Consider the following 57671-nt stretch of genomic DNA (forward strand, 5'->3'; position numbering starts at 1 on the left):
CGTTTCTGAAACCGCGATGCCATTCGAGATTTGGTTCTCTGTGGCGATCATTTATCTTGCTCTTACACTTTCACTTTCTGCCGTTGCTGCTTGGCTTGAGCATAAGCTCGGGGCTAACTGGCGAACACAATAAGGATTTATCAGCATGAAGCTATTTAAAACCGCGATTACAGCCCTACTTGCGCTTGCCGTAAGTTTGCCTGCACTTGCTTCTGAAACGCCTAACCTCGATAAAATCAACGAACGTGGCTCACTGCGCGTTGGTATGTCGACATTTGTTCCTTGGGCGATGCGTAACAAACAAGGCGATCTCGTTGGCTTTGAAATCGACGTGGCGAAACGCGTTGCCGAAGACTCTGGTTGGAAAGTCGAATTTGTACCTACGGCATGGGACGGTATTATCCCTTCTCTATTATCGAAAAAATTTGATGTAATCATCGGCGGTATGTCTATCACTGAAGCTCGTGCTAAAAGCGTATTGTTCACTGAACCTTACTCGCACTCTGGCGTTCAACTGGCGGCTAATAAAGAGCTAGCGGAAGGTTTTACTCAGATCTCTGATTTTGATTCTCGCCGTGTAAAAATTGCAGCACGTCGTGGAGCATTCACGGTTCAAGTCGCTCGTGAAACCTTCCCTAAGGCGAAAGTTCTACAGTTCGATGACGATGCTCAAGCATTCCAAGAAGTGTTGAACGGCAACGCACACGCGGTTATTGCGTCTAGCCCGAAACCAGAACACGAAACGATCAAAAACGCAGACACGCTATTTATTCCATTTGAAGAGCGTCTATCAAAAGGTAACGAAGCATTTGCAGTTCGCCTAGGTGAAACTGACAAGGCAGAATTCTTCAACGAATGGATCAAAGCACGTACTGAAGACGGTTGGTTGAAAGAGCGTTACGAGTACTGGTTCTCTACTCTAGATTGGCAAGACCAGATTGCTCAAGGTCAGTAATCAGAACTTTTGCTGGTGAATCGAGGCAGTGCGTTGTCTGCACTGCCTCGATTCGGCAACTTGATTCGCTTTATTGATGATCTAAAACTCAACAAAACAGCCTACTAATTATTATTGTTTAAACAGGAATGACGTGAGTAGTACTAGCGCATTGACAACACCTAAGCCCAACGTTCATATGAAGCCTTGGTATCAACGCCTTAACCTTTTGGATGGCGTGTTACTCGCTGTCATGTGTGTGTTTGCAGGCTGGCTTTATTATCGTTCTGCTGTTGGTATTAACTACCAATGGCGCTGGGAAGATGCGTTTACCCTGATTTTCATTCCACCTTCTCAAGGCAGTATTCCCTATTTTTTCCAAGGCTTGATCGCAACGCTGCGCTTAAGTTTATGGAGTATGGTGTTAGCACTCTCTTTTGGCACATTGTTAGGTGTGGCAAGACACTCAAAGATCGCTTTTTTCAAAACACCGGCACTGATTTTCATTCAGTTGGTTCGAAATATTCCGCCACTGGTGTTTGTCTTCATATTCTATTTCTTCGTTTCTAACCAGCTGATCCCATTACTTGGTTTAGAAAGCATTTTACGTGAACACAACGGCGAGATTAATGCTGTTCAAGATTTCCTGTTCGGCCCAGCTAACCTTTGGGAAAACTTGGCGTCTGGTGTTATCTGTATTGGCTTGCTCTCTTCTGCTTATATTGCTGAAGTGATTAGAGCTGGCTTAGAAGGTATTCCTAAAGGCCAATGGGAAGCGGCCGATTCACTCGGTCTGTCTGCATTGTCTAAGTATCGATTTGTTGTCGGCCCGCAAGTATTAACGGCTATCACACCGCCATTGGCTGGCCAAGCAATATCTTTGGTTAAAGACACGTCGATTGTGTCTCTGATTTCTATCCAAGAGATGACGTTTGTTGGTACTGAGATGGCAAACTCTTCAGGTTTGATCTTTGAGATCTGGCTCATTGTTGGCTTCGTATATTTTGCTTTGTGCTTTGCGCTTTCACGTCTTTTCAAAGTAATTGAGCAGCGCTCTAGTACCTATCTCAACCATCAATAACACCACCAATCAAAAATACGAATTCACCAGACTATTCATCGCCCTTATCAATTTCACCTGATTGGTTTAAGCTATTGACCAATCAGGATTTATCCCTTCATATTTCTTATTAGAAACACAGCAAAATGCTCGCCTAATCACTATACTTAAAGTATCGAACTACGTTGATTCTTCTCAAGGACATCACTCAACATGGACAATCATAAAGAAAGAGCTTTTTACGCCGTTGTTGGCGCATTGGTTGGAGACGCCGCTTCAATGGGGCTGCACTGGCTGTATGACCAAGAGAGGATCTTACACGTAGCTGGTTTTGAGCCTGAATTTCGCTCACCGAATCGGTTCGATTATCAAGACAAAGGCTACTTTGCGCACCAAGGTAAAACCGCAGGCGAGCAATCGCAATATGGTGCTCAGTTATTGGCGATGGTCGACAGCTTAGTCGAAAACCAAAAATACGATGAAGCGAACTATATTCAACATTTCCGCTTCTGGTTTGATTTTGGCGGCAGTTGGCAAGGCTACATTGATAAAGCAACGCGCATGAGCTTGTTGAACATCCATCAATTAGAACTAGAGGACGCCCCGATTACTGCCTGTGGCGCAGACGATACGCAACTTCCCGCAGTTTCAAAGATCATTCCATTAGTAGCCTGTACTTACACCTCTCACACTTTGCCAGCTATGGTAGAGAGTGCGGTTCGAGTGACCAACAACAACGACAAAGCCGTGGAATGGGCACAAGCCATCACGTTATTGGTTCAAGCGGCAATTCAAGGCAACTCTCCACTGCAATCGGTAGAAATGGTGCGACAAACTTGTAGCAAGTTCATACACGATCAAATCGACGAAGCACTGGCTGATCCTGAGCTTTCGATTACAGATGCCGCGAAGAAGTTTGGATTGCATTGTGAACTGAGTGCCGCGTTCCCCTTGCTGATTCGCATTATTGCAGGTGCTCAGAGTTATCAACAAGGCATTCGCGACAACATCTTATGTGGTGGTGACAGCTGCGGTCGTGCGATTGTAATTGGCGCGGTATTAGCGGCGTGTTTCTACGAAGGAGATGGCGAAATTCCAACCGAATGGCTAAAACAAGTCGAACTCAATGGTGGCGTGCTGTCTTTGCCTATTGAGTGATTTCCACAACAACGAACTAGAGCCTGACATAAGACAAGCACACTTCTAGGTCGGATGTCGTTCCTATAAAGTTGGAACACACTGCGATAACTCATTCTTCAGCCAAACAACAAACGGGCTTTCTGGCTCTTCATGGTTGCTATCTTGCGTGAGCAATATGTACTGGTGACCAGAAGGTACGAAGCCAAACGGCGCGATCAAGTTACCTCTTTCAAGATCGTCGGCGACAAGTGGATAAGACCCAAGCGCTATGCCTAACCCATCGACAGCCGCCTGAAAGCAAAAGTAGAAGTGTGCAAATGTTTGGTTCGCTCGAGCTTTTGACCACTCTCCACCATTAACTTTATCTATAGTGATAGCACCCCAATGACTCCAAGCATCTGGCCGTGTACTGCTGTGCAGTAATTTCACATCATCTAAGTTATCTTTTACCTGCTGCCAATAACCCGGGGAACACACAGGGCCTACCCACTCTTCAACTAGCGGCATCTGTTCGTAACGCTCGGTTAATTTAAAGTCATCTCGGCGAATCGCCATATCGAGCCCTGTCGCATTCAAGTTCACAGGCCCACCAGCAGTCGACAATCGAACATCAATTCCGGATTCGTTATAGAAATCACCGAGTCGAGGCATTAACCAACGCATGGTCAATGTGGGTTCGCATGAAACTTCCAACGCTTGATGATTCAGCTGATTAAGCTTATGGACTCCAGTCTCCAAGGCTTGGAACGCTTGCTCTGTGTAACCTTTGAGTAATTCCCCTTCTTTGGTGAGACACACATTCCTGCCCTGTTTGTAGAACAAAACTTGGGATAAGTGATTTTCCAATACCTTGATCTGCTTACTCACCGCGCCATGTGTGATATTGAGTTTATCCGCCGCTTCACTGTAACTACTCGAATGCGCTGCTACGTGGAAAATATGAAATGCTTTCAAATGTCTCATGTGTGATTTTTTCTCACAGATAGGTAGAATTCATTTCGATTATAGGCAGCAATAAAAAACCATACAATGCTGGCTCATCAAATATAAAGAGTTGGAGTCATTATGGAGTGGTTAAGCCTAGCAGTATTGGGACTATTGATTGTTATCAGCCCAGGCGCTGATTTCGTTTTAGTTTTGAAAAACAGTGTCAACCAAGGAAGACAAGCAGGGATTTGGACTGCAATCGGTGTGAGTTTAGCGATTTGTGCTCACATCAGTTATTCAATGCTTGGGATCAGTTACTTAATCTCACAGAATGAGCAGCTGTTTGACATGATTAGATACGCAGGTGCAACCTACCTTATTTATCTAGGGCTAAAAGGTATCTTGAGTGCGGACAACAAGCTTGCACCGATGGAAGATGCAAAGCAAAGCACCAGTGTTTGGCGCTATTTAGCCCAAGGCTTCTTATGTAACGTGCTCAACCCAAAAACCATGTTGTTCTTTTTGAGCATCTTCAGCCAAGTCATCTCACCTGATGCAGAAAACCAGCATGTCGCGCTCGGCTATGGGCTTTACATGATCGTTCTTCACGGTTTATGGTTTGGCGTTGTCGCTATGCTGTTTACTTCGAATACATTGCAAAAGCATCTATTGAGAGCAAAGAAAAGGCTTAATCAAGCATGTGGATTTGGCTTAGTGACGTTCGGAGCACTGTTGGCGATTAAATCGTAAACAAGCGAGTCACAAATAGAGAGCGATTCAAACGACTGAATCGCATCTAACTGGGTCTTGGTAAAACTCTAAACAAGATTCATCGGTCTAATATCGGCACTATCAGGGAAGATAGCGTTGAGTTGTTTCACTTCTATCGATAAATGTCGGTTGAGCACACCCTTGATAACCGAACGCATATCAGTCGTTGGACTAAGGTCTCGGCCTTCATATAGCTGGCTTTGGCTCAAGCCCGGCCAATTGGTAATAACCTTACCACCCGCTCCTTTCAACGATGGCAGCGCACCACCCGCAACAAACATGACGTTGCCAGTGCCATGGTCGGTGCCTTTGGTGCCGTTTTCTTTTGCTGTTCGACCAAATTCACTGGCCGCGATGATCACTGTCTTCTGCCAACGATCACCTAGTGAAGCTTTGAGAGCCGCTAACCCAACATCCAAAGTTTTAAGCTGATTACTCAACCGTCCATTTACGTTGCCTTGATTGGCGTGAGTGTCCCACCCACCGAGTTCTAACGCTGCGATGTTTGGTCCGTTATCAGCCGACAATATGTCGCCTGTTTTACCCATCAATGATTTAAACTGTTTGCCGACACCTTGGTCGCCTACCAGTTGATCTATCTTCATGACACTTTCAAAGTTTGAAGACAGCATTTGGTCACTTTGAAACAACTCTTCCAGCAGTTCCGTTTGTTTATCACGTGTTTTTAAGCGGTTTGGGTACCAACTTGCAACGGTCGATTCGCCCTGCATGATGAGTGGTAAGCCCGAATCAATCGCTATTCCATCGTATTTTTCTGAGCTCAACGTGAGTAAACGGTTAATCCACCCTACGGTGTTAAACGGGTCGGAAGTGCCATTCTCTAATATTTTCTGTCCATCAAAATGTGAGCGCTCGCGATAAGCGGTTGAACAAGCGTGTACAAAGCTGAGTTCGTTACTCTCATACCATTGATGGCATTGCTTTAGGGATGGGTGAAGCCCAAAGAAATCATCCAACTTCACTAGCTGTTCAGGTTTTAATCCGATGTTGGGTCTCAAATTAGAGTAATCCGGATCGGCATGCGGCACTACAACATTTAAACCATCCATCGCGCCACGCAGTGATACCCAAATGAAGATATTGTCTGAACCTGTTTTGGCAAAGCTTGGAAATGGCAGCATCGCACTGACGCCAACAGCCGCCGCAATACCCATGAACTGGCGGCGGTTAATACTATGTGGCGCTTTATTCTGAGAACAATCTGACTTTTTCATACCCACTCCTAACGATATTGAAACTGCGGACTTAGCCACAACAGGGAAAGTTGCATTGCAGCACTGTCGGCTTTGTTCAATACAATTTGGGTGTGTTCATCAATAGCATCGCCATATAAACCCGCGATCACTTTATCCACTACCGCTTTCGGCTTAACTCCTGACGCTTTAGCCGATTTTATTGCAGTAGACGCAAGCCTATTCGCAACTTGCATACGTTGAGTCAACGCCGAAGGGCTATTGTAGTCTCTGTCTTGATCCGACCACCCTGCAGGTGAACCCGGTTTAAAAGGAGGCTGCCCTAAATTGTTGAGTGCATTGAATGCCTGTTTCTCGTTTAAAGAAATATCGGCACTACGAAGGACGGCAAACAGCCACTCCTTCGGCGGTCTAAAACGATTGGGGTTAGGTTTATTCGCCTCAGCGCTGTTCAATAACAAGCGATAGATAGGCAGTAAATCTCCCTCGCCTTTCAGATATTCAGCAACCATTTGCTCTGAGAGTTCTTTAGATATGTCGCCAATGAAATGCTGGCAAAGCTTATCAACCAAGTGCGCAGCAGTGTCTTTGTGGGTCGCTAAGGTTTTTAAACACGACTCTCCTTGCGAGACCCCGGATTGAGAATAGGACTTTCCAAGCAGTGTGATACTTCCTGGCTCATGCAGATTATTAGCGAATCGAAAACCAGCATCAGGAGATTTGAATTTAATGCCCCAGCCTGAAATGCCTTTTGCTAAAGCAATAACATCTTGCTGAGTATAAGAACCGTCAACGCCAAGAGTGTGGAGTTCTAAGATCTCACGAGCGAGGTTCTCATTGAGCCCCTTATTACGGCGCTTTCCGACTTTTGAATTGGGACCAATCGAGAGTTGATTATCGAGATACAGAAGCATCGCAGGATGTTTAGAAGAAGCCATCAGCATCTCGCCAAAGTTACCATTCCAATGCTGGCGAACCACATCGTTTTCAATGCTGGCGGCCAAGGGCATCAGTTTTCGATTATCGACCGAGATGGCGAAGTGATTGCTCCAAAACTGAATGATGCGCTCTTGAAAACCATAAGGAGTTTCAACACTTTGTAGGTGGCGAGCTTGAGCTTGTTGTCGATACTGCGTTCGAAGAAAAGACTGCGCTTCTTTCTTCGTGGCTTGCATCTGTTGTTCGTCACCCTTGGCCTTCATTCGTTGTACACGATTCTCTCCTACTTTAATCAGAGTAGATTCAGTACTCGGTAAGTCTTGTATAGCTTGGTGAACGAATGGCTTTTTATCCAACTGTTCTACAGGAGAATAATAGGTTGTTTGACCTAGTTTTGGCCCAAAGCCAAACCTTTGTTCACCCACGATTTTTGAAGTCGGGTAATAATTCATTGCACACTCCCTTACGCTCGATCTTTTCTAAGTGTAATCGCTTAGTCATCAAGCATAGGGAGCTTTACAAGGTTTTACGTTAGATAAGTGTCAGGTGCCTATCAAGTTACCGACACGGTGTGATCATTTTGAATGAGTGTCTATTTACGCCACATATAGACAAACTGATCGTTTTGCGAGGTGATTTCGAAGCCAAACCTTAAATACAACTCCCCAACTCGATTACCTTGCAGGTAACAAAGTTCGACGGGTTTATTGAGGCTGTCAGCCTTAGTTAAGCAATCTTTCAATACTTGGCTGCCAATGCCCTTTCCATGATACTCAGGCAGTAAGAAGAATCGACAAAAATAGAAGTGTTCGCCTTTGTCTTGCAACAACACACTGCCAATCGCTTTACCTTGATATTCAATGATTTCAGGCCGTTCTTCTGCCCACTCTTCGGCGTGTATATCTCGTTGAATTTGCTCATCCCAGCCAAATACGGCCTTGATCGGTTCAAACTCAGCGGCTTTCTTGAGCTCAAACAGAAATTCATAATCTGATGACTGAGCCGGTCTTGTTGAATACTTCAAAATACCTCCAACAATAATTGGCTATGGTTTCATTTTCGTTTAAGCCGGAATTCGGAGCCCCCGACACAACCAAAAATGCCACGCTTAAATGTTCATTTTGGTTCTAGTTGGTAACGTAAGACTTCGTGTTTATCTTGCTCTGAATAAAAGGTACTCAGGAATTGTCCACCGCACTTCTCAATGACCTTTTGCGAAGCAATATTGCCCCTATCACACGTAATAATAGCGCTTTCGGGCAATACGTGCCGTTGAACCCAAGACAACATATGACTTGCGATACCCCGCCCTCTGGTTTGCGGCAGGGTCTCATACCCGATATGTCCAATGACATCGTGAATGTACGGACTGGTGCCATGACGAACTCTTATCACTCCAAGAATACGTCCAGACTCGAAACAAAAATAAGTAGAAGCAGGCGTCCACCCTTCTGGCAAACCCTCACCTTTTGAATAAGCAATTCGTCTTTCCAAATAGGCATCACTGCCATCAGAAATGCCCGTGTAAATATCTAACCCATCTTCGGTACAGGCATTCACATAGTGATGAAAGGCAGTTGAATGTGAAAGAGCAGCTTTAACCATATCCATATGATGTTGATTCTCCAACGGCTTCTACGCTATTTAGTTCAGGAGCGACTCGCAATTTTGACCTATTATCGACTACTGCTTCTTAACGTACTTCGCCGTAACCAGCATTTCACCGCCACCATCCAGCTTGCAATCTAGTTGGTGATCTTTGCCTTCATTGATGCGTCGAATCACAGCTTTAGTACCAATTTTCAATACGCTAGAACTGCCTTTAATTTTTAGATCTTTAATGAAGGTAACTTTATCGCCACTTTCCAATACAACGCCATTCACGTCCTTAACACGCGCGGCTTCTCTTTCTAAACGCTCTTCTTCTGGGTTCCATTCGTAGGCGCACTCAGGGCAGATTAGGTTGTTTTGGTCTGGGTAAACATATTCAGATTGGCATTGCGGGCAAGGAGGTAGAGACATACGTTAATACTTAATTTAAATAGAATTTGTTCCATTTTAATGGCTCTTGTCAGGCTTAGCGAGCATAAATCTAACAAGTTTTACGGAGAGCTAATTGTCTTCAAAAAAGAGCAGCACCTAAAACGAACAAACACAGCCGCTAAGCTGTGTTTGTTTAAAGGTTTGAAAAGCGGAACGGCTTAACGTTCGACTTTTGGTGAGTAAATCGAGTAAGCGGTAATTTGCCCTGCCACGATTGCCGAGAACATGAATAACGCCGATAAACCAATACTCGGGATAGGCAAAATCGATTGTTCAAACACCGACTGGCTGGCACTCACTAATACTCGGCTACCCGGAACCAAGATGATGATCCCTTGCACGATATAAATAGAACCCGTGAGCTCCATCTTCTTGGCAATCCAAGTTCCGTACAAAGTAATAAGAACCGTCGTCACCCAAGTGCCGACAACCCAACCACTATCAAAACCTAGATAGAATGGGCCCCACATACCGAGAACGGCAACTGGCAAACCAAGTAAGATGTCTTTAGGGCGAGCATTGAACATCACACCGATAGACACAGAGATCAGCACCAAGCCAGATATGTGCATCCACATCGGTACCGCGTTGGTATAGTCGATGGAGACCGCTTGTCCCCATATCGCTTCACCGATGTTGAGCCCCATGATAATCCCGACAAACAGCTTAATCAGGGTTAAGGCGCTCTGCCCTAGCAAGCTGGTACCAGAAACCAAGTCATTAAACGCCAAACATTCTAATGCGTTAGCTATGGATAACCCGGGGACAAACAAGACAATCGAGGCGATACACAACGCCCACACCGGAATCGGCAACCCTGTGCTCGCCAGAAACGCCACGAAGATACCGGTTAGCAGTGCCGAGATGAACTCAACCGCGATAGCACGACGTGAATGAAGAACTTGCTGACATACCCACACCATCAAACCCAATAACGCAGAAAAGCCCACCGCTTCCAACGTACTGCCCACCAGCATCAAATAAGCAGGCGGAATACCCATATTGGCAAGTGCAGTCACAAATTTTGAGTAACCGACAGGTTCTGGTACAGGCTCACTGCTTGGCTGGTTAATACGAATGATCGTATTGGCCAACAAACTCAGGTTAATTGACGCAGGCTTTAGACGCTTAAGAATAACGGCGTTGTTATCGTCTGGAAATTGATAGTTAATCGCAGTTGGCGTTGCTTGGATCATCACATCCACACCATGCTTTTTTGCATAGAATTGAGTGTATTTCTCTAGCTTGTAAGGAGCACAGCCACTGCGGTGAAGAGTGTCACCAATTTCAACAATTTTGTTAATTCGGAACTGAGAAGGCATGGGTATTTTAGGGGAGACAAAATGTGCGGCAAATGTACCAAACGATAGACGGAATGACGAGACTTTTGCGTGAATTATCAACTGAACTCGTTACTTTTTTCTGCAAAGGCTTATAAGTGTCTATAACTCTACTCATTTGGGATTAGTTTACTGAATGTTTTGACAGGCTGATAAGTTAAATTTATGCATTCAGATTGTTATTATCGGATGCTAAAACACGAATAAAAATCAGTTTATGTTAACACTCCAAATTCCTTAATTTTCAGGAGATTTATGACAACCAAGCACCACTGAAACAGGTTTATAAATTAAGGCGGATTTATCGCAAAAAGCAACATGACATTTACTATTATTTCTCGCCCTCCTTTTTTAGAGATTTTAGTCACATTTTATTCACTCTGAAAACGCCGAACATGATGGAAAAACTAGCGGAGTGGTGGTTATGCGAGCACTTAGAATAAAAATGAAAGAAAAAGGTTTCGTTTTCAGTTAGATGTGGCATTATCAAACTCGTTAAGACGATGTGCGTGCATCGTATAATGGCTATTACCTCAGCCTTCCAAGCTGATGATGCGGGTTCGATTCCCGCTGCACGCTCCAGTCTTCTTGATACCTCAGTCTTACTCTTAAGACAGTGTGCGTGCATCGTATAATGGCTATTACCTCAGCCTTCCAAGCTGATGATGCGGGTTCGATTCCCGCTGCACGCTCCAACTTATCCTTACGCTCCATGACGTGCTTTCTTCCAGCGACACGCTATTCAAAAACTTTCTCCGTTAGTTAAATCCATAGTCATTAAATCTATACTGATTAAACTTATTTTGTTTAAGCTTAGATTGACCAACCAAAGCTATTAACTCCTTAATTCGCTTCGTATTTCTGACACCTATCCAAATCACACATTGCAGTTCAGCTTTTAATGATTTTCAAAATTGTTCCAATTTAATAATCTTGGTCAATATCTGCAAAAATCATTGTGTTAATGTGCGCGCATTAGCAACAACCCATAAATAATAAAAAATGTTTAAAAGCAATGAGTTAACAATTAGCATCGAAGCAATTAATGTCGCGCTAGCAAAAGTTGAAAATGCCAATAAAATTCAGCTAGATACATTGAAAGGTTATGTGAACAGCGAGCCTGAACAGGCTGTACTGGCTTTTCGATCGCTGAATGAAGCAGAGTCAATCGATGACAAGTTTAAAAAGATCATGGCAGAGCTACCGCATCTGAGCGGCGAAGCACACCATCTGCTTGAAACTTCTATCTTGCTACAGTGACTATAAATAAAGATAAGCCTCAGCGAATCCCTCACAGCAAAGCGCTTTAGGTATAAGTTAAGACTTATCTTTAATTTTCTAGCCCTCATTGAATTTCTAATTCAACAAAGCGCTATTGATTAACGTCTAAAGCGTTAACGACTTCACCATACCCGCTTCAGCGTGACCAGGGATATTGCACGCTAACTCTACGTTATTATCACCATGGAAATGCCACAGCAATTGCTTCGCTTTACCCGGCTGAACTGTAACTGTGCTGCCCGAGTCATGAGCGTGATTACCCATGTTTTTCATCATTTCACGGTGCTCTAGCTGCTCTGAAGCAGAACCAATCGAAAATTCGTGATCAATCTTGCCTGTATTCATCACAACAAACTGCACTACGTCATTTGGCTCTATATCGACCTTGTTTTTAAATGTGATTTTCATATCATCACTTAGCAGCACATGAACCACTTTATCGGGCTTCGCGCCTTGAGCTGGCATCCCCACTTCTGACATACCTTCCATGTCCATCATTCCATCCATATTCATCATCTTTGAATGGTCCATCTTTCCACTCGTCATCATACTGTGATCCATTTTTGAATGGTCCATTGCAGCAAAAGCGGTTGCTGTAGTCAGTGTTAGAGCGATAGCAATTAGTGTCTTTTTCATCGTCGTTCCTTAGATTAATTCAGTTATTTATTTGTTAGTTTCACATGTTCATATGGTGCGCCCTTACCTACTCCTGTCTCGCAAGTAAGGGCTTTATAGTCAGTGCGTTATTTACTTGTCTCGTTTTGGCTATGCGTAATCTCACGCTGTTTCCAGAGCTTAAAGATTGCAGGCAAAACCAGTAGGGTAAGCAACAATGCCGACGCCATTCCGCCTATCATCGGCGCAGCAATTCGCTGCATCACTTCAGAGCCCGTACCTTCGCCGTACATAATTGGAATGAGGCCAATGATCACCGTAAGCACCGTCATCATCACTGGGCGAACTCGAAGCCCTGCCCCCTCACGAATGGCATCGGTTAAATCAGTAAGTTGAAGTTTTTGTTGGTTCTGTTCGGCATCGAGTTTTTTGTAATGCCACGCCTGGTTGAGGTACACCAACATGATCACACCTATCTCGACAGCTACCCCGGTAAGGGCGATAAAGCCCACACCCACCGCAATCGAGAAGTTGTAATTGAGGACATGCATCAGCCATAGACCACCAACCATCGCGAGTGGCAATGTCAGCATAATCATCATCACCTCACCGACACGGCGGAAGCTGAGGTAGAGCAATAACATGATGATGGCGATGGTAATTGGCACAACGACACTTAAACGTTCTTTGGCGCGCTCCATGTATTCGTATTGACCAGACCATGCCAGTGAATATCCGGCAGGCAAGACGATTTGATCGGTAACGACTTTTTGCGCCTCTGCCACATAAGAACCAAGGTCGCGACCTTCGATGTCAACGAACACCCAGCCATTAGGACGCGCGTTCTCCGTCTTAATCATTGGTGGCCCATCTTCATAGCGAATATCCGCGACATCAGACAAAGCAATTCGCGCTCCATTTGGTGTCACTAACGGCAGGTTCTGCAGCTTAACGACAGAATCACGATAGCTTTGCGGATAACGGACATTGATTGGATAACGCTCTAGCCCTTCTACCGTTTCGCCGACATTCATACCGCCAACTGCGGTCGAAATAACCTGCTGAACCTCTTTGATGCTTAATCCGTAACGAGCAGCAGAGCGGCGCTTGATGTCTATCGTGACATAACGACCACCCGCAACACGCTCAGCGTAGACAGAAGCAGTACCACTCACGCTATTGAGGATGGGTTCAAGTTGAGAGCCAATATCCTCAATCACGCTCAGATCTGGGCCTGCGATTTTGATACCAATTGGCGTTTTAATACCCGTCGCCAACATGTCGATACGTGTTTTGATTGGCATGACCCAAGCGTTGGTCAAACCGGGGAATTGAATCAGATCATCAAACTCTTTACGCAGAGACTCCGTAGTGACACCGTCACGCCACTGTTCTCGCGGTTTAAGCTGAATAACCGTTTCAATCATAGTCAGTGGCGCAGGATCGGTTGCTGTCTCTGCTCGACCAATTTTGCCCCACGTGGTTTCGACTTCTGGAATGGTTTTGATGAGCTTGTTGGTTTGTTGCAACAACTCACGAGCCTTGCCTATTGAGATACCCGGATACGTGGTTGGCATGTACATCAAATCCCCTTCGTCCAAAGGAGGGATGAATTCACTACCAAGCTTACTGGTTGGGTAATAAGCAGACGCCATTAAGCCAAGTGCGATAACAATCATCACCTTTGGATATTTTAGGCTGAGATTTAGAAGCGGCTTGTACATCGCCACTAGGCTGCGGTTTACTGGGTTTTTGTGTTCAGGTAGCACGTTGCCACGAATGAAGTAACCCATTAGCACAGGCACAAGCGTGATAGCCAAACCGGCTGCAGCGGCCATTGCATACGTCTTGGTAAACGCAAGTGGCGAGAACATCTTGCCCTCTTGCCCTTCTAGCGCGAACACAGGCACAAAACTCAAGGTAATGATAATCAGAGAGAAGAACAGCGGCGCGCCAACTTCTTCTGCTGCCTTACCAATCACTTGCCAACGGTTTTTGTCAGTGAGCGGAGTCCGTTCAATGTGTTTATGAACGTTCTCGATCATCACTATGGCACCATCCACCATGGCGCCAATCGCAATCGCGATCCCGCCAAGAGACATGATATTGGCGTTAATACCCTGCCAATGCATCACAATGAATGCAACTAAGATACCAACAGGCAGACTTAGCGCGATAACCAGTGATGTTCGGATATGGAACAAGAACAGCGCACACACGACGGCGACCACGATGAACTCTTCAGCCAGCTTCTTCCAAAGGTTTTCAACGGCTGAATCAATCAAAGTAGAACGGTCATAAGTTGCGACAATCTCGACACCATCAGGCAAGCCAGCTTGCAGTTCAGCGAGCTTGGATTTCACCGAGTCGATCACTTCACTGGCATTTTCACCAAAGCGCATCACAATAACGCCGCCAACCGCTTCACCCTCACCGTTGAGCTCCGAGATACCGCGACGCATTTGCGGGCCAAGATTAATGTCAGCAATGTCACCTAATAGCAACGGAGTACCTTTGTCGGTCACTTTTAGCGGCAGAGATTGAATGTCTTCAATGCTTGTGAGGTAACCGGTTGTACGAACCATATGCTCGGCTTCGGCAATCTCAACAACAGACGCCCCTGTTTCTTGATTACCATCTTGGATTGCCTTGTTGACTTGCTGAAGCGTTAGGTCATAAGCACGTAACTTGGCAGGATCAATCTGTACTTGGTACTGCTTCACCATGCCGCCAACGGTCGCCACTTCAGACACGCCTTCTACGGTTTGCAACTCATACTTCAAGAACCAATCTTGCAAACTACGAAGTTCCGCTAAGTCGTGCTGACCTGTTTTATCTTGCAGAACATAGCTGTAGACCCAGCCCACACCGGTTGCATCTGGCCCTAGTGTTGGCTTAGCACTCGAAGGCAAGTTAGGTGCAACTTGGCTTAGGTACTCCAGCACTCGTGAACGTGCCCAGTACATATCAGTATCGTCATTGAAGATGATATAGACATACGAATCGCCAAAGAACGAGTAGCCACGAACCGTTTCAGCACCCGGTACAGCTAACATGGCGGTGGTTAATGGATAAGTCACCTGATCCTCGACCACTTGCGGCGCTTGCCCCGGATAACTGGTTTTGATAATTACCTGAACATCTGATAAATCTGGAATGGCATCGACCGGTGTATTTTTAACGCTGTATAAGCCGCCAAATACGATGGCTACAGTAGCAACCAGCACTAAGAAGCGGTTGCTAATAGACCAGCGAATGATTGCATTGATCATAATGTGCCCTCACCCTTGCTATTCGTCGGTTCGAGAGATTTGAGCACATAATCTGAACCCTGCTTCGCTACTAGAAACCGAATGGTTTGACCCTCGGCAAACTCCGATAAATCAAGGTCATCACTGGCTTGGAAATTCATTTCACCCGCTTTCCAATTCCACTCAGGGACTGGCTGATGTTTTACGGTGATCATGCCAAAATCTGCCATCAACATAGTGATGTCACCCGTTACCCAAACTTCGCCAGCGATCTTGTGTTTGTTCACCTTGTAATCCACAACCTCGTACTGCCCTGACTCTGTCTTTCTCATCTCAAAGTCAATTGCCTTACCACGTTTCACGTCACTCATGTCTAAGCCTTCCGCAAAGGTGAAATTCATCACCATACCCGGCCAATCCCATTCAGGAACAGGCTGATGGTTAATCGTCACCATACGGCTGCCTTGCATAACGTCGGAAATTTCACCGTTTGCCCACACGGTTTCAGCTTCTTCCTCAACACCATTGATGCGTGACAGATCAGCAGATTGGCTCGATTCAGAATCCAACATGAAGTGCGCAGAAGTGACAATGTTCTCACCTTGCTCTAGCCCTTGAAGCACCTCTATTTTTTCGCCAGCTTCACGACCAACCTCAATACGAGCAGAGCGATACTTGCCAGAACCTTCTGACATCACCACTCGAGTCATACCACCGGAGTGAATCACCGAAGATCTTGGGATAGTAAGAACCGCTTCATCACTAATGGGTTTTAGCGCAATATTTGCAAACATATTTGGCTTAAGCTCGCCATGGGGATTGGAGAACTTCAAACGAACGCGCAAGGTTCGAGTTTTCGGGTCCAGAATTGGGTAGACATAATCGACGTTGCCCTGCCACTCCTTACCGGGAATCGCATCCAGTGTCATTTCGGCATTGCTGCCTGATGAGATCCAGTGTGCTTGGCGCTCAAACACCTCAGCATCAACCCATACCTCGCCTAATGGGCCAGCACTGATCACCGCTTGTGCAGGTGAAAGATAACCACCTTCTCGAATATTCAGGCTAGCGATGACACCATCCGCAGGCGCTTTGATTTCGATGGTTTGCGAGGCTTTCCCTTTACGAGCGATGGATCGTATCTGCGCTTTATCTACACCTAGGGTGACCAAGCGTTCAGTCGAGCCCTTGATCAAACCTTTACGACCCGTTTTATAAGCACTGATCAACTCTTCTTGTGCTTTAACAAGCTCTGGAGAATAGAGTGTGAAAAGTACATCACCTTTGTTTACCTTCTCACCCACTGCGTTGATGTAGAGCTTCTCAACCCAACCAGCTGCTCTTACGTTGGTTTGCCACAATGTACTTTCATCGAACGCCACATAACCCACGGTTTCAATGCGCGGTGATAGCGCTTCTCGTGTGACTTGTGCGGTTTTCACGCCAAGGTTATTTTCCACGGAAGAATCAATAAACACGGTTCCGGGCTTATCTTTAGCTCCGCCGTTCACATCGTCTGCATACACAGGGATAAGATCCATCCCCATTGGCGACTGGCCCGGCTTATCACGCTGATAATTTGGGTCCATCGGAGCTACCCAATACAAAGGCTCATCGCTGGCCTGTTTACTTACATCTGCGCCTGTACTCGTTGCTATTGCTGACATGTCGTGTGCTGGATTAATCAGAAAATGGTTCACACCAAAACCCAATGCACCACCGACCAATAAAGCGATTGTTGCTACTTTTACTGAACTCATTATCTATCCCTTACTGATTCTCTGTGGTTACAAGCTGTGGTTGATTTACTTGGTATTCAAAGCCACTGACTAACGCCGCCAGTTTGCTGTTAACGATGTTGAGATCGGTGATCAAACGTTGTTGCTCTAACTTAAGCGCCAGCTCATCGGTCGTTGCTAAAATGACATCGTTAAACTGAGCGGTATTGTTTTGATAGCCCCTCTCAACCGCGCTGATTTGGGCTGCGGTTTGAGGAAGCAAGGACGTTTGATAGCGATCTAATCGCTGGATCAGATTTGATCTGTCCACCAGCAATGCGTTCACTTGGGCGTTCATTTGGGAAAGTAAGGTGTCTTTTTGAGATTTGGCCGCACCAACTTGATACTGAGCAGCCGATAAGTTCTTATCTTGTCGATTCCCCGTAAACAGCGGGATGTCGACAGTCAGATAGGCACTCACCAGATCAGAAGCTGGTTCACCCGCCATGTTATTGGCTTGACGGTGTGCATACATCACTTCCACCCCAAATTGTGGGGTATAAGCTTGCTCGGCTAACTCAACCTGAGTTTGATTAGAGGAAATACTGACATCGGAGATCTTAATCAAAGGATGGTCAGTCAGTAGCTGGTAGTGCTTGGTTGAATCGATATTGGTCGCTAATTTGCTTTCCAACAACGACCAATCGATTTGGTTAGTTGCATTCAGTGTGCCCTGAGAATCAAGAACCTGAGAGCCTAACCAATCAGATCCCAACCATTCAGAAAGCTGAGAGATTAAGCGGCGCTGAACTTGCTGGTTTGCCTGAAGTTTATCATCAAGCTTGCTCACTTGGAGCTGAGCATTAAGCAGATCTTGCGCTTCGCTTTTACCAATCGAGTAATTGGTTTGTACATAGTTTTCAAGCTCAACCAACAAACGACGATTTTGACGAATCACCGACTCAGCCTTTTGCTGATAACCTAACTTAAGCCAAAGCTGCGTCATGCTATTCGCAACCGTCAATTCTCTTGCTTGCACCTGCAAAGCTAAAGCATCTGCCTGTTGGCCTGCCTTTTTTTGTTGAAGGTTAAGCGTATCGCCACGCTCAAACTGCTGCATCAACCCTACCGATATATTGGTCATCGGGTCTTCGTCGAATTGAAAACTATCGACAGGCAAACCGCCAAATCCAACTTTTAATTTAGGATCCATTAAGGTCGAGCTGGCAATGCCCGTTTCTCGCATCGCTTGAGACTGAGCAAAGTACTGTTTGCGATTTCCATCTTCGCTTAAAGCAATCTCAATCAGTGTATTGAGTTGCTGCGTCGAGCTTGCTTGGTCATGTGCTGAAATGTGTTGAGCATTTGAAGCTGACGCCGTGGTAGCCGCGAGCGTAGCACTTGAAAACAAGGCCATAGGCAAGGTAGCAGCAACCACTAAGCTCGTGTTCATGACAAACACAGAGGTTGTTGGTTTCATATTCACAATGAATGTCCATATCTAGCGCTAATTAGCGCATAAAAAAGAATGGCTTATCAGGTTTATCTAACTGATAGAGCTGTATTTTTAGATATAGATTTATGCGGAAGGTGGGCGTAGCAAAGATTGAGCGCGTGCGACTTTCTGGCCAATCGTGACCGATTGAAAACGAGCTAATGAAAAGGAAAGTTGATCAACGGCTTGAACAGCCTGAATTGGATAGGGACTTGCAGAACACATTGAGGCACAGCAATCGGCACTCGAACAATGGTTACCCATCATCGGACTGCCGTCTTCGCTCATTGAAGAAATATCGAATTGAGCCATCAAAGCATGAGCACTCATGTTAGAGTCTTCAGCGTGTACTTCTTCACTCATCACATGACACCCTGCCATTGATTCATTAACCGAAGTATCGCTGTGGTAACAAGCCGACTTGCTCGACCCCATTTCCATCATCATTACTTCAGTCATCAAGGCTGAGGAGCTTGAGGCATAGCTAGACATCAACATCGCAATGATGCTGAAAACAATAATCCAAGTTTTTCGGAATGTGTTTGTCATAGCTTACCTTTGAATTTAAAACGCAACTATAAACGTTCCCCTTAGGGTAAGGTCAATGCCATTGTGCCGATATTTACCTGACCGTTGAAAAAGTATTCATCCTCTCTTTCATCAAAATGAGATAATTCTTCGACTTTGCAGTTTTTTCTTTAAAAATTATCCAATTAGCTAGCGAAACCTCTATCTGTGTATTTTACTTAAGATAGTGCAACCACGATTCACGGATGATAAAAATGGCTAACAAAAAAAACGTCGAAGCAAACAAGAAAAATACAGAAATCAAAAATAAGAAAAGTAACAAGCTAGAACAAAAGAAACCAACACAAAAAAAGAAGCGCAGACTGCATTCACATCTAAAAGTGAATATCCCACTTTTTCAGTCACTCATGATGATTTTACCATCATTGGCTAAACACGCTGCTGCAGAAAGTATAGACAATTCCAGCGACGCTGCAGATCAAGTAACCGCAAATAACGTGACCGAAAAAGATGTCACCGATGACCATAGCAAGGCGGACTCATCAGCGGTTGCTCTCCAAGAAGCTCAGACGAGTGACAGCGACGTAAACTCAACCTTAAGTGCAAGTCATGCCGCCCATGGTTCGAGCTCTCACTTGGTTCCTTCTCATCATTTATCGACGCTTTCTCACCCGCAAGTCCATTACATTCCTTCAGTATCGATGCCTACTATCTCCTCAGGGAGTAACGGTCAGCCGACTCATTCGAATGCGCCTACGACGCCCGCTTTACCCGTCACCTTTATGCCAGAAGTCATAAAAGGTACGTACGGAGAGCTTCATGTTGATGCAAATGGTCAATACACATTCGTATTGAATCCAAATTCTCCTCAATACATCCTGTTAAATCAGCACCAACCAGGTACTGACCATTTTGCGTTACATCTATCTAATGGCTCGAGCATCATTGTCCAGATACCAGTAACAGGTAAGCAAGACACGCCAAGTATTTCTGGAGACTTAACAGGTGTCGTAACAGAAGATCACAATATTGATTCACAAGGCTTGTTACATGCCAACGGCAAAATCGATGTCATAGACCCTGACCAAAATGAAAGTTCGGTTACACCGGAAGTTATCTCAGGTAAATATGGTTCATTAACTATCGGTGCTGATGGACATTGGCAGTATCAAGTTGATAACTCGCTCTCTAATGTTCAAGCTTTAACCGCAGCCACTTCACTGCACGAAAGCTTCACTATTCACACCAAAGACGGCACACCGCAAACCATCGATATGACGATTGGTGGGAACGACGACAACGCCGTTATCACAGGTGTGGATGCTGGCACGTTAACTGAAGATTTAACGACACAAGTTCAAGGGCTGCTTTCGGTCACGGACTCTGATCTTGGAGAGGACCACTTTCAAGCCTCACAAGTGACTAGTAATTTCGGTACGCTAAGCATCACCAAAGACGGTGCGTGGACATACAGTTTAGACAACAATAACCCAGTAGTTCAAAGACTTAGCCAAGGTTCAACTGCGACAGACATCGTCACTGTTCACTCTGCCGATGGCACACCACATCAAGTCACTATTACCGTTAATGGCACTAATGATACTGCTGTTATTTCAGGTACAAATTCAGGGGCGGTAACTGAAGAGTCGCAACTGAAAACGTCTGGGACTCTGACTATTACAGATACCGATAAAGGCGAAGATCACTTCTCGAATACCGATATCGCAGGTCAATTAGGCACCCTACATCTTAAAGATAACGGTAATTGGACCTACGATTTAGATAACAAAAACACGGCAGTTCAAGCACTAGCGCAAGGTAAAACGGCGACGGACACTATCACCGTTCACTCTGCCGATGGCACGCCACATCAAGTTACTATTACCGTGAATGGCACTAACGACACTGCGGTGATTGCAGGCACTAACTCTGGTGCGGTAACTGAAGAGTCGCAATTACAAACGTCTGGGACTCTGACTATTACAGATACCGATAAAGGCGAAGATCACTTCTCGAATACAGACATTGTTGGTTCATTAGGTACCCTACATCTTAAAGATAACGGTGATTGGACCTACGATTTAGACAATCAAAATCCGACCGTGCAAGCGTTAGCTCAAGGCAAAACGGCAACCGACAGCATCACCGTTCACTCTGCCGATGGCACGCCACATCAAGTTACTATTACCATCAATGGCACTAATGACAGTGCGGTGATTGCAGGCACTAATACGGGTCAAGTGACTGAAGAAACGGTATTAACCACATTTGGCACATTAACTATTAGTGACACAGACACAGGTGAAGCCCACTTCTCTGATAGCGATATTGTTGGTCAATTAGGCACCCTACATCTTAAAGATAACGGTGATTGGACCTATGATTTAGATAATAACAATCCAACCGTGCAAGCGTTAGCCCAAGGTAAATCGGCGACGGACACCATCACCGTTCACTCTGCCGATGGCACGGCACATCAAGTTACTATTACTGTAAATGGTACTAATGATACTGCTGTTATTGCAGGCACCAATTCAGGAGCAGTGACTGAAGAGTCGCAACTACAAACAGCTGGCACGTTAACCGTTGCTGATACCGATACAAGCGAAGCGCACTTCTCGAATACCGATATTGTTGGTTCATTAGGCACCCTACATCTTAAAGATAACGGTGATTGGACCTATGATTTAGACAATCAAAATCCGACCGTGCAAGCATTAGCGCAAGGCAAAACGGCAACCGACACCATCACCGTTCACTCTGCCGATGGCACGCCACATCAAGTTACTATTACTGTAAATGGTACTAATGATACTGCTGTTATTGCAGGCACCAATACCGGTGCGGTAACGGAAGAGTCACAACTGCAAACCTCGGGAACACTCACCATCACCGATACAGACAAAGGTGAAGCCCACTTCTCGAATACCGATATCGCAGGCCAATTAGGTACCCTACATCTTAAAGATAACGGTGATTGGACTTACGATTTAGATAACAAAAACCCAACGGTACAAGCATTAGGTCAAGGTAAAACCACCACCGATAGCATTACCGTGCATTCCGCGGATGGCACAACACATCAAATAATGGTGACCATAAATGGTAGCAACAATGTGGCCACTATTGCTGGCGTTGATACTGGTTCAATAACCGAGAATACCGCTGGCGTTAACATGTCTCCCGATTATGCCCAACCTGGCATAGCCACACTTGGCAATACAACACTCTATGCGGATGGTAAGCTGACCATTACAGACCCTGATACGGGTGAGTCTATTTTTGAAAAGCAAGGCAGCAATGGTTACGACTATCACGGTACCTATGGAGATCTGATTTTACAAAATGATGGTACATGGCATTATCACGCCGATGCCGGACATAGAGCCGCTATTGGTGGCGTAGCAACAACGCGTGGCACTGCAATTGACCAGCTTGGTGAAGGGCAAAGCCTAACCGATACGATTACAGTCCATTCAAAAGATGGTACAACACACGATATTGTCATCACCATTCACGGCAGTAACGACAGACCTTACTGTTCATCTGAAGTTGTGCTTGCAAATGGCAGTGAAGATACACGCCAAACCTTAACCACTGCGCAACTATTAGCGAATACCGTCGATGTGGATGCCAATGACGCCGGTAAGCTAACCATTGAAAACCTCCATGTCGACCATGGCTCTATTCTAAACAATGCCGATGGTACGTTTACGTTTACCCCAGAGAAAGACTATAACGGCGATGTACACTTCAGCTATGACGTTAAGGATGCACACGGTGGTGTGACCCACACCGGCGCAACCACCAACTTAGCTGCGGTTAACGACAACCCTGATGTGACGCCTTTAACAGACAGTGTCAGTGAGGGGGCCGATAATCATCACACCCTCAATCTGCTAGTAGGTGCCACAGATAAAGACGGCGACGCTTTAACTATCAGTCACCTTGAATATGCCATCGATGGTCAACCTCAGTCGGGCCAACTTCCAACGGGCATTACCTTAGATGCTGATGGGCATACGTTAATTGTTGATGCCACTGATCCCGCATTTAATCCTTTGGCCAATGGTCAGTCGCAACAAATCGCTATCACCTATCAAGTAGAAGATGGCCATGGTGGAAGTACGCAACAAACCGCCACGCTTACGATTGCCGGGACAGATGATAAAGCCACACTGGTTTCTAATGTCATTCAGCTCACTGAAACACAAGCGCTGGATAGCGAATTTAAATCCTATAGAGGCCAGCTTCAGCTGATTGACCCTGATAGTGGCGATAACACTCAGTTTGTTTTTAGCGGTAAATATTTAGGTCAAGGGTTTGCACCTGGTTACCTTGATGTTTGGCCTAATGGCACTTATCAATTCAGATTAAATACAGGTACCAATCATCATCCGGACGATCTAATCAGTAGCCTACATGCTGGCGAGTCGATGGAGCTCCCCTACGAAGTCGAAACCACTGATGGTCAGAAGCTCACCATTATGGTGAAAGTGACCGGTGAAGATAACCAAGCAAAAATTGCAGTGACGCCCTACTCCAGCCTAGATAATCATGTTTACGAAGATCACACTTCCTTTGGCAATACCACCCATCAGCTCAGCAGTGGTGGCACGTTACAGGTCATTGACCCGGATCACGACCAAGCCGGTTTTATCGCACAAACCATCACCACCACCGAAGGTGGTCAGTTCAATATCAACGCACAAGGCCATTGGTCATACAACATTGACAATGATAAAGTCCAACATTTAGGCGCAGGGGAAAGCTTCCAGCAAACCTTTACCGTTGAATCTATCGATGGCAGTGCTAAAAAAGATATCACAGTGACCGTTCATGGCACCAATGATGCGCCAGTTGCGTCAGCTGAAGTACGTTTAGCGAATGGCTTGGAAGATAGCAAAATTGTCCTCACCTCAGCACAGCTTCTGGCTAATACTAGCGATGTTGATGACAACGATATTGGCAAACTATCCATTGAAAACCTACAGGCTGACCATGGTGCTATTGCGTTAAATGCCGATGGCACGTTCACTTTTACCCCAGAAAAAGACTACAACGGCGATGTACACTTCAGCTATGACGTTAAGGATGCCCACGGTGGTGTGACACACACTGGCGCATCAACGACGCTCTCGGCAGCTGGCGATGCTGCGATCTTCACCGGAGATAAAAGCGGTCAAATTACAGAAGATCGCCATGTACAAGGTGATGCTCAACATACGATATTTGTCACTGGCGTGTTGAATGTTATCGATCCTGATGCCAGTGAAGATCATTTTTACGCCACTCGTAATGCCCATGCGCTCAGTGATCCCTATGGCGGTCACCTGACCATTGGAAAAGCCGGTGATTGGGCTTATTCGGTTCCCAATGCCAATATTCAACACTTAGCGGCAGGGCAAGTCGAGCAGGTTCAATATGAAGTAACGACTGCTGGCGGTGATAAGCAGGTTATTACCCTCTATGTCCATGGTACTAATGATAAACCAACAGTTTCTGAAGTTATCGCAGGTGCACATAACATTGATGAAGATGCTGCAAATGCGACCTCTGGGCAAATTATTATCAGTGATGTTGATCATAGCGATCAACATGCTGTAAGCATTGACTCACAGCATCCACCACAATATGGCTCTGTCAGTTATAACAACAATAGCCAAACTTGGGTTTACACCCTCAATAATAATAATGCCAAAGTAAATGCATTAAATGATGGTGATAAGTTAACGGATAAATTTTCAATATTAGTGGATGATGGCAATGGAGGTGTCACCCAACAAGAGATCGAAATGAGTATTAATGGTCACAGCGATATTCCCCCTATGCCGACTTTGGTTGCACCAGCACAAATATCGGGCAGTGCTGGACATCAAGATTTACATGCCTCAATCGGTTTCCCTCCGATTATTCACCAAGGAACGCCTACGCCGATGACAGGCTGGGGAATATCAGATCACCACGGACATTCTCTCACTGCATTACACGGTCAATTTGGTACTTTGCATGTCAATCCTGCAACGGGAGAGTTGAGTTACGATTACCAACAACCTTCATCAGGCGTCGTTAAGACACATACAGGAGGCTCTTACGGTAATGGTACAGACGAAACCGACTCCTTTGTTTTGACGTTAGGGGGTAATCAAAATTCACAAGTCGCGGTGCACCTACATTTGCACTCGCAATCCGTCCATGGAAACAGCGGACATCACATTGACCAAACCACACTAACTGGCATGGATTTATCGCCAATCGCTCCATCACCTCCTCCAGCACCCGGCATGAGCCAAGCGGATGAACCGGATGCCTCTTTCAGCACCCCTGATGAAGTTACTCTTAATTTTGATGAGGTGACGGCAAACCTAGAACATACAGCGATAGGCGAACACGAACAGCGTTCTGGTGCCCATGCTTACCTAGACGCTCTGGGTATTAATGCTGACTCGCCGTCTATAGATTCACCGTCACACAATGTACCAGTAGCGCATGATATCGATATCATTTTCAGTGATGCCGAGAGTGCTTATGGGGCTGAGCAAACTGACGATGGTATGAGTGATGGGCTGTCTCACCATACCGATAACCCATCTATTGATGATTCTTTACACCATCATAATGACGTTGACGGACTGCCTGACATAGACCCAAATAACTAGAACATCACCCCTTCGGTTAGATAAAAAAAGGAGCACGGCATGTGCTCCTTTTTTATGCAAGCCAGAGTGGAGGACTTTACCTCTCTCCAAACGCCACGCTAACATTGGTATAAATCGGTTTCCATAAGTATTGGAACACCGACTTCTCGCCAGTTGTGATGTCTACTTCACCCGTCATACCCGGCAGTATGGAAAAGCTTTCAGGGTTATCACGGAAGTAAGGCGTATCAACCGACACTACAACTTCATAATAGATCTCGCCACGTTCGCTTTGACTTGTGGTCGGTGAAATACTCTCTACCGCCCCTTTTAAAGCCCCAAAGCGGCTGTAATCAAACGCATCAATCTTGACTCGAGTGGGCTGCCCAACACTCACAAAACCAATATCTCTTGGGGACAAACGTGCTTTGAAGTCAGCGTTCCCTCCGACAGGCACAATTTCAACTACCGTGCCACCCGGCTGAATAACACCACCATCCTGCGTGCTTGGTATGCTTTGCACCAAGCCTTGTAGCGGTGACACTAACATAGTGTTCGTCAATTTAGCTTGGCTTGAACGAACTCTAGCATTCAATGCTGATAAGTCAGATACGGCTTTAGAACGATCATCGCTCACTTTAGCTTTCGCTTCCGCCAGAAGCTGTATGATTTTTTGGTCATTACTGTCAGCTTGTCTAATCAATACCGACTTCTTACCACGAGCTTCTTCGATTTTCTGTTCGATACTGGCCAATTTTTGTCGCATTTCAAGCACACGTAAACGTGAAATGTTACCCGCTTTATAACCCTTCTCCAGTATGTTCAACTCTTGCTTAGTCGCATTTAACTCTTTCTCATAACTCGGCAAGGCCTTTTCTACGCTACGAAGCTGCTCTGCAATTTGCTCGCTCTCTTTCTCAAGCACCACACGCTTTTGGAAGTAGAGGGCTTTTTGCGCGTTCAGCTGCGCTTTTTGCTGGCTGACGATCTCTGGGTAATCGACCTCAAACTCAGCAAGGTTAGGCTCACGTTGCTCAAGCAGCGCATTCATACGTTCCACACTGGCTAGAAGCGTCACTTGTTGGGACTTTAGCTCTTCAAGGGCGGTACGCTGGAAAGTGGCATCAAACTCAACAAGCGGCTGGCCTTTCTCTACCAACTGGCCTTCTTTAACAAGAATTTGCTTTAACTTACCGCCAATCGCACTTTGTAATACTTGCTTCTCGCCTTCCGGAATCACAGCACCTTTGGCTTTGGCGATTTCATCAACTTGAGTGACTACAGACCAAGTGGCAAAAGCAATAACACATAAGGCAACCGACCATGTGGCCAGCGCCAATGTACGAGCCGTATTTTGTGATTCAACAAGCTCACCGTAGCGCTTGCCCTTCTCGATAGATTGTTTAGTCATTAGCGACTCCTTGCTTAGACTCTGATTGTTCTTGTTGGGCTGCATTTTGTTGAGCAGACGCCTCTTGAGTTGACGGCTGTAGCTCTTGAGATAACGGTTGCTCAGATAACTGCGGTTCTTGAGAAGCTTGAGGCTCTGAAGGCTGTTCCTGCTTCGAAGACTGCTCCGGCTCTAATGGACCGGCATAAACCACTGCACCTTCATTTAATACCACCACTTTATCGGCAAGCTTGATTAAATCCGGATCGTGGGACGTGTAAATCACCGATGCTTTTCCTTTTTTCGATTGCACAAACTCACCAAACATACGTTTAGCATTTGGGTGAGCATCAGGCACAGGATTATCCATTAAGAACATTGGGTAGTCATAAACCAGCGCTTTCGCGTCAATGAGGATCTGCGCGACGCTGCCAGACAACATGTCAAAAAGGCTGTCCGGCTGAATACTGCTGATGGAAGTATCGAGCCCACCTGATAATGTCTCGAACCAACGCTTTCCACCGACCATTTCAATTGCAGAGATCATTTTCTGATCTTCGACTTTGTGACCGTCGTTTAGCCACTCTCGAATACTCAGCGTGAGCAAATCAGGATATGCGGCTCGAATGAAACACCAGTGGCGATAAAGCTGCGGATCGTATTGAACGAGGTTAACGCCTTCAAGCTCGACCATGCCGTTTTGGATAGGCTGCAAGCCAGACAGCACTTCAATTAATGTTGATTTACCGCTCCCAGAAGGGCCGGTAATCGCGACAATTTCACCGGCTTCAATATCAAAACTCACACCATTCAAGGCCGGGCGACTCTGTTTGGGATAGCGCAGTGTCACTTGCTCTAATTTCAAGTTAGGCGCTACCACAGGTAACGGGTGATGCTGGTAACTGAATTCACGCTCAGACGGCTGAGACAAAATACGGTTCACTTGCAGCTTGGATTGATTAAAGCTATTAAAACGCATCGCACTGTTTGCCAACACCTGAGCTGGACCCGTCACCTTAGATATCAACATCATTGAAGCAATCAAACCACCAGGGGTCATCACTTGTTCAAAAATAAGTCCTATGCCTAACCCCATCACGGCGAGTGTCGAGCCCACACCAATGAAATAGTAAATCGAGGTGTACCGACTCTGGAGAACCGATTGATTAAAGGTCACTGTTGAAGCAAGAAGATTGGCTTTTTTGAAACGTTGAATCCAGTGCTCTGAGAATCCAGCACTGCGAATAAAGGCAAGCTTGGATGACAGTTCATTGGTCATGTTTTGACGATTCGTACCTGCCACTGTCGATTGCATAGAGCGCTTGCTGCTAGAGCGTATCGAGCGTTTTGCTAGCAAGTAATAAAGGATTAAAGAGACGACTGGAACCAGTACCAACCACCCGCCTAAAACACCTATCGCAAGTACAAAAATAAGAATGAATGGCAGATCAAACAGCGCATTTCCTAATGGCCCCGATAGCACACCTGAAATACGCTCTGACAGCATCACTTGGTTTTGCTGACTAGAAGAAGCTGTTTGCTGATTTTGAGCATAGCTATTACGAAGCAGACGCTGCACGAGGGATTGAGAAATCTCACGACTTACTCGGTTGGAAACTGAAGCAAACACTCGGCTACGTAATGTTCTCAACCAACCCATCATCACAAACAACAACGCCGCGCCAATGGCGATACCTTGCAGCTCATGCCCTGCATCACCGCCAACCACATGGTCATAAATCGACATCGTGATGAAAGGAACGGCAAGCGCAAATAAGTTAGTGATAAAGCTGACCAATAACAATTTAGGAATGATGGGACGAAACGCATGTAACCTTTCGCCAACCCAATCAGGAGAGGCCTTCTCTAATGGTGGCCCTTCGATAACAATACAAAACTGAGGGACATCGGTGATGTCGTCATTGGCATTAAAGGCAACAAATTGCTTGGATTCTAAATGACCAGAGACCAGCTCATGTTCACCAAGTACCAGTAAGACCAATTTATGTTCACCAACTTCATCTAGGTTGGCAACCAAGCGATAAGGCAGTGCAAGCCTGTCGAACAAGGCAAACATATCGTCGATTGATTCAATGCCATTTTCATCGACCCATTGATGTGCGAACAACTGGATATTAGCATTAACTTCCAACTGCTTAAGAACGGAAAGGCTCTCGGTTTCTAAATGGTTCATCACCTCTTGTCGACCGCTGGTATCTGCACGGTTGTTCGTACCTGAAGGGTTACCAATATCTAAACGATTCATACGACGGCCTCCTGATTGCTCTCGCTGTCGACCGTAATAGCTCGACTTTCCACTGTAATGATTCGATTAGCAAATTCGCGTAGCTTCGAATGGTAGCTCACCATCAGTATCGTGCGCCCTGCCGTTACTTCTTCTTCCAACACCTTAGCTAGATTCCCAAGGGCGTCTAAATCAAGTGAAGAATCCGGCCTTTCCAACATGATTATGGGTTTATCACTTGCCAATTGAGCCGCGATATTGAGCATTTTCACGTTACCCATACTCAACAAAGAAGCACTCGTATGGCCAATTTGTGTCTCTAGTCCATCGGGTAATCGAGTAATCTCTTTGGTTAAACCCAAACGCTTTGCATAGTCACTGGCGCTTTGCGTTTTCTCAGGGTCAAAGCCACACAAGTTGTCAAGAATGGTCCCCGACACCAGTTGTCCTTTAACGCCACAGTAGGCAGCAATATTGGTTACGGATGCGATTGAAACTGCAGCTCCGTTAATGAAGCACTCACCCGCTTTTAGATCATCAATACCTGCAATCGACGACAATAAATGACTGTTGGTGTGGCGATCTTCACTCTCTAACAATACCAACTCACCTTTATTCAAGGTGATATCTGCATGAGAGAGTTCACCGTATCTTTCAACTGTCGCTTGCTGAATTTCCAACGTCTCAAAGTCAGATAAGTGGTTCTCGGCTTGCTCAGAATCTGAAGAATCCGATAGTGATAAGTCACTCAATTTTTCTATTGCCTGATTAGCACTGTGTATTGAATTAAGCTTAATTCGAACTCCCACCAAAGCACTTAAAGGTGCGACGGCTCTGCCCGATAAGATAGAACATGCCGCCAATCCACCAGTGGTTAACTGGCCATCCAACACCCACAAGCTCCCCGTAATCACAAGTAAAACTGACGTGGCTAATGCAGCAAGCTGAATACATTCTTGGGCGAAGGCATTCTGTTCTTCTTCTCTCGCTTTAGACTGAGAGCGAACATTATTGAGGGATTTAAACTGATTGAAGATTCGAGACTCAACAGCCTGGCGTTTGATTCCCTGAATGGTTTGGCTCAGTAAAATCAAGAACGCTTTTCGCTCCTGCTCATCTTGGGAAGCTTCTTCACTTAAGCTTTTAACGCGAATAGAAGATAACCAAACGATTCCGAGAGTAATCAGCCAAACTGCCAAAGGTATCGCCACTAGCTCACCGCCGATGTAAGCCACCAAGCCCAAGAAGATCAATGCAAAAGGCAAATCAATAAAGCCTGCAATCACACCACCGGAATACCAATCTTTGACTTTTGATACTGAGCCCAGCCCCTCTTCCACGCCACCAACACCAATGTGGCGAAGATGGCCTGATGAAGCCGTTGTTACTCTTTCAACCAAGGTTTGATAGGTCGCTTTCTCGGTATTGCTGGCCGCGGCTGACAAAAGCCAAGTACGCACAAACCGGATCAATGCTTCCATGGCAACAGCCAACGCTGCACCCGCCAACAACAAAGTGGCAGTACCGTAACTTTGGTTAGGTAAAATACGATCGTAAATTTGCAAAACCGTTAACGGAACGGCGAGAGAGAGAAGATTTATGAGTAAAGAAGGCAGTAGGACTTTCCCCACCACCCCTTTGTTTTTCATTGAACTTGCGGGCATACACAATCCTTATCCATGCTTATGAAATAAGATTGGTACACCATGTTGAGTATTGCAAGGTAACGGACTGATTTAACGTGTTTTTCAATATAAATATGACACAGATCTTTCTATACAAATCTGTGGCTATACCTGTACCTTAAAAACGCTCGTTACAAGTGCTCCTTACAAACAATTGTCGTAATCCGTTATCGCCTGCTTTAACTTTGAAAAGTCTGAGTTACATAAATACGGTTTCAGCGCTTCAAATTTATCTGAGGGCCACTCGTATATTTTGAATGACATGAGTTCGTCAATAACGGACTCATCAAAGCGGTATTTGACGACTTTAGCTGGAGAACCACCGACAATGCTGTAGGGTGCGACGTCTTTAGTCACCACACTATTCGCTGCAACTACAGCGCCTTCGCCAATCATCACACCGGGCATCACCATCGCTCGCATGCCTAACCACACCCCATCTTCAATGTGAGTGTCACCTTTGCCAATGTAGGCATCGTCGATGACATCCATAAATGGATACAGCGAAAACCAATCAACTCTGTGGGTATGGTTGCCACCCATCAAAATCACGACCTCTGCGCCAATACAGACATAATCACCGATATAGAGTTCGTCGATTTCCCATCGAGGCTCCCACTGGCGGCTGACTTCGTCGCCGTGTAAATAACGCACTACCGATTGTTCAAAACCATTATCCCAGCAATCGCTGTAATAACTGTGTTGACCTTTTACATGAATATTGGGGTTGGTTACGACTTCATGCAGCAACTCGAATTTGGACCAATGCTTCTTTTGCATTTTTACCTCTGAATGATCTATTTAGTTTTATTCGTTAACTATCAAAAATGTTCGACGATGCAAATCCAAGGTGCACAAACTAACGCCCTATAAACACAGGGTTCACTGGGATGAATAGTGAGTATCACGCTTAAATCATAGCAATGTCGCTAAAACTAAAGAGACGTCAGTGGATTCGAGGTTGCTTAAGAAGAGGAAGTAGTTTCAAAGTTTGTCCAGTTTTTATCGATAACTTGGTTGGATAATTTACAGGCGTAGTGTATCGGTTTAGTCGCACCCATTTGACAGGAAGATGTGATTACTAAGGTTTCAAATTTCGTTTCGTAGAATACGGCATGAACAAGAGCCTGCGCGATTACACAGGCTCAAACTTAGACTCGGCTATAAATTTCGGCTCACGCTTGGAGTTGGGCTCAGCGACTACATACGTGCAAGCTGTACTTTTCTGTCTTTATTCATCACGCAAAAATTACCGCGCTTAGTACGACACTTAGAGCATCGTTCGCATTCAACAGGGCTTCTATCCCCTTCCTTCCAGCGCTTAACTAAATGGGGTTCAGAAAGCAGCGGTCTTGAAAGCGCGAAGTACTCAATGCCCGTGTTGTTTGCAATCGCTTCTATAGCATCAAAATCCGTTAGGCCGCCAACCGTGATCACCGGGATATTAACGTCTTGGCTGATCGCGTGACCATACTCATGGAAATAGCCTTCAGCTTGAATGGTAAAACCATCGTGCGACTCGCCAATCATAGTGTCTGCTTTGCCATGAATATTGCCTGACACGACAATGCCATCCACACCCACTTGTTCAAGCTTTTTACAGACAATACGTGTTTCCTCAAAGGTGACGCCACCTTCAAAAAACTCGGATGCCGTGAGCTTAACCAAGATAGGGAAATCATCACCCACCAGCTTACGTGTCGCGGTATAGATCTCTAACAAAAATCTCATGCGGTTTTCTAAGCTACCGCCGTATTCATCTTCACGTTGGTTGTAATAAGGGCTTAGAAATTGGTTAATCAGGTAAGTGTGAGCGGCATGAATTTCAACGCCATCAAAGCCTGACTTTTGTGCTCTCAAAGACGCTTGAGCAAACGCATCAACAATGTAGTCGATCTCGTCTGTGGTCATCGCTTTACCTAGTGTTTGAGTGCCTTTTTCTGGAACCTCACTTGGTGCGTAGATCACTCGTTCGCCAAGATCATGCGTGGTTTTGGTGCCACCATAAGCTAATTGCATCACGATTTTAGAGTCGTTGTCGTGCACCAGTTGAGTCAGCTTTTGATACTCTTCAATGAATGAGTCGTTATACATACCCATCATGCCTGCATTCGGCTTTTCTTCTTCAACAATGTTCGCGTAGCCCGTCACGATCAGGCCGACTTCACCTTGAGCCAACTCTTCATAGATAGCGTACAGTTTATCTGTCATATGCCCATCTTCGGTGGCCATATTTTCCCACGTTGCACTTCTCATGAAGCGATTCTTTAGTGTCATCTTGCCAATGTGGGTTTCTGTAAACAAAGTGCTCAAGTGTCTTCCTCTCAAAATCGTGTTACGCAAGTTACCCATTAAGCATGGGCACTGATTCAGGCGGATACTACAGAGAATAAGGCAGCGAAAACTTAATCTAGATTAAGAGAGCGGCACTCTCATGTGAGAAAGATATAGAAAGCATCAAAAAGAGATAAAAAAGATTGGAGAAATGGTAACAAAAGAAAGTCGCTAAGTTTTAATAAGCGACTTTGTTCAATTTAATCTGGACTAAGTCAATGGTTCTTACGAGAGGTGTCCACCTGCGAATTTCTGCCTGCTAACAGTTATTTGAACTCATAGGTGTAAGACGCGCCAACACTGTTATTTTCACCGAAATCGTCCTCAGCAAAAATAGTGAAGAAGTTGAATGATTGAGCGTCACTCAACTTGTAGCTAGCACCGACGCCTGCCCAATACCCTGAATAATCATCAGACCCCATTGAACCGCCACCGAAGCCCATGATAGACCATTCATCAGTAATCGTTTTTAAACCAAACGCACCAATGTAGCCACCGTGTGTTGAGCTCGACATCAATACATAGTCAGAACCAACATTATCATCATCGAAAACCGCTACTTCGCCGTCATTATAGCTGTAACCAGCCATAGGGAAGATTTGCCAACCGAACGGCTCAATATCGAAATAGCTCAGTGGTATAAATGTGCCAATACTGTAGTTGTTCTTATAAGCATCGTTGTCATATTCAGAACGGCTAAAGTTGAAGTTAACAATACCCATAGGCAACAGCCATGAGCCGCCTATTCGCCATTCTTCGCCATCTGCGTTAACACGAGCATTGATCATTCGTGCTTCATCAAGCCCAATAGACCCAGAGAACTGCAGATCTTCGTTATAAGCAACGCCAGCTTTGGTTACGATTTTAGTCGGATCATCAGGGTGCTTCTCTTCAGCAAAAGCACCCGTTGAAAATAAAGACACTAAAGTAATGATTAGTAGATTACGTAATGTCATTAGAAGGTCGCGCTAACACCAACAAAGTGGATACGGCCATCGAACGAACCATTCAACAGATTAACTTGACCAAATCGACCATATCGATCCATCTCAACTGAACCCAAATCAGCGTATTCATAGAACACATCAATTAAGATGTCGTCCCAGTAGGTAGATGCGCCAACTGAGTAGCGGTACTGTTCACCCACAGGAAGGTCAACCCATTGCATTGACGGATCGTCTTGCGGAGAAGTTTCGTAAGAGAAGCCAGCTTTCAAACGCCAGTCTGAATTCAATTGATAATCCGCACCTACCGCAAATTTCCAAACGTCATCCCAGTCACGTTCAATCGGAACACCATTAATTGGACTTCCTGCTATTCCAAAATCAAGAACGGTTGTATCCCATTCACTCCAACGGTGGAACTGAATACTAGCAAGCAGGTCAAGTTGAGAGTTCAAAGCATAGCTCGCACTGACATCGATGATTTCAGGTAAAGCAATATCAGTTGATAATGAATTCAATACGCCTTGGTTAATAACGCCATTTACATCATTGTTAAACTCATGCTCTAGCTTAGAACGGTAACTAGCACCCAATTTAAGCTTGTCTGTCGGTGTGTACATTACGCCAAGGTTATAGCCGTATGCCCAGTCAGTATCTTGCTTCGCAGTAAGCATTGACGTTGTTTGTTGGAATGCAGCCCAACTGAATTGCACACCCGCGCCTACTGACCATTGGTCATTCAGCTTATAACTCAGTGATGGGTTCACTTGCATTGCAGTAAGAGTGATATCTTCTAGAAGTGCAGCACCCGCCCAATCACTGCCGTAATCAAGGCTAGAGCCGCCAACAGCGCCAAGCGCGATACCAAGGTGTAATTTGTCTGTGACTTGATGAGCGTGGAAGGCACCAAATGACGGCATTACGGAATGAGCTTTACCATCTGGATTACCACCGTTATCTTGATACTTCATTTCAAGATCGAATGCCATGGTGTTGATGGTCGTTTTGCTTTCGTCCATGTGAGACATAGTGGCAGGGTTTGTCCACATCGACGCTGCAGATCGAGTGTAAACACCGTCGCCAGCACCAGTAGTACCAGCGTTGGCAACGACAGCTTCTTGCAAAAACAGGCCACTTGCGAATGCATTTAAGCTCGTAAAAATTGCAGTGGCAGCTAGAGAGTAAGTAAAAGTTTTGTTCATCAGAGCGCTCATTTAGCCTTAGACATTAAATTGCTCTAAGGTTACCGCAAAGCCCCATAAACAAAGGGAATATCGATTATTCCTGTACAAACATTATTTGAACTTTCTTGCTAAGTAAGAGCGTGGCTTGTCAGGATGAATTTCACGCTGTGCTGCTATCGCTCGGTTCTTACCTAACCCTACTTTGATCTGATACCAAGTTTCGTAGAACACAGCCATTCCGGGGCTTGACCACCAAATCTTGTTGTAGAGTTTCTTATTAGCAGCGACGACATCTGGCGACCGATTCGCACACTCAAGTGCCAACGCATAGGCTTCAGCGTAAGGATCTTCGGCAATCTTGGTCACCAACCCATATTCTTTAGCGGTTTCACAGTCGATCACTTTGGCCGTCATCGCCATTTCAAGGGTGTGATCTTTACGCATCAGCTCTCTAAAAGCGATAGCGCCTCCCATGTCTGGAATCAGACCCCACTTTGCTTCCAATATAGAGAAGTTCGCATCCGGGCTAGCAATTCTAAAATCACCCCCACTGACCAATTGCAGGCCGCCTCCCCAACAACGACCATGAATCGCAAAAATGACAGGGCATGGAATATCTCGCCAACCCAATGAAAAGCGTTGTGCAGCGTTAGGCAATGTCGGTAGCCATTTAAACAAGAGCTTCATCGCCCCAGATTTACTGGTTAATAGGGACTTAACATCAAGCCCTGAACAAAAATCAGAACCCTCACCTTTTACTATTACGGCACGAATCTCGGTGTTCTTTTTCAGCTGAGTCACCATGTTATTCACGCCTTGAAACATTGCCATATCAATAGCATTGAGCTTATCGGGTCGATTCAACACAACCGTCGCAATTTGGTTTTCATCGATAGAACAAGTAATACGATCGAGGTTTGGCATGGTGGCTACCTTATCAGTGGTCAGACCTTTAGGTTATACATTTTATTAACATATGCCAAACTTGCACATTAAGAAGCGAGACCTGTGTTGCTTAACGTCTTTCCCTTTACACAAACGACATCAACAAAAAAGCAGTGATGGATCGCTCCATTCACTGCTTTTCATCCGTAGCTTTTATCGCCAATGGCTTTGATTGCCAGTAGCTTTGATTAGCAATGGCTTTCGGTCATGAGCAAAACCTATGTTCTTCGAGATTTCAGTAGCAAGAAGATAAAGTAGCTGCCAGCAATAATGGAAACCAACGTCCCTGCCGCAAGCTGCGCTCGGAACACTACCACTTGCCCTAAGCAGTCAGAAAATAGCATATATTCTGGTAACTTAAACCAAAGCGCTGAACATTAAAAAGGCCATTGAAATTCATCATTTCAATAGCCTTCTCGTTCCTACTAGCCAGGCAGCTAGCTAATTACCTAAGCAACTAACTGAGCTGAGACTCTCTCGCTTCTTGGCTACTGAAACCACGCAAAATGTTAAACAGGGTAATCAATGTGAACAGCATGATAACGAGCGATAAATGCCACGCTTCCCCTAACCCTAACTGAACCAGGCCCATACTCACCATTGAAGACACCACCATCTGCCCGCCACCAGACATCGCAGCCGCCGCGCCAGCGTTCTTCTTATAAGGCAACATCACTAACGCCTGAGCACAAGGTAACGCAATACCATTACCAAGGATCATCAAGAACTGGCCAAGCATGAGATACAAAGGTTCGAGTGGACAGAAGAACAGCCACAAGGCCGCAGCAACGTGCAATACAGGTGTGCATAACAGAGTTTTCTTGTTACCCAGCATAGGGCGAATACGGTTACATAAGCCTGTTCCGCCAAGCATGCCTAATGCTGGAATCACCGCCCACATTGCGTATTCATCTGACGTCATACCAATCTGGTTCTGCATGATAAATGGCATCACCGACACAGTGGTGATCATCAAGCTAAAGTTAAGCCAACCGATACTCGCAAAGCTCATAAAATAACGAGAAGTGAGTAACTCTTTATATTGAGAAACCATTCTCTTAGGCGAAGGGATCGCCGAAACCTGAGTGACGGTTTCCTTAAATTTGAACGCTAACACCACCCAAGCTAATGAGACATAGCCAAGTAGCGAGATAAACACCATGCTCCAGCCAAAATGGAAGTTAATGAATCCACCGATAACGGGCGCGATCAAAGGTGTTATAGACACAACCATAGCAATGTAAGACATCGCCAAAGGCAAGTCTGCCCCACTGAATCTGTCTCGCGTAGAAGCACGAGCAAGTACCGCGCAACAACCGGTTCCTAAGCCTTGCAGGAATCGCCCCATCACCATGCTAGTAAACGAATGGCTGAAGAAGATGATCATCAATAACCCAAGCATGGCAATCAACAAACCGCTTAGCAGTACCTTCTTGCGTCCCAAAGCATCGGAAATAGGGCCATAAATAAACTGGGAAGGGCCAAAGCCTAATAAATACACACTCACCAAAAGCTGGGCTTGCTCTAGCGAGACATCAAAATCTTTTGCGATCCAAGGCAAAGAAGGAAACACCAAGCCCATACTGAGCTGGCCGATACTGATGACCAAGCACGCAAGTAAGATCGATTTAAAATCAAATCCACGACTCATCGTTTAATAGGTCCGTTCGAAGAAAAATCGTGCGTATCTAACTCACAACATAAAAACTGAGAAAATAGCGAAAATGCTGCTGGTGAGTTGTTCATAATGCTCCGACGGGATCAAATAGAGAAAGGCACAGTAAACATACGTGAGCTTGTATAATCATACAATAGGCGTTCAACTAAATATGTGAATAGTCACTTTTCAGCAACCTCGGCTTTCCGCCAATCGGTCACAAGCGCTAGACTAACACTAGATGCTCATAATCAAGGGATTTCAATGAACACTCATCACCGTATTTTTTCATGTGCTTTGGCGCTGCTTGCCTCTGGTCCTATAACGTCAGCCTTTGCATGGCAGGCAGAGAAGATCACCGACGGACTCGTGATCCCTTGGGGACTGGCTTATGTCAACGATAAGTCCATGTTAGTCACAGAAAAATCAGGCGTCATTAAACATGTCGATTTAAAAACAGGCAATCAAAACACACTGTTCAGGCTGCCCAATGTATGGGCGAAAGGCCAAGGTGGATTATTGGATATCGCACTCTCCCCTTTTGAAAACGGAAAGTTCTACGTCACTTACAGTAAAGACGTCGATGGTGAAGGCGTAACGACACTGGCTTTTGCTAATTACAGCAATAATGAAGTCACCAATTGGACAGATGTGTTTGTATCTAAATCTAGAACGGACACCGGACGTCACTTTGGTAGCCGTATCACCTTTGATGATAGCCACCTGTATTTTTCAATCGGCGACCGTGGTGATCGAGACAACGGCCAAGACACCATGATTCACGCCGGATCAATATTACGACTGAATGCCGATGGAAGCACACCAAGCGATAACCCATTCACGGATAACAACAAAGTGCTCAATGAAATTTGGAGCTTTGGCCATCGTAATCCACAAGGTCTGTATTACGATTTCCCGACTCAAAAGCTTTGGTCGATTGAACACGGCCCTCGCGGTGGTGATGAAATTAACCTAATAAAAGCGGGTGCCAACTATGGGTGGCCTGTCACCTCACACGGAAAAGAGTATTGGGGCCCTACCAGCGTTGGCGAATCGGAAACCAAAGATGGTATTGAAGCGCCAAAAAAAGTCTATGTTCCTTCAATCGCTCCGGGCAGTTTGCTTGTTTACCAAGGAGACAAATACCCAGAGCTGAAAGGCAAACTGCTGGCTGGCGCACTAAAACTTACTCACATCAATATTGTGACAGTCAATGAACAAGGTGAGGCAATCGAGGAAGAACGCATTTTAGAGGACTTGGGCGAAAGGATAAGAGACATCGAAACTTCACCAAACGGAGACATCTTCTTCAGCACTGATAATGGCAACCTGTACCGCTTGAAAAAGTAGCCGAGACCTCGTTCAAGTAAAGGCACTTACCTTACAACGACATTTATAATATAAGCCGTTAAAAGTGGGCTCAACGCCCAGTTAGCGGCTTTAAATTTGCAAAAATGAATGCGCTAAAACAGTGCATTGACTCCAAATTCGTCATCAATTTCGACCACCTTTTTCACAAAAACTACAACAAATCACCATACAACTGTAACTCCATGATATTTAAGGAATGCAAAGTTTGACTACCCCCAAGTTTCTGCAACCTTTCCCTATGTATTCGATTGACTATCCCCTGATTTGATTTAGACTCGTTTCCGGCTAGAAAGAAAGTTCTTTGTATATAAACATTTCGTTGGATTACTAGTAACCCCGTTGTGTTGTACGCAATAGCAATAAACTTTTCCGCGCTATCAGTGCCACAATTGGCTCAAAATAAAAATTTAATTTTAGGATATCATCATGTCTAACACAGTTACTGGTACAGTAAAATGGTTCAACGAAACTAAAGGCTTCGGCTTCATTCAACAAGAAAACGGCCCAGACGTATTCGCACACTTCTCTGCTATCACTGGCGACGGTTTCAAAACTCTTGCTGAAGGCCAAAAAGTTGAGTTCGTAGTATCTCAAGGTCAAAAAGGCCCACAAGCTGACAGCATCAAAGTACTTTAATTTAGTATTTTAAAGCTTTCTAAAAATAGCCAGCCTCTGCTGGCTATTTTTTTACCCGCTATTCAGAGATTTAAGGTAATATTCCCCTTCACTATTTCTACCTAAGACACCCTCTCAATGGCTCTTAAACCGACAATCTACAAGTTTCGTATCTCTTTAACCGATATGAATCGCGACTATTACGACTCTTTCAATCTAACGGTTGCACAACACCCTTCTGAAACAGAACAGCGAATGATGGCTCGAATCATGGCTTTCTGTATCAATGCATCTCCTGAACTTGAGTTCACTAAAGGATTGTCTAGCATTGAAGAACCCGATTTATGGCAGAAGTCGTTAGACGATCAAATCCTAGAATGGGTCGATGTGGGCGAACCCGATCCAGAGCGTGTTAAGAAGGCAACTCGCCTATCTAAATCAGTACGCGTATTCAGCTTCAACACTAAATCAAACGTTTGGTGGGAGCAGAACAAAGGTAAATTCGGCTACCTAAAAGCTCAGATCGTTCGTCTAGACAACGATGGTATTGAGCAGCTAGCGGCGATGACACAACGTACGATGGATCTTTCAGTCATGCTGACGGGTAACTCTGCTTTCATTAACAGCGATACTCAATCGGCAGAAGTAACGTGGGAAGAGCTACAGAGTAATGACTGAGCGTCCAACCCCGAATAATTCGCAAACAGCAGCTAGCCAGCTAGAAGAAGCCAAGCAAAAAGCCGACGCGCAGCAAGAAATCAAAGCTAAACAACAAGCTAGAACCAAGCTTCACCAGTGTTTAAAAGAAGCAGGTTTAGGTTCAGTCAAAGCGCTCTCGACAGGCTACGAGAAAGAGCTGTCGTCATTTATTGATGAAAACCACGCTTTGTTTAAACACGCTTGCGAGAACAAGCCGGAGAACTCTGCACGTCAGACGTTGCTTGGCTTGCTAACCAAGGAACATATCGATGTAAGCTATCGCTTTGAAAGCAATAAAGAAGCGAATGAGGCGATGCAAAATGTATTCGATAATACAGTGGGAACTGAGCACAGCGACAAGTTTCAAAACTCTAACGCTCAACAGTTAAAACTAGTCACGCATTTGTGGTTGTTCATTCAAGGACGACTAGGAATGGATTACAGCCTAGCCAATGATCACGCAGCTGTAGCCGCTACGCTACTGTCTCGTATATCGAGAAGCAGTGATGATGAGATTCGCGTAGAGTTCATGGCGAGTTTTTACGATGGTTTGAGCATCTATCAAGCCGAGAACAAGCCATCCGGTATTGTTCACCACTTAAAGCGTTTGTTTAACCTTTCTTAAGCACTCCACCAGCGACTGATTCTAGTTACGCTCTATATGCTTTCAACAAACGTTAAGATATAGAGCGTGCTTTTTCTGCTTGGCCGCAACAGATTCCCTATTACGTTCATTCTTCACTTTAGGGAATAACAGCATTCTCAGCCATTACAGTTGACTTCATTACAGGCGTAAAAAAGCCCCGCATAAAGCGAGGCTTAGAATATATTTCAATGAACATCAATTTACAGAGGCTAAATTGAATTCATCTAATAATGCAGTGAATCAACGCAGGCCGTGTAAGAACTCGTGGCGCGTTGCTGGGTTTGATCTGAAGATACCGCCTAGAGCTGTTGTTGTCGTTTCGCTGGTTGCATCCATTACACCGCGAGATTTCACGCAGTAGTGAACCGCATCCATGGTTACAGCAACGTCATCGGTTTCGAGTAGCGTTTGCAATGCAACAAGGATCTGCTGCGTCATACGCTCTTGAACTTGTGGGCGCTGAGCAAAGAATCGAACAATACGGTTAATCTTTGAAAGACCAATGATTTTTCCACGCGGGATATAAGCGACCGCAGTCTTACCATCAATCGTCACTAAGTGGTGCTCACAAGTACTGGTCACGGTAATGTCTTTTACTCGTACCATCTCACGAACGCCCATCTTGTTTTCGATTACCGTAATTTTAGGGAAATTGGCGTAATCCAAACCAGAGAAAATTTCATCCACGTACATTTTAGCAATACGTTGCGGTGTTTCTTCCAGACTATCGTCCGTAAGATCAAGTTCAAGGAGAGTGAGAATCTCACGCATATGGTGTTCGATTCGTTCCTTTTTCTCTTCTCGGCTAACCTGGTTTGGACTCATTGGTGTCTCTAAACCACGGCTTGCTAGCGCATCTTTAACCAACTTCGCTGATTCGCTAAGACCTGACATTGAACTTCCTCTTTTATTACCCCTTCTGGATGGCAAACAAGGATACTCGGAATTTTGAATAAATACACCCATATTTTAAGGGAGGTCATTATTTACGGGGCTTAAACTGTGCTAGAGTGGCTAGAATTTCGTTGGCGAACCAGGTGTTCTGATCATTATTTAACCACCATTGCCAACCACAAAATCAAAACAATAACGATCAAAGGATTTCAATTATGGGCTGTTGCGACGCTCCGGGCTTGATGCCAATTGAAGAAGCACTAGATAAGCTGCTATCGCCAATTCAACCTATTCGAACGACCTTATCACTGCCATTGGCAGAAGCATTGGGTTACGTACTTGCTGAAGATATTCTATCCCCTATTTTCGTACCTCCTTTTGATAACTCAGCAATGGACGGCTATGCACTGCGCTTAGCAGACCTAGAGAACAGTAAAGTGCTGCCTTTAGCGGGCAAGTCCTTTGCAGGTCAACCTTTTGAAGGTGAATGGCCAGCAAACACCTGTATTCGCATTATGACTGGCGCAAAGATCCCGGAAGGTTGTGACGTCGTAATCATGCAAGAAAACACGGCTGAAACTGACGCTGGCATTGAGATTCAGCAAGACGACATCAAGCTGAACAATAACATTCGCCCTACCGGTGACGACATCAAGCAAGGCGATATCGTTCTTAGCCGTGGCGAACGTTTAACACCTCGTGACATTCCAATGATTGCTTCGCTCGGTGTGAGTCATGTAACTGTGGCACACAAACCTAAAGTCGCTTTCTTCTCTACTGGCGATGAGCTCAAGCCATTAGGTCAGCCTCTTGAAGATGGTCAGATCTACGACAGCAACCGCTACGGTATCAAACCACTGATTGAAGCGTTTGGTTGCGAAGCAATTGACCTAGGTATTATTCCTGATTGCCCTGCAACGCTTAAAGAAACCTTTGTAAAAGCGCAAGAACTGGCAGACGTAGTTGTCACTTCTGGTGGCGTAAGTGTCGGCGAAGCTGATTACACCAAAGACATTCTTGAAGAGCTTGGCGAAATCGGCTTTTGGAAACTAGCAATCAAACCAGGTAAACCATTCGCATTTGGTGAGCTAGACAACGCTTGGTTCTGTGGCCTACCGGGTAACCCAGTGTCTGCAATGATGACCATGTACGTGTTAGTTCAACCTATGCTGGCTAAACTTGCCGGTCACACTGCGTGGACAGCACCAGAATCGATTCCTGCGATCACTAAATCTGCATTCAAAAAAGGCCCAGGCCGTACTGATTATCAACGTGGTATTTACTCGATTGAAAACGGTAAGTTTGTAGTAGAAACAACAGGTAACCAAAGTTCAGGCGCTTTCCGCTCAATGAGCTTAGCAAACTGTTTTGTGGTCCTAGAGCGTGAACGTGGCCGTGTTGAAGTCGGTGAAACGGTTCAGATTCAACTGTTTAACTCGACGCTTTACTAACGAGGCTTGCTGATGGAAATACTGTCTGACGCAGAGATGCTTCGCTATAACCGCCAGATCATTCTCAAGCAGTTTGATTTTGAGGGTCAAGAAGCGCTGAAACAGAGCTCGATTTTGGTGTTAGGTGCGGGTGGTTTAGGCTGTGCCTCTGCTCAATACCTTGCGACTGCGGGTATTGGTAAGCTAATGCTGATCGACGACGATGTTGTCGAGCTTTCAAACTTGCAACGACAAGTGCTTCACACCGATGCTGATATTGGTAAGAAGAAAGTCGTTTCAGCCGCTGAATCATTACAGGTGTTAAACCCACACCTTAGAGTTGAAACGGTCGACCACAGACTTGATGACGAGGCACTAGCAAAGCTCATTGAAGCGCATTCGTTAGTACTTGATGCCAGCGACAACGTTGAAACGCGCAATCAACTTAACCGTTTGTGTTACGCCTCAAAAACGCCACTTGTATCGGGCGCTGCGATTCGCATGGAAGGTCAGATTAGCGTATTCACTTATCAAGATGAAAATGCACCTTGCTACCAGTGCTTGAGCGCTCTATTCGGCAACGCTGCTCTAAGCTGTGTTGAAGCCGGTGTGATGGCACCTGTTGTTGGCATGGTTGGCGCGGCTCAGGCTTTGGAAGCTATCAAGGTTATTGCCGGGTTTGGACAACCAAAGCAAGGCAAGCTTTTGATTCTCGATGCCATGTCTCACAGCTGGCGTGAAATGAATTTAATGAAGATGCCTAATTGTTCGGTGTGTGGATAAGCTAAATCATATCCCCTCTTATCGAAAACTTAAGCCTTGACTATATGTTGGGGCTTTTTTATATCTCAACGTCAGCATCTCAACTCGCTTTATCAATTTGAAATACTCTATGAGAGATTAGTTTCATTTGAGTTCTCATTTTGAGAATACAATAAAAAAATCAGCACCACAAAATATAATCGTTAAAAATCAACATGTTAAATTTGGCACATAACTTGTAACTGTATCTGTACCTTCCATCACAAGGATGTAGATATGAGAATTACAACGTTAAGTTTGCTATTAAGTGCCCCTCTAGTCGCCAACGCAGCGCCATTCGATACCTGCCCTAGTCAAGCATACCTCTTTCAGTCGAAACCCGTTGAAGTTTGGGGTGTAAACCTAGTAACAGGTTCAACCACACTGTTAGAAGACGATACGGGTATGAATGCCAATATCAATGGTGTCGGTTTCGACTTTCAAGACAGATATATTTATGGCTATGACACCACCAACAAACGTTTAGTGCGTCTTGGTCAAGACTTCCAAGCAGAAGTTATCAATACCAGTGGCTTACCAACCGATCACACTTTCTATGTCGGCGACGTCTATGACCATGTTTACTACTTGTATCGTACAGGTAAGGGACTATTTACTGTTGACCTCTCTCCTTTAGACTCTGATCCGAATGCGACCGTCACGGTCAACAAAATCGCAGGCAGCCCTGCAACTGTAAAACTGACTGATTTTGCTTTCCATCCAAGTGATGGCTCTTTATATGGTATCGACAATAACTCGGGTGGCTTGTACAGCTTCAACCCAACTACAGGTGCAGAAACCTATATTGGTGATACCGGAGAAACAGGGACGTTTGGCGCAGGTTATTTTGATGTAAACGGCTACTATTACGTATCTCGAAATCAAGACGGTAAGATCTACCGTATCAACCTATCCCCAGATAACGCTGCAAACATCGCTGCAGGTGTCGTTCCTGCTGTAGAGTTCGTATCGAATGGCCCTTCTTCGAATCAAAATGATGGTGCTCGCTGTGCGAATGCGCCTGTCGTAGATGAAGATTCCAACATCGACTTCGGTGACGCTCCAGATACCTATCTAACGTTACTGGCGAGCAATGGCCCTCGACATGAACTCGATGGCATCACATGGTTAGGTACAACTCCTCCAGATGCGGATTTAGATGGTTATGTCACACCTCAATCAGATGAAACTGTCGGGGTGGATGATGAATGGGCAAACGGTGGTATCGGTTTTGTTACCGCACTTGAAGCAGGGCTTGATTCAAAAGTAGTAATTGAAGCTTCAACAACCGGTTACCTTTCAGCTTGGATAGACTGGAACCAAGATGGCAGCTTCGATGGCGCCAACGAGCAAGTGTTTACAGATTACGCGCTCGATGCTGGTGAAAACGATCTATTCCTAAATGTCGACATCAACGCACTAACCGGTACTACGTGGGCTAGATTTAGATTCAGTCAACAAACCAACCTAAGTTACTTTGGCGGTTCAACCTCTGGTGAGGTGGTCGATATTCAAGTCGATGTCCTTAACGATGGCGCCACCGCTCGTTACTTCCCAAGTGCTTCTGGCTACGCAACGCTCGCGTACGAAGATAACTGGCCTTATAAAGCCGACTACGACATGAACGATGCTGTTCTTATGTATCGTATTACTGAAATCCTTAAAGATGGAAAAGTCGTTAAATCAACTATCGACGGCCGCCTAGCTGCTGTCGGGGCATCGTACAGAAATGGTTTTGCTGTTCGACTTCCTAACCTCGACCCGAGCTTGGTGAGTAGTGGTAGCTCTTACATGAAACACAACGGCGTATTCACTGACCTTGACCTAGAAGATGGACGTAGCGAAGCAATCTTTGTTATCGCCAATGACCTGACAGAAAAAATCAGCACTGGCTGTACCTTCTACCGCACCAGTAATGGATGTAAAGAAGATGAGCAGTTCTCGTTCCAAATTGGTATTACTTTAGCCGGTGACGGTGTGAGTACTGGCAGCTGGACCGATATGCCTTACGACCCGTTCATCTTCGCAACGCCTGGGTATTATCATGGTGAAAACCTACCTCTACATCCAGGACGCAGCTGGGAGGTTCACTTGCCAGACCAAGCTCCAACCGAAGCATTTGATACCACTAACCTCTTTGAAGCTGGTTTAGGCGTCGATGACAGTAATCCATCAACAGGTAAATACTTCAAAACAGTAGAAAACCACCCTTGGGCACTAATAGTGACTTCGGATGACGAATGGGAGTGGCCTTTAGAGTACGTCGATATTGTTACCGCTTACCCAGGGTTTAAAGAATACGCAGAATCCGGCGGTGAAACGAACCAAACATGGTACCAATCACCTGCAGACAACCAACGTTACGAACCATAAGGAGAGACGTTATGACTATTCACACTAAACAATATCGAGACAATCATTGCGTTGATTCAAGTCGCAATCTCTTTGAGGAAAAACGTATGTCTGTACAAAGCACTTGGAACATCAAGAAGTCACTAGCCGTTATTTTAGCTGCAGCGCCATTAGTATTAGCCGGCTGTGGAGGCGGCGGCGGTGGGGGCGGAAGTACATCTACGGCATCACCATCTACACCCTCGACACCTGCAACTCCGTCGAATCCGGTAACAGCAACGCCTTCGCCGTCTCCCGCGACAAGTGCGGTAGCAGCGCAGAGCTATACGATGAGTGATTTGGTGGTACCTGATGGATTTGACTACAACTCTGTTGAACAGTTTGATCTCAACATTGACATCAGCAGCATTTCGACAGACCGTTCTTTTGTGACCGTTTATAGCCGCTTTAGTACAAGAGATGACTCAACCTTGAAGCCGGATTACTCCAGCAAGGTCATTACGGGCCCACTAGATAACGGTGTGTTCGCCTCCAACTTTGCAGCACCAGTAAACCATGACGCACTCTTGATAGAGATTTGGTTTTACGATGGTCAACCTCCATTACAACAAGTGGTTTCTAGCGGCGACTCTCAGATTGTCTGGCAGTAAATTGTTTAACAGCAGGTAACTTGTCGTTAGCGAGATCTCTGACGAAACAGAGTCAAAATGGATTGTTTGTAAGTAGGAAGTGAGCAGAAATGCTCACTTTTTTATTTTCGTCGAAGAGCAGTTAATTCAGCTTTCTTAGCGAGTAGCATTCACTTTACCACCAACCTCACTTATATTTTCAACATAACCTTCAAAGACTTACTCTCATGAAACAGTTAAAAATAGGTCTATTTATCTTAATGTGTGGCGTAGGCGTGTTAGTTGCCCTTGCCTATTTCCCGCTAACATCAGAGACGGGGCAACGTATTCAAGCCAAAGTAATTTCGAACACGCTTACTCAATCCTTAGATGGGCACAGGCGTTATCTGACGGTTCAGACAAAAGATAATGACGTATTTCGGCTCTCTATTGCTCCTACCACAGACTGCCCTATTGATTCTGTGGTCGCGCTTGATACATTAAACAATCAAATAACCGGACAAAGCAGTTATCAGTTCATCCACTGTCGAGCTGCACAGTAGCCATCGATGCAACAACGGTATTCGTAAAGCAACTGTATTCGCAAAAGCAACAGTAATCGCTCTACCACTGTATTCGCTAAAACAGTAAGAATCGCTAAAACAACAAGAATGGATATAACAATAATGAATCAGCCACTCATCTCACCACAACAACTTCAACAACGTTTGCTAGCAGAAGACAATATCATCATCCTCGACGCCAGCATCGAGTTTCAAATTCCAAGCGAGTCAGAAAAGATCAAAGGACAAATGATTCCTGGTGCTATTCGTTTTGACTACGACAAAGACTTTTGTAACAAGCACACTCTGCTTCCTCACATGTTTCCGAGCGAAAAACACTTCAACACTCGCGCAAAAGAAATTGGCATCAATCAAGACAGTACGATTGTGGTTTACGATAACTCCGGAACCTTCGCTTCTCCTCGTGCGTGGTGGATGTTTATGGCAATGGGACACAACGACGTATTCATCTTAGATGGCGGTTTGCCAGCTTGGATCGAAGCCGGTTACGCGACCGAGACTGACTATCGCACCGAAGTAAAAGCGGGCAATTTTGAAGGCCATATTCAAGACAACTACTTTGTCAGTGCTCAGCAGATTGAAGGTTACTCAACTGACAAGAGTGCAAACATTGTAGATGCTCGTTCTCAAGCTCGTTTCGATTCAGAAGTTCCTGAACCACGTGAAGGCTTGCGTAGTGGCCATATACCGAATTCTATTTGCCTACCATTTGCCCAAGTACTCAAAAACGGCAAGTTAAAGTCCCAAGAAGAGCTTATTGATATCTTTTCAACGCTAGAATTAACGCCTTCTCAACCTATGTTCTTTAGCTGTGGCTCTGGCGTAACAGCTTGCATCATATTATTAGCCGCTAAACTCGCTGGCTATAACGGTGAAATGGGTGTTTACGATGGTTCATGGACGGAATGGGGTGCTAACGACAAACTCCCTATCGCCGTGACTAAAAAGTAATTCAACTTCGCTTAATGCAACTATTAGAATATACTGCGCATGCATAAAGAGCTTACTGATAATGATGGCTCCACGTCTCATGAAGTAAGCCTCTATGTCGCAGTTAACGCTATGTTCATTTGAGACCAAGACTCGATTCACGCCGTTTGATTTGTAACCCACATCAACTTGCTAACCATAATTCGTGATTAATCATAAACTAATCGTTATCGACGTTATGAATACTAATTTTTCACTCAAGAATCTCTGCTCGTAGTCGTTACACTATTTAATCATTAATACTTTCATCATTGATGTTTGTATTTTTCGTTGCATGAATCGCGCTGACAACCCAATAGTTTGTCACTTGCAGTCTGTTAAAAGTAGTAACCAACAAAGGCACCTCATGGCTCTATTTAAGCAAAATATCTGGTCGCTGTACGCGTTTGTCGTACTACTGACCCTGATACTTTTCGCCGCGTTGGGAATAACAAACTGGAAAGCAAACAGAGACGACTTCATAGAGCAGCAACACATTCAGGTTGAGCTTTTTTCTAGCTCCGTCAACTCGCTGCTGACCAGTCAAGAAGCCTTGTTAGAAGTGGTTGGCCATCAACTGGCTCAACAGTCTGATTTCACACGTACTGCATCTATCCAGATTAGGCCAATATTAGACAAGCTACTTGAGACCCACCCTGCGATAGCAGCGTTTGGCTTGTTGAACACCGACGGTGATTACCTCTCGATTAGCTCAAATCTCGAACTTGCGAATCAAAGGAACTTGCTGCAATACGCGCCAACCAGAGGCTCCTTCCTAGACGCCCTATCAAGCAGTAGCATGGTGCTTGGCCGTACCTATTTTCAAGATTCGTTGAATAGCTTAGTCATCCCGCTGAGAAAATCCATTTCAATCGATGGCAAGAAAACCGATGCAGTAATGACCGCAGGGCTACGATTAGACGCAACGATCGTATTTGAAAATAATGCTCACGCCGGAAGTTTCAATACACTAAGCCTGATCAGAAAAGACAACTATCGCCAGTTTTATTCAAGTGATATTGAATCTGAGAGTGCCTATTCCTCTCCAGTCGGCAAAGATGTCATACAGCGTATTGCAAGTATCTTTACCGACCACTTCGGAATTAGCGTACAAGAAGCGATGAATGGGCAAGAAACCTATTCTTTTGTCGTCGACGATGAAGAGTACCACTCTTTGATGAGCGCGAAATACATCCCAAACTACAAATTATGGGTGGTAGGACGTACGGATCTAACTCACGTCGATAGTATATTCATACAAGAGTTCAGCATTCTTTTCGTTGCCTTTATTTTTCTTCAGTTTGGTTTCTACTTTTTGGTTAAGTCGATTGCCAAGAATGAACAACGGACTCGTAGCCAACTCATTTATCAGGCGAACCATGACCCTTTAACCTCTCTGCCAAACCGTTTGTACATGCGTAGAAACATTGGTAAATGGATTGACGATGAGTCAGAGCCGTTTTCGCTGTTGTTTATCGATATCGATAACTTTAAATGTGTCAATGACACCCACGGGCATGACTTTGGAGATAAGGTTCTCAAACAGATCGCTTTGCGTTTGATGAGGTTCCGATCTCGCCTCAGCCTATTGGTACGTGAATCCAGTGATGAGTTTTTGTTCTTGACACCCTTGTCGAATGAAGCTGAAATTAAACGACTCGCCAAGCGCATTATTGAAGTGCTTTCTCAACCTTATGAAGTTGAAAGCGCTCAGTTTTTGTTAGGTTGCAGCATCGGCGTAGCGCGTTTCCCAGAACACGGAAAAGATCTGGATAGCCTGTTACGTTCTGCCGATATTTCAATGTACAAAGCGAAACAGCAGCAAAACTCGTACAGTATTTTCACAACGGAAATGCAAGATGCTCATCTCTACAAAATGAAAGTAGAACAAAGGCTACGCATCGCTATCGAGAAACAAACGCTGTTCATGGTTTTCCAACCGCTGGTTCGTGCAAATGAAAGTATTCATGGTGTAGAAGCACTCGTGCGCTGGATTGATGAGGAATTGGGTTTTGTTCCGCCAGATGTCTTTATACCGATAGCAGAGAACACGGGTTTAATGCAAAAACTGGGGACTTTTATTATTGAGTCCAGCATTATGCAGATCGCCCACTTGCACCGAACAACAGAACAAAAGATCGGGCTGTCGATCAACATATCAGTGCGTCAGTTTTCTCATCAATCCTTCTCTGAGCACTTGTTCGCGACACTAGAAAAGTATCAACTCTCTCCTAGCTGTTTAACGCTAGAAATTACCGAGAGCTTGTTCATTGAAGATGTGACTTTGGTGAAACCGACTTTTGAAGCCCTCAAAGAGAAGAATATAAAGATCTCTTTAGATGATTTCGGGACAGGTTATTCATCACTAAGTATGTTGAAAGCACTGCCTATCGATGAACTTAAAATCGATAAGAGCTTTATTGAGAACATTGCTGTCGATCAGCAGTCACTCACCATGGTGCAAAACATCATCGCAATCGGTAAGAACTTCGGCATGGTGGTATTGGCAGAAGGCGTAGAATCAAACGAACACTTCGCAATTCTAAAGGCATGTGGATGTGACTTAATGCAAGGCTATTACTTCTCTCGCCCTATTCCTTATTATGAGCTGGCTACTCACCTAAACAAGAAAGTGACCGAGCACGCGGAATGTTCTGTTTAAGAACGCGAGTTAAATAGACGAGCTAAATAAGGTAGGCAGATAAACACCTACCTTATTTTCTAGATATTTTCTGTTCGGTTATTTATTCATTTCACTATGCATAACATCGATCAACTGTCCGGAAGGATCTCCTGATAATTCCCAAGTAAAAATGCCGCCTAGGTCTGATTTCTTCGCCCATTCTGCCTTTGCTTTAATAGAACGCTGATCTTCAAAAGATATGAATACTTTTTTATCTGGGTTCCACAAATAAGGTGCTTGAGCTTGCTCATCATACTTATACTCATAACCTTGTTTACTGCTGTAGTTATTCATAAGATCCCAAAACATGAAGTAACCGTTTTCACCGGTACCAAACTGCGCCCCTTGTTCAGAAACTAGGTCACCTTTAGGCAGCTCTCCAGCAAAGTCTTTTGTCCCTTGCCAACCTCGACCATAAAAAGCCGCCCCGATCACGAGCTTCTCGCTAGGAATACCTTGCTCTATCATCTGATTAATGAAGACATCAGCTCCCATTCCCCACCAACTACGCTCGGTGGCATGTAAGTTTGTTGTGTGACCTGTTTGAGTTCCCCAGCCTCCGAGGAAGTCATACGTCATCGCAAACATGTTCGTCAGATATGGGCTAGCTGCGTTCCAGTCAATTTGAGCTGCCTTAGCACCAACACCGACAGCCGTTGAAAGCTCGTAATCTCTTTGAGTCGTCTTTGATAGAGCGTCCAAATCACTTCTGATTGTTTTTACTAAAAGAGTAAAAGCTTCACGCTCTAGCGCTTTTTGCTCATCCGTTAGTTTCGTCTCTGGGTTCCAAGGCGAAGTGGTTAAGCCGCCGCCTCCTGGGTATTCCCAATCAAGATCAATACCATCAAAGAAGTCGTATTTTTGGATCAATTCAACAGCAGTTTTTGAAAAGTGCGCAATGGCTTGAGGATCTTTCGCCATCGCATGGAAAGGTTCAGACATTGTCCACCCTCCAAATGAGGGCAAAATTTTGATATTTTGATTGTCGGCCTTCAGTTGAGCTAACTGGGCAAAGTGACCTTTATAGGCGACATCAACACCCACGTCTCCGAAATCGACTTCTAACGCAGCTTCTTTATCCACAATAATCGCGGTATATGGTTGTTTGTCTGCACATTGCTGCTGAATTTGTTTTTGGACGGGCTCACCAGCACCGCTATGAGGACCACACATGCTCAAGAAGGCGTAAATAATATGTGAGAGCTTGTCTGCAGGTATGTCGTCAACGGTATAAGGGTTGTCTTTATTCAGATATTGCCAATCCGCAAAATACCCTGCGACGACTTTATCATCGGCATGTACTGTAGGTGTGAGCATACAAACCGTGGCTATTGAGCTAAGCCCAAAGATAGAAATAGATTTAAAGATAGAACTTGATTGGTCACTGTTGCTAGAAATAGCGTGTGTGATAAATGACAGTTTCATAATTATCTCCTTTAGTGTGGCTTAACATTAAAGAGTGATAATTCTTTCAACCGCTGAACAAATTCACTATTCGAGTCATGTCTAATAGTTATCCCCCTTATTGCACTGGTTTCATCAGGGGAATTTCCATGATTACTCAAATAGTGAATTCAACGAAGCTTAAGTATCTTACGATTCACTGCTGTTTGGTTTATTCACGCTAAGTTGTTCGTCCAAGTTAAGTACCGTCAAAGCATTACTTACGCTGGTCGCTATCACATCGACCACACCGGTTCTTAGTGCGCCTAATAGAGCTAATGGCTTACTGTTCTCCGCTGCAATGGCAATGACTTCCGCTATTGGGCGAAATTCTTCCAAGGCCAAACCAATCACACGGTCACTCATTACTGTGTTTGCTGTTTTACCGTGAACATCGAAAAAGTCATAACCCGCAAAGTCACCGACGACACCTTGTAATAAACGAGATTGAACGACCTCACCTGCGGTAAACCAGCCTAAGTCGACCATATAGCTGTTTTCGCTCATATCACCGATACCGACCAAAGCGACATCGGATTTTCGAGCGAGATCGAGGGTCTGCTTAACGGTGCTGTTTTCCATGAATGCGGTTTTTTGCGCTTTATTCTCGGCATAAGCGGGCGCGTATAAGGTTTCAGAAGATCCACCGTACTTTTTGGCTAACTGCCTGCATATATGGTCGGCATTAAACATACCGCCTCTTGGGTGAATACCGCCGATACCACACACGAATTTGCAGTCTCGTGGCGTAATGACGCCAGTGTGATGAGCAACAGACGATACGTTTCGCCCTTGTCCTACTGTCACTACCATGCCGTTTTTCAGTGTACTGGTAAGGTAGTTAGACACTAAACCAGCAACCTGTAATCGCTGCTTCTCTTCATTTGGTTGGTCTAGTGCCACAAGCGCACGCTTTACACCAAATCGTTCGATCAAACGTTGCTCGATCTTCGCACTAAAGACGGGGTGATATTTCACGGTGATCTCAACAATGCCCTCATCTCGGGCTTGCTTGAGCATTCGACCAACCTTTGCACGGGAGATAGAGTACTTTTTAGATATCTCTTCTTGCGTGGCACCATCTTGATAATAAGCAACCGCTACTTCAGTGAGGAGATCAGTGTTTTCTTCGGAAACATCTTGGATATTCTTACTCATATACCACTCAACCAATATTTAACAATTATTTTACCTGCTTGAAGAACAAATGTTCGATGCTTAAGCAAGTGATACACAAGTTTACACCCCAAACATATGTAACAGCAAGCTACATTTGCTCATAGTCATAACCATGGTTTTGTTGTTGATTAATTCACCTCACTTTGCTCGTTAAACGTTTGCTTGCATAGCCCATGATTACTAGAGCGAAATATATTTGACTGAAGTCACCATACAGTACTATTTACCGTTGACTTTGGGGCTAGATCGGATAAATATGGCTACATCATTTACTCATCGAGCGATCAAATGTTCTGTGCAAATGTTCGTTCGGAGAAAAATTTAAATTAATGTAAGTTTGGCTCACTGGTACAACCATTGAGAACTTCATTAGTTAGCTTGCAAATGCCCACACCTCTCCCATTAATGAGGTGTTATGCGATACATAGGATGATCAAAATGAGCAATAAATTAGAGCAACTTCGTAAACTAACAACTGTTGTAGCTGACACTGGCGATATTGAAGCTATCAGCAAGTACACTCCTGAAGATGCAACAACTAACCCATCTCTAATTCTTAAAGCTGCTCAAATTGCTGAGTACGCTCCTCTAATCGATGCTTCTATCGAATACGCAAAAGCGCAAAGCGGTGATAAAGCACAGCAAGTTCAAGATACTTGCGACATGCTTAACGTGAACATCGGTAAAGAAATCCTAAAAGTTGTACCTGGCCGTATCTCTACTGAAGTCGATGCTCGTCTTTCTTACGACATGGAAGGCAGCGTTGCTAAAGCTCGTCAACTTATCAAAATGTACAACGACGCTGGTATCACTAACGACCGCATCCTTATCAAACTGGCTTCTACATGGGAAGGCATCCGTGCTGCTGAAATCCTAGAGAAAGAAGGCATCAACTGTAACCTAACGCTTCTATTCTCTTTCGCTCAAGCTCGTGCTTGTGCTGAAGCTGGCGTATTCCTAATCTCTCCTTTCGTTGGTCGCATCATGGACTGGTACAAAGCGAAAGAAGGTCGTGATTTCGAAGCTTCAGAAGATCCAGGCGTAATCTCTGTTTCAGATATCTACAACTACTACAAAGACCACGGCTACAAAACTGTTGTTATGGGCGCAAGCTTCCGTAACATCGGCGAGATCCTTGAGCTTGCTGGTTGTGACCGTCTAACTATCGCTCCTCAACTTCTAGCAGACCTAGAAGCAGCAGAAGGCGAAGTAGTAGAGAAGCTTATCGACTCTAACGGTACTAAAGAGCGTCCAGCAGCGATGACTCACGCTGAGTTCCTATGGGACCACAACCAAGATGCAATGGCTGTTGAGAAACTGGCTGAAGGCATCCGCAACTTCGCCGTTGACCAAGGCAAACTAGAAGACATGATCGCAGCTAAGCTGTAATCACTCTTACCAAATTCAAATAGGGGAACGTTCAGTTCCCCTACTTTTATCAATTTTGTTTTTCTTAATTTTTATTCGGAAGTTCTTATGAATCGCAAACATCTAGCTAACGCTATTCGTGCTCTAAGCATGGACGGCGTACAACAAGCAAACTCTGGTCACCCAGGCGCACCTATGGGTATGGCTGACATCGCTGAAGTACTTTGGCGTTCTCACTTAAACCACAACCCAGCAAACCCAGAGTGGGCTGACCGCGACCGTTTTATCCTGTCTAACGGCCACGGCTCAATGCTGATTTACTCTCTGCTTCACCTAGCAGGTTACGAGCTTTCAATTGAAGATCTTAAAAACTTCCGTCAACTGCACTCTAAGACTCCAGGTCACCCTGAGTACGGTTACGCTCCTGGTATCGAAACAACGACTGGTCCTCTAGGTCAAGGCATCACTAACGCTGTTGGTATGGCTATGGCAGAGAAAGCGCTAGCAGCACAGTTCAACAAAGAAGGCCACGACATCGTAGACCACTACACTTATGCATTCATGGGTGATGGCTGTCTGATGGAAGGTATTTCTCACGAAGCATGTTCTCTAGCAGGTACGCTTGGTCTTGGTAAGCTGGTTGCTTTCTGGGATGACAACGGTATCTCTATCGATGGCGAAGTTGAAGGTTGGTTCTCTGACGATACACCTAAGCGTTTCGAAGCTTACGGCTGGCACGTAATCCCAGCGGTAGATGGTCACGATTCTGACGCTATCAACGCAGCGATTGAAGCGGCTAAAGCAGACCCTCGCCCTACTCTAATCTGTACTAAAACAGTGATTGGCTTTGGTTCTCCAAACAAAGCAGGTACGCACGACTGTCACGGCGCTCCACTAGGCGCTGAAGAAATTGCAGCAACACGTAAAGAATTAGGTTGGGAGCACGGTCCTTTTGAAATTCCGTCGGAAGTTTACTCAGAGTGGGATGCGAAAGAAGCAGGCGCAGCTAAGGAAGCAGCGTGGAACGAGAAACTTGCAGCTTATGAAGCAGCATACCCTGAGCTGGCAGCTGAATTCAAACGCCGCGTAAACGGTGACCTACCAGCTGAGTGGGAAGAGAAAGCATCGGCAATCATCGCTGATCTTCAAGCTAACCCAGCAAACATCGCATCACGTAAAGCATCTCAAAATGCTCTAGAAGCGTTCGGTGCTATGCTACCAGAATTCATGGGCGGCTCTGCTGACCTTGCGCCTTCTAACCTAACTATGTGGTCTGGTTCTAAGTCTCTTGAAACGAACGACTTCTCTGGTAACTACATCCATTACGGTGTACGTGAATTCGGTATGACGGCTATCATGAACGGTATCGCTCTACACGGTGGTTTCGTACCATACGGCGCAACGTTCCTAATGTTCATGGAATACGCGCGTAACGCTATGCGTATGGCTGCTCTGATGAAAACTCAGAACATCCAAGTTTACACGCATGACTCTATCGGTCTTGGCGAAGATGGTCCAACTCACCAACCAGTTGAGCAGATCGCTTCTCTACGTCTAACTCCAAACATGAGCACATGGCGCCCATGTGACCAAGTTGAGTCTGCTGTTGCTTGGAAACTAGCAATCGAGCGTAAAGATGGTCCTTCTGCACTTATCTTCTCTCGTCAAAACCTTGCACAACAAGATCGTGACGCTGAGCAAGTAGCAAACATCGCTAAGGGTGGTTACATCCTGAAAGATTGTGAAGGCAA

44 protein-coding genes and 2 tRNA genes (2 of these 46 cut by a window edge) are annotated in these 57671 nt (G+C 45.1%); 22 read left to right on the top strand and 24 right to left on the bottom strand.

The genetic code is table 11. From position 1 onward, the window contains the following. The 4 genes from AB4503_RS03550 to AB4503_RS03565 all read left to right on the top strand — a co-directional run. Positions 1–133: the end of an amino acid ABC transporter permease gene (locus tag AB4503_RS03550; protein WP_102444212.1), read on the top strand. 665 nt of this gene lie to the left of the window's left edge; only the last 133 of its 798 coding nucleotides appear in the window; its start codon lies beyond the left edge, outside the window; it ends in the stop codon at positions 131–133. A gap of 12 nt (positions 134–145) precedes the next feature. Continuing rightward, the gene (locus AB4503_RS03555; RefSeq protein ID WP_372113652.1) at positions 146–955 is read left to right on the top strand and encodes a transporter substrate-binding domain-containing protein; all 810 of its coding nucleotides are present in this window, start codon (positions 146–148) and stop codon (positions 953–955) included. Between the two features lie 133 nt (positions 956–1088). After that, positions 1089–2015 (top strand): amino acid ABC transporter permease, encoded by a 927-nt coding sequence (locus tag AB4503_RS03560; RefSeq protein ID WP_371693959.1) that lies wholly within the window; start codon positions 1089–1091, stop codon positions 2013–2015. A gap of 192 nt (positions 2016–2207) precedes the next feature. Beyond that, a complete protein-coding gene (locus AB4503_RS03565; RefSeq protein WP_372113655.1) occupies positions 2208–3152 on the top strand; it encodes an ADP-ribosylglycohydrolase family protein in 945 nt (314 codons plus the stop codon). Positions 3153–3215: 63 nt separating this feature from the next. On the opposite strand, the gene AB4503_RS03570 is transcribed toward AB4503_RS03565, so the two are convergent. Continuing rightward, the gene (locus tag AB4503_RS03570) at positions 3216–4097 is read right to left on the bottom strand and encodes a LysR substrate-binding domain-containing protein (protein ID WP_372113657.1); all 882 of its coding nucleotides are present in this window, start codon (positions 4095–4097) and stop codon (positions 3216–3218) included. A gap of 102 nt (positions 4098–4199) precedes the next feature. Here AB4503_RS03570 and AB4503_RS03575 point away from each other — a divergent pair, with 102 nt between their 5' ends. Next, positions 4200–4811, top strand: a complete 612-nt coding sequence (locus AB4503_RS03575; RefSeq protein ID WP_371725281.1) for a LysE family translocator — start codon at positions 4200–4202, stop codon at positions 4809–4811. A gap of 68 nt (positions 4812–4879) precedes the next feature. Here the strand turns inward: AB4503_RS03575 and AB4503_RS03580 are convergent, their stop codons facing one another. The 6 genes from AB4503_RS03580 to AB4503_RS03605 all read right to left on the bottom strand — a co-directional run bounded on the left by AB4503_RS03580 (position 4880) and on the right by AB4503_RS03605 (position 10350). Continuing rightward, positions 4880–6067, bottom strand: a complete 1188-nt coding sequence (locus AB4503_RS03580) for a DUF1501 domain-containing protein (RefSeq protein WP_102333476.1) — start codon at positions 6065–6067, stop codon at positions 4880–4882. Positions 6068–6075: 8 nt separating this feature from the next. Beyond that, positions 6076–7437 carry a DUF1800 family protein gene (locus AB4503_RS03585; RefSeq protein ID WP_108180121.1) on the bottom strand — a complete coding sequence of 454 codons (1362 nt, stop codon included), beginning with the start codon at positions 7435–7437 and terminating at the stop codon, positions 6076–6078. A 140-nt stretch (positions 7438–7577) separates the two neighbouring features. Continuing rightward, complete coding sequence (locus AB4503_RS03590; RefSeq protein ID WP_372113659.1) at positions 7578–8009, bottom strand: GNAT family N-acetyltransferase; 432 nt, start codon at positions 8007–8009, stop codon at positions 7578–7580. Positions 8010–8101: 92 nt separating this feature from the next. Beyond that, entirely contained in the window at positions 8102–8596 is a 495-nt protein-coding gene (locus tag AB4503_RS03595) for a GNAT family N-acetyltransferase (protein ID WP_108093110.1), read from the bottom strand. Between the two features lie 72 nt (positions 8597–8668). Continuing rightward, complete coding sequence (locus AB4503_RS03600) at positions 8669–9007, bottom strand: zinc ribbon domain-containing protein YjdM (protein WP_004731484.1); 339 nt, start codon at positions 9005–9007, stop codon at positions 8669–8671. A gap of 179 nt (positions 9008–9186) precedes the next feature. Further along, complete coding sequence (locus AB4503_RS03605; protein WP_004731486.1) at positions 9187–10350, bottom strand: threonine/serine exporter family protein; 1164 nt, start codon at positions 10348–10350, stop codon at positions 9187–9189. Positions 10351–10875: 525 nt separating this feature from the next. Here AB4503_RS03605 and AB4503_RS03610 point away from each other — a divergent pair. The 3 genes from AB4503_RS03610 to AB4503_RS03620 all read left to right on the top strand — a co-directional run bounded on the left by AB4503_RS03610 (position 10876) and on the right by AB4503_RS03620 (position 11628). Further along, a tRNA-Gly gene (locus AB4503_RS03610) sits at positions 10876–10950 on the top strand. Between the two features lie 38 nt (positions 10951–10988). Then, positions 10989–11063 (top strand) — tRNA-Gly (locus AB4503_RS03615). A 307-nt stretch (positions 11064–11370) separates the two neighbouring features. After that, the gene (locus AB4503_RS03620) at positions 11371–11628 is read left to right on the top strand and encodes a hypothetical protein (RefSeq protein WP_065583933.1); all 258 of its coding nucleotides are present in this window, start codon (positions 11371–11373) and stop codon (positions 11626–11628) included. 126 nt (positions 11629–11754) lie between these two features. Here the strand turns inward: AB4503_RS03620 and AB4503_RS03625 are convergent, their stop codons facing one another. From AB4503_RS03625 to AB4503_RS03645, 5 genes are all read right to left on the bottom strand, one after another. Further along, entirely contained in the window at positions 11755–12285 is a 531-nt protein-coding gene (locus AB4503_RS03625; protein ID WP_372113662.1) for a cupredoxin family protein, read from the bottom strand. A 107-nt stretch (positions 12286–12392) separates the two neighbouring features. Beyond that, complete coding sequence (locus tag AB4503_RS03630) at positions 12393–15536, bottom strand: efflux RND transporter permease subunit (protein WP_372113664.1); 3144 nt, start codon at positions 15534–15536, stop codon at positions 12393–12395. Further along, positions 15533–17275, bottom strand: coding sequence for an efflux RND transporter periplasmic adaptor subunit (locus AB4503_RS03635; protein WP_372113665.1), 1743 nt, complete (start codon positions 17273–17275; stop codon positions 15533–15535). The genes AB4503_RS03630 and AB4503_RS03635 overlap by 4 nt, the downstream gene beginning before the upstream one ends. A 10-nt stretch (positions 17276–17285) precedes the next feature. Then, positions 17286–18713: a TolC family protein gene (locus AB4503_RS03640; RefSeq protein ID WP_372113704.1), complete on the bottom strand. Its 1428-nt coding sequence runs from the start codon at positions 18711–18713 to the stop codon at positions 17286–17288. A 99-nt stretch (positions 18714–18812) separates the two neighbouring features. Beyond that, the gene (locus tag AB4503_RS03645) at positions 18813–19277 is read right to left on the bottom strand and encodes a hypothetical protein (RefSeq protein ID WP_372113667.1); all 465 of its coding nucleotides are present in this window, start codon (positions 19275–19277) and stop codon (positions 18813–18815) included. 233 nt (positions 19278–19510) lie between these two features. Here AB4503_RS03645 and AB4503_RS03650 point away from each other — a divergent pair, with 233 nt between their 5' ends. Next, entirely contained in the window at positions 19511–25915 is a 6405-nt protein-coding gene (locus tag AB4503_RS03650) for a VCBS domain-containing protein (RefSeq protein WP_372113669.1), read from the top strand. A gap of 76 nt (positions 25916–25991) precedes the next feature. Here AB4503_RS03650 and AB4503_RS03655 read toward each other — a convergent pair whose 3' ends face one another. The 9 genes from AB4503_RS03655 to AB4503_RS03695 all read right to left on the bottom strand — a co-directional run bounded on the left by AB4503_RS03655 (position 25992) and on the right by AB4503_RS03695 (position 38272). After that, the gene (locus AB4503_RS03655) at positions 25992–27305 is read right to left on the bottom strand and encodes an HlyD family type I secretion periplasmic adaptor subunit (protein WP_017061737.1); all 1314 of its coding nucleotides are present in this window, start codon (positions 27303–27305) and stop codon (positions 25992–25994) included. Beyond that, positions 27298–29550: an ABC transporter transmembrane domain-containing protein gene (locus AB4503_RS03660; RefSeq protein ID WP_372113671.1), complete on the bottom strand. Its 2253-nt coding sequence runs from the start codon at positions 29548–29550 to the stop codon at positions 27298–27300. Before AB4503_RS03660 ends, AB4503_RS03655 begins: the two co-directional genes overlap by 8 nt. Continuing rightward, entirely contained in the window at positions 29547–31193 is a 1647-nt protein-coding gene (locus tag AB4503_RS03665; protein ID WP_102333670.1) for an ABC transporter ATP-binding protein, read from the bottom strand. Before AB4503_RS03665 ends, AB4503_RS03660 begins: the two co-directional genes overlap by 4 nt. 165 nt (positions 31194–31358) lie before the next feature. Then, a complete protein-coding gene (locus tag AB4503_RS03670; protein WP_372113672.1) occupies positions 31359–31994 on the bottom strand; it encodes a CatB-related O-acetyltransferase in 636 nt (211 codons plus the stop codon). A 420-nt stretch (positions 31995–32414) separates the two neighbouring features. Then, positions 32415–33527: an NADH:flavin oxidoreductase gene (locus AB4503_RS03675; protein WP_372113674.1), complete on the bottom strand. Its 1113-nt coding sequence runs from the start codon at positions 33525–33527 to the stop codon at positions 32415–32417. Positions 33528–33814: 287 nt separating this feature from the next. Further along, positions 33815–34504: a hypothetical protein gene (locus AB4503_RS03680; RefSeq protein WP_102320576.1), complete on the bottom strand. Its 690-nt coding sequence runs from the start codon at positions 34502–34504 to the stop codon at positions 33815–33817. Beyond that, positions 34504–35694, bottom strand: coding sequence for an OmpP1/FadL family transporter (locus AB4503_RS03685; protein ID WP_372113676.1), 1191 nt, complete (start codon positions 35692–35694; stop codon positions 34504–34506). Before AB4503_RS03685 ends, AB4503_RS03680 begins: the two co-directional genes overlap by 1 nt. A gap of 93 nt (positions 35695–35787) precedes the next feature. Beyond that, positions 35788–36600 carry a crotonase/enoyl-CoA hydratase family protein gene (locus tag AB4503_RS03690; protein ID WP_017066674.1) on the bottom strand — a complete coding sequence of 271 codons (813 nt, stop codon included), beginning with the start codon at positions 36598–36600 and terminating at the stop codon, positions 35788–35790. Positions 36601–37078: 478 nt separating this feature from the next. Then, positions 37079–38272, bottom strand: a complete 1194-nt coding sequence (locus tag AB4503_RS03695) for a multidrug effflux MFS transporter (RefSeq protein WP_372113678.1) — start codon at positions 38270–38272, stop codon at positions 37079–37081. 270 nt (positions 38273–38542) lie between these two features. Here AB4503_RS03695 and AB4503_RS03700 point away from each other — a divergent pair, with 270 nt between their 5' ends. From AB4503_RS03700 to AB4503_RS03715, 4 genes are all read left to right on the top strand, one after another. After that, positions 38543–39628 carry a PQQ-dependent sugar dehydrogenase gene (locus AB4503_RS03700; RefSeq protein ID WP_372113680.1) on the top strand — a complete coding sequence of 362 codons (1086 nt, stop codon included), beginning with the start codon at positions 38543–38545 and terminating at the stop codon, positions 39626–39628. A gap of 447 nt (positions 39629–40075) precedes the next feature. Continuing rightward, positions 40076–40285, top strand: coding sequence for a cold-shock protein (locus AB4503_RS03705; RefSeq protein ID WP_010430417.1), 210 nt, complete (start codon positions 40076–40078; stop codon positions 40283–40285). A gap of 117 nt (positions 40286–40402) precedes the next feature. After that, a complete protein-coding gene (locus AB4503_RS03710) occupies positions 40403–40942 on the top strand; it encodes a YaeQ family protein (RefSeq protein WP_017061727.1) in 540 nt (179 codons plus the stop codon). Further along, complete coding sequence (locus AB4503_RS03715; protein ID WP_372113682.1) at positions 40935–41588, top strand: hypothetical protein; 654 nt, start codon at positions 40935–40937, stop codon at positions 41586–41588. The genes AB4503_RS03710 and AB4503_RS03715 overlap by 8 nt, the downstream gene beginning before the upstream one ends. Before the next feature lie 261 nt (positions 41589–41849). Here AB4503_RS03715 and folE read toward each other — a convergent pair whose 3' ends face one another. Further along, on the bottom strand, positions 41850–42503 hold the full coding sequence (gene folE / locus AB4503_RS03720) for a GTP cyclohydrolase I FolE (protein ID WP_017061725.1): 654 nt from the start codon (positions 42501–42503) through the stop codon (positions 41850–41852). 215 nt (positions 42504–42718) lie between these two features. Here folE and moeA point away from each other — a divergent pair, with 215 nt between their 5' ends. The 7 genes from moeA to AB4503_RS03755 all read left to right on the top strand — a co-directional run bounded on the left by moeA (position 42719) and on the right by AB4503_RS03755 (position 51909). Beyond that, a complete protein-coding gene (gene moeA / locus AB4503_RS03725; protein ID WP_017061724.1) occupies positions 42719–43954 on the top strand; it encodes a molybdopterin molybdotransferase MoeA in 1236 nt (411 codons plus the stop codon). 12 nt (positions 43955–43966) lie between these two features. Continuing rightward, positions 43967–44716 (top strand): molybdopterin-synthase adenylyltransferase MoeB, encoded by a 750-nt coding sequence (moeB, locus tag AB4503_RS03730; RefSeq protein WP_372050988.1) that lies wholly within the window; start codon positions 43967–43969, stop codon positions 44714–44716. Between the two features lie 255 nt (positions 44717–44971). Then, positions 44972–47107, top strand: coding sequence for an LruC domain-containing protein (locus AB4503_RS03735; RefSeq protein ID WP_372113684.1), 2136 nt, complete (start codon positions 44972–44974; stop codon positions 47105–47107). A gap of 11 nt (positions 47108–47118) precedes the next feature. After that, positions 47119–47736 carry a hypothetical protein gene (locus AB4503_RS03740; protein WP_372113685.1) on the top strand — a complete coding sequence of 206 codons (618 nt, stop codon included), beginning with the start codon at positions 47119–47121 and terminating at the stop codon, positions 47734–47736. A gap of 206 nt (positions 47737–47942) precedes the next feature. Beyond that, positions 47943–48257, top strand: coding sequence for a hypothetical protein (locus AB4503_RS03745; RefSeq protein WP_017061706.1), 315 nt, complete (start codon positions 47943–47945; stop codon positions 48255–48257). Between the two features lie 123 nt (positions 48258–48380). Beyond that, positions 48381–49229 (top strand): sulfurtransferase, encoded by an 849-nt coding sequence (locus AB4503_RS03750; RefSeq protein WP_017065718.1) that lies wholly within the window; start codon positions 48381–48383, stop codon positions 49227–49229. Between the two features lie 385 nt (positions 49230–49614). Further along, the gene (locus AB4503_RS03755; protein WP_372113687.1) at positions 49615–51909 is read left to right on the top strand and encodes a putative bifunctional diguanylate cyclase/phosphodiesterase; all 2295 of its coding nucleotides are present in this window, start codon (positions 49615–49617) and stop codon (positions 51907–51909) included. A gap of 78 nt (positions 51910–51987) precedes the next feature. Here the strand turns inward: AB4503_RS03755 and AB4503_RS03760 are convergent, their stop codons facing one another. Together AB4503_RS03760 and AB4503_RS03765 are read right to left on the bottom strand one after the other, a co-directional pair. After that, positions 51988–53355: a glycoside hydrolase family 18 protein gene (locus AB4503_RS03760; RefSeq protein ID WP_372113689.1), complete on the bottom strand. Its 1368-nt coding sequence runs from the start codon at positions 53353–53355 to the stop codon at positions 51988–51990. 168 nt (positions 53356–53523) lie between these two features. Then, positions 53524–54531: a sugar-binding transcriptional regulator gene (locus AB4503_RS03765; protein WP_372113690.1), complete on the bottom strand. Its 1008-nt coding sequence runs from the start codon at positions 54529–54531 to the stop codon at positions 53524–53526. 459 nt (positions 54532–54990) lie between these two features. On the opposite strand from AB4503_RS03765, the gene tal reads away from it, so the two are divergent. Then, complete coding sequence (gene tal, locus AB4503_RS03770; protein ID WP_009845571.1) at positions 54991–55941, top strand: transaldolase; 951 nt, start codon at positions 54991–54993, stop codon at positions 55939–55941. Between the two features lie 87 nt (positions 55942–56028). Beyond that, positions 56029–57671, top strand: partial view of a transketolase gene (tkt, locus tag AB4503_RS03775; RefSeq protein WP_372113692.1) — the 5' portion only. It continues 349 nt past the right edge of the window; the window shows 1643 of its 1992 coding nt (coding positions 1–1643); it begins with the start codon at positions 56029–56031; its stop codon lies off the right edge, out of view.

The organism is Vibrio sp. 10N.222.55.B11, assembly GCF_041473705.1.
Taxonomy (GTDB): Bacteria; Pseudomonadota; Gammaproteobacteria; order Enterobacterales; family Vibrionaceae; genus Vibrio; species Vibrio crassostreae_C.

What these genes read in the sequence shown, in the direction of transcription:
- AB4503_RS03555 (WP_372113652.1), top strand. Translation starts at nt 146, where the DNA reads ATGAAGCTATTTAAAACCGCGATTACAGCCCTACTTGCGCTTGCCGTA.
- AB4503_RS03565 (WP_372113655.1), top strand. Translation starts at nt 2,208, where the DNA reads ATGGACAATCATAAAGAAAGAGCTTTTTACGCCGTTGTTGGCGCATTG.
- AB4503_RS03570 (WP_372113657.1), bottom strand. Translation starts at nt 4,097, where the DNA reads ATGAGACATTTGAAAGCATTTCATATTTTCCACGTAGCAGCGCATTCG.
- AB4503_RS03575 (WP_371725281.1), top strand. Translation starts at nt 4,200, where the DNA reads ATGGAGTGGTTAAGCCTAGCAGTATTGGGACTATTGATTGTTATCAGC.
- AB4503_RS03580 (WP_102333476.1), bottom strand. Translation starts at nt 6,067, where the DNA reads ATGAAAAAGTCAGATTGTTCTCAGAATAAAGCGCCACATAGTATTAAC.
- AB4503_RS03585 (WP_108180121.1), bottom strand. Translation starts at nt 7,437, where the DNA reads ATGAATTATTACCCGACTTCAAAAATCGTGGGTGAACAAAGGTTTGGC.
- AB4503_RS03595 (WP_108093110.1), bottom strand. Translation starts at nt 8,596, where the DNA reads ATGGATATGGTTAAAGCTGCTCTTTCACATTCAACTGCCTTTCATCAC.
- AB4503_RS03600 (WP_004731484.1), bottom strand. Translation starts at nt 9,007, where the DNA reads ATGTCTCTACCTCCTTGCCCGCAATGCCAATCTGAATATGTTTACCCA.
- AB4503_RS03605 (WP_004731486.1), bottom strand. Translation starts at nt 10,350, where the DNA reads ATGCCTTCTCAGTTCCGAATTAACAAAATTGTTGAAATTGGTGACACT.
- AB4503_RS03620 (WP_065583933.1), top strand. Translation starts at nt 11,371, where the DNA reads ATGTTTAAAAGCAATGAGTTAACAATTAGCATCGAAGCAATTAATGTC.
- AB4503_RS03625 (WP_372113662.1), bottom strand. Translation starts at nt 12,285, where the DNA reads ATGAAAAAGACACTAATTGCTATCGCTCTAACACTGACTACAGCAACC.
- AB4503_RS03630 (WP_372113664.1), bottom strand. Translation starts at nt 15,536, where the DNA reads ATGATCAATGCAATCATTCGCTGGTCTATTAGCAACCGCTTCTTAGTG.
- AB4503_RS03635 (WP_372113665.1), bottom strand. Translation starts at nt 17,275, where the DNA reads ATGAGTTCAGTAAAAGTAGCAACAATCGCTTTATTGGTCGGTGGTGCA.
- AB4503_RS03640 (WP_372113704.1), bottom strand. Translation starts at nt 18,713, where the DNA reads ATGAAACCAACAACCTCTGTGTTTGTCATGAACACGAGCTTAGTGGTT.
- AB4503_RS03645 (WP_372113667.1), bottom strand. Translation starts at nt 19,277, where the DNA reads ATGACAAACACATTCCGAAAAACTTGGATTATTGTTTTCAGCATCATT.
- AB4503_RS03650 (WP_372113669.1), top strand. Translation starts at nt 19,511, where the DNA reads ATGGCTAACAAAAAAAACGTCGAAGCAAACAAGAAAAATACAGAAATC.
- AB4503_RS03655 (WP_017061737.1), bottom strand. Translation starts at nt 27,305, where the DNA reads ATGACTAAACAATCTATCGAGAAGGGCAAGCGCTACGGTGAGCTTGTT.
- AB4503_RS03660 (WP_372113671.1), bottom strand. Translation starts at nt 29,550, where the DNA reads ATGAATCGTTTAGATATTGGTAACCCTTCAGGTACGAACAACCGTGCA.
- AB4503_RS03665 (WP_102333670.1), bottom strand. Translation starts at nt 31,193, where the DNA reads ATGCCCGCAAGTTCAATGAAAAACAAAGGGGTGGTGGGGAAAGTCCTA.
- AB4503_RS03670 (WP_372113672.1), bottom strand. Translation starts at nt 31,994, where the DNA reads ATGCAAAAGAAGCATTGGTCCAAATTCGAGTTGCTGCATGAAGTCGTA.
- AB4503_RS03680 (WP_102320576.1), bottom strand. Translation starts at nt 34,504, where the DNA reads ATGACATTACGTAATCTACTAATCATTACTTTAGTGTCTTTATTTTCA.
- AB4503_RS03685 (WP_372113676.1), bottom strand. Translation starts at nt 35,694, where the DNA reads ATGAACAAAACTTTTACTTACTCTCTAGCTGCCACTGCAATTTTTACG.
- AB4503_RS03690 (WP_017066674.1), bottom strand. Translation starts at nt 36,600, where the DNA reads ATGCCAAACCTCGATCGTATTACTTGTTCTATCGATGAAAACCAAATT.
- AB4503_RS03695 (WP_372113678.1), bottom strand. Translation starts at nt 38,272, where the DNA reads ATGAGTCGTGGATTTGATTTTAAATCGATCTTACTTGCGTGCTTGGTC.
- AB4503_RS03700 (WP_372113680.1), top strand. Translation starts at nt 38,543, where the DNA reads ATGAACACTCATCACCGTATTTTTTCATGTGCTTTGGCGCTGCTTGCC.
- AB4503_RS03705 (WP_010430417.1), top strand. Translation starts at nt 40,076, where the DNA reads ATGTCTAACACAGTTACTGGTACAGTAAAATGGTTCAACGAAACTAAA.
- AB4503_RS03710 (WP_017061727.1), top strand. Translation starts at nt 40,403, where the DNA reads ATGGCTCTTAAACCGACAATCTACAAGTTTCGTATCTCTTTAACCGAT.
- AB4503_RS03715 (WP_372113682.1), top strand. Translation starts at nt 40,935, where the DNA reads ATGACTGAGCGTCCAACCCCGAATAATTCGCAAACAGCAGCTAGCCAG.
- folE (WP_017061725.1), bottom strand. Translation starts at nt 42,503, where the DNA reads ATGTCAGGTCTTAGCGAATCAGCGAAGTTGGTTAAAGATGCGCTAGCA.
- moeA (WP_017061724.1), top strand. Translation starts at nt 42,719, where the DNA reads ATGGGCTGTTGCGACGCTCCGGGCTTGATGCCAATTGAAGAAGCACTA.
- moeB (WP_372050988.1), top strand. Translation starts at nt 43,967, where the DNA reads ATGGAAATACTGTCTGACGCAGAGATGCTTCGCTATAACCGCCAGATC.
- AB4503_RS03735 (WP_372113684.1), top strand. Translation starts at nt 44,972, where the DNA reads ATGAGAATTACAACGTTAAGTTTGCTATTAAGTGCCCCTCTAGTCGCC.
- AB4503_RS03740 (WP_372113685.1), top strand. Translation starts at nt 47,119, where the DNA reads ATGACTATTCACACTAAACAATATCGAGACAATCATTGCGTTGATTCA.
- AB4503_RS03745 (WP_017061706.1), top strand. Translation starts at nt 47,943, where the DNA reads ATGAAACAGTTAAAAATAGGTCTATTTATCTTAATGTGTGGCGTAGGC.
- AB4503_RS03750 (WP_017065718.1), top strand. Translation starts at nt 48,381, where the DNA reads ATGAATCAGCCACTCATCTCACCACAACAACTTCAACAACGTTTGCTA.
- AB4503_RS03755 (WP_372113687.1), top strand. Translation starts at nt 49,615, where the DNA reads ATGGCTCTATTTAAGCAAAATATCTGGTCGCTGTACGCGTTTGTCGTA.
- AB4503_RS03760 (WP_372113689.1), bottom strand. Translation starts at nt 53,355, where the DNA reads ATGAAACTGTCATTTATCACACACGCTATTTCTAGCAACAGTGACCAA.
- AB4503_RS03765 (WP_372113690.1), bottom strand. Translation starts at nt 54,531, where the DNA reads ATGAGTAAGAATATCCAAGATGTTTCCGAAGAAAACACTGATCTCCTC.
- tal (WP_009845571.1), top strand. Translation starts at nt 54,991, where the DNA reads ATGAGCAATAAATTAGAGCAACTTCGTAAACTAACAACTGTTGTAGCT.